The 57671-nt window shown below is 52.2% G+C and carries 53 protein-coding genes, 3 pseudogenes and 1 other annotated feature (1 of these 57 running past the window's edge); of the genes and pseudogenes, 35 read left to right on the forward strand and 21 right to left on the reverse strand.

Features of this window, described 5'->3' with window-relative positions; all coding sequences use genetic code 11:
* The 5 genes from dnaA (at position 1) to yidA (ending at position 6968) form a co-directional block, all read left to right on the forward strand.
* Complete coding sequence (gene dnaA, locus HV311_RS00005) at positions 1-1404, forward strand: chromosomal replication initiator protein DnaA (protein ID WP_016155069.1); 1404 nt, start codon at positions 1-3, stop codon at positions 1402-1404.
* A gap of 4 nt (positions 1405-1408) precedes the next feature.
* The gene (dnaN, locus tag HV311_RS00010) at positions 1409-2509 is read left to right on the forward strand and encodes a DNA polymerase III subunit beta (RefSeq protein WP_016155068.1); all 1101 of its coding nucleotides are present in this window, start codon (positions 1409-1411) and stop codon (positions 2507-2509) included.
* Positions 2509-3582 carry a DNA replication/repair protein RecF gene (gene recF, locus HV311_RS00015; protein ID WP_016155067.1) on the forward strand — a complete coding sequence of 358 codons (1074 nt, stop codon included), beginning with the start codon at positions 2509-2511 and terminating at the stop codon, positions 3580-3582. Before dnaN ends, recF begins: the two co-directional genes overlap by 1 nt.
* 28 nt (positions 3583-3610) lie before the next feature.
* Entirely contained in the window at positions 3611-6025 is a 2415-nt protein-coding gene (gyrB, locus tag HV311_RS00020; protein ID WP_016157816.1) for a DNA topoisomerase (ATP-hydrolyzing) subunit B, read from the forward strand.
* 130 nt (positions 6026-6155) lie between these two features.
* On the forward strand, positions 6156-6968 hold the full coding sequence (gene yidA / locus HV311_RS00025) for a sugar-phosphatase (protein WP_016155065.1): 813 nt from the start codon (positions 6156-6158) through the stop codon (positions 6966-6968).
* Positions 6969-6972: 4 nt separating this feature from the next.
* On the opposite strand, the gene cbrA is transcribed toward yidA, so the two are convergent.
* Complete coding sequence (gene cbrA / locus HV311_RS00030; protein WP_191220581.1) at positions 6973-8091, reverse strand: colicin M resistance lipid reductase CbrA; 1119 nt, start codon at positions 8089-8091, stop codon at positions 6973-6975.
* 99 nt (positions 8092-8190) lie between these two features.
* Here cbrA and HV311_RS00035 point away from each other — a divergent pair, with 99 nt between their 5' ends.
* Complete coding sequence (locus HV311_RS00035; RefSeq protein ID WP_191220582.1) at positions 8191-9417, forward strand: DUF3748 domain-containing protein; 1227 nt, start codon at positions 8191-8193, stop codon at positions 9415-9417.
* Position 9418: 1 nt separating this feature from the next.
* On the opposite strand, the gene HV311_RS00040 is transcribed toward HV311_RS00035, so the two are convergent.
* On the reverse strand, positions 9419-9754 hold the full coding sequence (locus HV311_RS00040) for a YceK/YidQ family lipoprotein (RefSeq protein WP_016155062.1): 336 nt from the start codon (positions 9752-9754) through the stop codon (positions 9419-9421).
* 236 nt (positions 9755-9990) lie between these two features.
* Positions 9991-10063: a sequence feature (ROSE (Repression Of Heat Shock gene Expression) occurs in the 5'-region of heat shock genes and acts as an RNA thermometer to modulate expression.), on the forward strand.
* Here HV311_RS00040 and ibpA point away from each other — a divergent pair.
* From ibpA to HV311_RS00055, 4 genes and pseudogenes are all read left to right on the forward strand, one after another.
* The gene (gene ibpA, locus HV311_RS00045; protein WP_003023882.1) at positions 10057-10470 is read left to right on the forward strand and encodes a small heat shock chaperone IbpA; all 414 of its coding nucleotides are present in this window, start codon (positions 10057-10059) and stop codon (positions 10468-10470) included. (Overlaps the previous feature by 7 nt.)
* A 92-nt stretch (positions 10471-10562) precedes the next feature.
* On the forward strand, positions 10563-10991 hold the full coding sequence (ibpB, locus tag HV311_RS00050; protein WP_003827096.1) for a small heat shock chaperone IbpB: 429 nt from the start codon (positions 10563-10565) through the stop codon (positions 10989-10991).
* Between the two features lie 68 nt (positions 10992-11059).
* Positions 11060-11161, forward strand: a pseudogene (locus tag HV311_RS28195) (DNA damage-inducible protein D); the annotation flags it as partial.
* A gap of 110 nt (positions 11162-11271) precedes the next feature.
* Positions 11272-12933, forward strand: a complete 1662-nt coding sequence (locus tag HV311_RS00055) for a putative transporter (protein WP_016155061.1) — start codon at positions 11272-11274, stop codon at positions 12931-12933.
* A 67-nt stretch (positions 12934-13000) separates the two neighbouring features.
* Here HV311_RS00055 and HV311_RS00060 read toward each other — a convergent pair whose 3' ends face one another.
* The gene (locus HV311_RS00060) at positions 13001-13450 is read right to left on the reverse strand and encodes a hypothetical protein (protein WP_191220583.1); all 450 of its coding nucleotides are present in this window, start codon (positions 13448-13450) and stop codon (positions 13001-13003) included.
* 107 nt (positions 13451-13557) lie between these two features.
* On the opposite strand from HV311_RS00060, the gene HV311_RS00065 reads away from it, so the two are divergent.
* Genes HV311_RS00065 through HV311_RS00075 form a run of 3 tightly spaced genes read left to right on the forward strand, consistent with a single transcriptional unit; the run spans position 13558 to position 15366 of the window.
* Positions 13558-13905, forward strand: coding sequence for a YidH family protein (locus HV311_RS00065; RefSeq protein ID WP_016157812.1), 348 nt, complete (start codon positions 13558-13560; stop codon positions 13903-13905).
* On the forward strand, positions 13895-14257 hold the full coding sequence (locus HV311_RS00070) for a DUF202 domain-containing protein (protein ID WP_019078012.1): 363 nt from the start codon (positions 13895-13897) through the stop codon (positions 14255-14257). The genes HV311_RS00065 and HV311_RS00070 overlap by 11 nt, the downstream gene beginning before the upstream one ends.
* Positions 14254-15366 (forward strand): anaerobic sulfatase maturase, encoded by a 1113-nt coding sequence (locus HV311_RS00075; protein WP_191220584.1) that lies wholly within the window; start codon positions 14254-14256, stop codon positions 15364-15366. Before HV311_RS00070 ends, HV311_RS00075 begins: the two co-directional genes overlap by 4 nt.
* A 12-nt stretch (positions 15367-15378) precedes the next feature.
* On the opposite strand, the gene dsdA is transcribed toward HV311_RS00075, so the two are convergent.
* Complete coding sequence (gene dsdA / locus HV311_RS00080) at positions 15379-16701, reverse strand: D-serine ammonia-lyase (RefSeq protein WP_103928770.1); 1323 nt, start codon at positions 16699-16701, stop codon at positions 15379-15381.
* Between the two features lie 17 nt (positions 16702-16718).
* Positions 16719-18056 (reverse strand): D-serine transporter DsdX, encoded by a 1338-nt coding sequence (dsdX, locus tag HV311_RS00085; protein WP_016157809.1) that lies wholly within the window; start codon positions 18054-18056, stop codon positions 16719-16721.
* A gap of 229 nt (positions 18057-18285) precedes the next feature.
* On the opposite strand from dsdX, the gene dsdC reads away from it, so the two are divergent.
* Entirely contained in the window at positions 18286-19212 is a 927-nt protein-coding gene (gene dsdC, locus HV311_RS00090) for a DNA-binding transcriptional regulator DsdC (protein ID WP_016155054.1), read from the forward strand.
* A gap of 78 nt (positions 19213-19290) precedes the next feature.
* Positions 19291-20373, forward strand: a complete 1083-nt coding sequence (locus HV311_RS00095; protein ID WP_085055756.1) for a cellulase family glycosylhydrolase — start codon at positions 19291-19293, stop codon at positions 20371-20373.
* Here HV311_RS00095 and emrD read toward each other — a convergent pair.
* The 3 genes from emrD to tisB form a co-directional block, all read right to left on the reverse strand.
* Positions 20300-21484, reverse strand: a complete 1185-nt coding sequence (gene emrD / locus HV311_RS00100) for a multidrug efflux MFS transporter EmrD (RefSeq protein WP_016157807.1) — start codon at positions 21482-21484, stop codon at positions 20300-20302. The two genes, HV311_RS00095 and emrD, sit on opposite strands and share 74 nt — an antisense overlap.
* Before the next feature lie 193 nt (positions 21485-21677).
* Positions 21678-22511, reverse strand: a complete 834-nt coding sequence (locus HV311_RS00105) for a DMT family transporter (protein WP_016155051.1) — start codon at positions 22509-22511, stop codon at positions 21678-21680.
* A 123-nt stretch (positions 22512-22634) separates the two neighbouring features.
* Positions 22635-22724: a type I toxin-antitoxin system toxin TisB gene (tisB, locus tag HV311_RS00110; protein ID WP_003023909.1), complete on the reverse strand. Its 90-nt coding sequence runs from the start codon at positions 22722-22724 to the stop codon at positions 22635-22637.
* Positions 22725-23246: 522 nt separating this feature from the next.
* Between tisB and ivbL the strand changes: the two genes are divergently transcribed.
* The 3 genes from ivbL to ilvN all read left to right on the forward strand — a co-directional run bounded on the left by ivbL (position 23247) and on the right by ilvN (position 25435).
* Positions 23247-23345: an ilvB operon leader peptide IvbL gene (gene ivbL, locus HV311_RS00115; protein WP_003827118.1), complete on the forward strand. Its 99-nt coding sequence runs from the start codon at positions 23247-23249 to the stop codon at positions 23343-23345.
* Positions 23346-23452: 107 nt separating this feature from the next.
* Positions 23453-25141: an acetolactate synthase large subunit gene (gene ilvB, locus HV311_RS00120; RefSeq protein WP_151222203.1), complete on the forward strand. Its 1689-nt coding sequence runs from the start codon at positions 23453-23455 to the stop codon at positions 25139-25141.
* A 3-nt stretch (positions 25142-25144) separates the two neighbouring features.
* A complete protein-coding gene (gene ilvN, locus HV311_RS00125; protein WP_003023914.1) occupies positions 25145-25435 on the forward strand; it encodes an acetolactate synthase small subunit in 291 nt (96 codons plus the stop codon).
* A 1-nt stretch (position 25436) separates the two neighbouring features.
* Here ilvN and HV311_RS00130 read toward each other — a convergent pair whose 3' ends face one another.
* On the reverse strand, positions 25437-26222 hold the full coding sequence (locus HV311_RS00130) for a DeoR family transcriptional regulator (RefSeq protein ID WP_191220585.1): 786 nt from the start codon (positions 26220-26222) through the stop codon (positions 25437-25439).
* A 325-nt stretch (positions 26223-26547) separates the two neighbouring features.
* On the opposite strand from HV311_RS00130, the pseudogene HV311_RS00135 reads away from it, so the two are divergent.
* Positions 26548-26856, forward strand: a pseudogene (locus HV311_RS00135) (PfkB family carbohydrate kinase); the annotation flags it as partial.
* Between the two features lie 133 nt (positions 26857-26989).
* Here the strand turns inward: HV311_RS00135 and HV311_RS00140 are convergent.
* Positions 26990-27970: an IS5-like element IS5 family transposase gene (locus HV311_RS00140; RefSeq protein WP_064349473.1), complete on the reverse strand. Its 981-nt coding sequence runs from the start codon at positions 27968-27970 to the stop codon at positions 26990-26992.
* A 44-nt stretch (positions 27971-28014) separates the two neighbouring features.
* Here HV311_RS00140 and fucP point away from each other — a divergent pair, with 44 nt between their 5' ends.
* From fucP to nepI, 10 genes are all read left to right on the forward strand, one after another.
* The gene (fucP, locus tag HV311_RS00145) at positions 28015-29181 is read left to right on the forward strand and encodes an L-fucose:H+ symporter permease (RefSeq protein WP_191221172.1); all 1167 of its coding nucleotides are present in this window, start codon (positions 28015-28017) and stop codon (positions 29179-29181) included.
* Positions 29182-29192: 11 nt separating this feature from the next.
* Positions 29193-30206 carry an aldose 1-epimerase family protein gene (locus tag HV311_RS00150; protein WP_191220586.1) on the forward strand — a complete coding sequence of 338 codons (1014 nt, stop codon included), beginning with the start codon at positions 29193-29195 and terminating at the stop codon, positions 30204-30206.
* Between the two features lie 195 nt (positions 30207-30401).
* Entirely contained in the window at positions 30402-30995 is a 594-nt protein-coding gene (uhpA, locus tag HV311_RS00155; protein ID WP_016155044.1) for a transcriptional regulator UhpA, read from the forward strand.
* Positions 30992-32494 carry a signal transduction histidine-protein kinase/phosphatase UhpB gene (gene uhpB / locus HV311_RS00160; RefSeq protein WP_047415715.1) on the forward strand — a complete coding sequence of 501 codons (1503 nt, stop codon included), beginning with the start codon at positions 30992-30994 and terminating at the stop codon, positions 32492-32494. Before uhpA ends, uhpB begins: the two co-directional genes overlap by 4 nt.
* Before the next feature lie 9 nt (positions 32495-32503).
* Positions 32504-33832 carry an MFS transporter gene (locus HV311_RS00165; protein WP_016155042.1) on the forward strand — a complete coding sequence of 443 codons (1329 nt, stop codon included), beginning with the start codon at positions 32504-32506 and terminating at the stop codon, positions 33830-33832.
* 142 nt (positions 33833-33974) lie between these two features.
* A complete protein-coding gene (uhpT, locus tag HV311_RS00170; protein ID WP_003023929.1) occupies positions 33975-35366 on the forward strand; it encodes a hexose-6-phosphate:phosphate antiporter in 1392 nt (463 codons plus the stop codon).
* 148 nt (positions 35367-35514) lie between these two features.
* The gene (locus HV311_RS00175) at positions 35515-35967 is read left to right on the forward strand and encodes a DUF1198 family protein (RefSeq protein WP_016157801.1); all 453 of its coding nucleotides are present in this window, start codon (positions 35515-35517) and stop codon (positions 35965-35967) included.
* A 100-nt stretch (positions 35968-36067) separates the two neighbouring features.
* Positions 36068-36409 (forward strand): type II toxin-antitoxin system RelE/ParE family toxin, encoded by a 342-nt coding sequence (locus tag HV311_RS00180; protein ID WP_016157800.1) that lies wholly within the window; start codon positions 36068-36070, stop codon positions 36407-36409.
* A gap of 8 nt (positions 36410-36417) precedes the next feature.
* On the forward strand, positions 36418-36717 hold the full coding sequence (locus HV311_RS00185; RefSeq protein WP_016157799.1) for a helix-turn-helix domain-containing protein: 300 nt from the start codon (positions 36418-36420) through the stop codon (positions 36715-36717).
* A gap of 118 nt (positions 36718-36835) precedes the next feature.
* Positions 36836-38020 (forward strand): purine ribonucleoside efflux pump NepI, encoded by a 1185-nt coding sequence (gene nepI / locus HV311_RS00190; protein WP_016155040.1) that lies wholly within the window; start codon positions 36836-36838, stop codon positions 38018-38020.
* Between the two features lie 55 nt (positions 38021-38075).
* Here the strand turns inward: nepI and HV311_RS00195 are convergent, their stop codons facing one another.
* Positions 38076-39458: a glycoside hydrolase family 1 protein gene (locus HV311_RS00195; protein WP_151222205.1), complete on the reverse strand. Its 1383-nt coding sequence runs from the start codon at positions 39456-39458 to the stop codon at positions 38076-38078.
* Between the two features lie 92 nt (positions 39459-39550).
* A complete protein-coding gene (locus HV311_RS00200) occupies positions 39551-39844 on the reverse strand; it encodes a YicS family protein (protein ID WP_019078023.1) in 294 nt (97 codons plus the stop codon).
* 130 nt (positions 39845-39974) lie between these two features.
* Here HV311_RS00200 and HV311_RS00205 point away from each other — a divergent pair, with 130 nt between their 5' ends.
* From HV311_RS00205 to nlpA, 3 genes and pseudogenes are all read left to right on the forward strand, one after another.
* Positions 39975-40391 carry a GNAT family N-acetyltransferase gene (locus tag HV311_RS00205; RefSeq protein ID WP_016155037.1) on the forward strand — a complete coding sequence of 139 codons (417 nt, stop codon included), beginning with the start codon at positions 39975-39977 and terminating at the stop codon, positions 40389-40391.
* A 30-nt stretch (positions 40392-40421) separates the two neighbouring features.
* A pseudogene (locus tag HV311_RS27910) lies at positions 40422-40538 on the forward strand (ISNCY family transposase); the annotation flags it as partial.
* A gap of 128 nt (positions 40539-40666) precedes the next feature.
* Complete coding sequence (gene nlpA / locus HV311_RS00210; protein ID WP_016157795.1) at positions 40667-41485, forward strand: lipoprotein NlpA; 819 nt, start codon at positions 40667-40669, stop codon at positions 41483-41485.
* Between the two features lie 28 nt (positions 41486-41513).
* Here nlpA and HV311_RS00215 read toward each other — a convergent pair whose 3' ends face one another.
* The 3 genes from HV311_RS00215 to HV311_RS00225 form a co-directional block, all read right to left on the reverse strand.
* Entirely contained in the window at positions 41514-42416 is a 903-nt protein-coding gene (locus HV311_RS00215) for a carboxylate/amino acid/amine transporter (RefSeq protein ID WP_016157794.1), read from the reverse strand.
* Between the two features lie 118 nt (positions 42417-42534).
* On the reverse strand, positions 42535-42840 hold the full coding sequence (locus HV311_RS00220; RefSeq protein ID WP_016155034.1) for a putative quinol monooxygenase: 306 nt from the start codon (positions 42838-42840) through the stop codon (positions 42535-42537).
* A gap of 1 nt (position 42841) precedes the next feature.
* Positions 42842-43849, reverse strand: coding sequence for a zinc-binding alcohol dehydrogenase family protein (locus HV311_RS00225; protein ID WP_016155033.1), 1008 nt, complete (start codon positions 43847-43849; stop codon positions 42842-42844).
* 110 nt (positions 43850-43959) lie between these two features.
* Here HV311_RS00225 and HV311_RS00230 point away from each other — a divergent pair, with 110 nt between their 5' ends.
* The gene (locus HV311_RS00230; protein ID WP_191220587.1) at positions 43960-44862 is read left to right on the forward strand and encodes a LysR family transcriptional regulator; all 903 of its coding nucleotides are present in this window, start codon (positions 43960-43962) and stop codon (positions 44860-44862) included.
* Positions 44863-44898: 36 nt separating this feature from the next.
* On the opposite strand, the gene HV311_RS00235 is transcribed toward HV311_RS00230, so the two are convergent.
* From HV311_RS00235 to HV311_RS00245, 3 genes are all read right to left on the reverse strand, one after another.
* The gene (locus tag HV311_RS00235) at positions 44899-46395 is read right to left on the reverse strand and encodes a C69 family dipeptidase (RefSeq protein ID WP_094168810.1); all 1497 of its coding nucleotides are present in this window, start codon (positions 46393-46395) and stop codon (positions 44899-44901) included.
* Between the two features lie 343 nt (positions 46396-46738).
* Positions 46739-47203: a hypothetical protein gene (locus tag HV311_RS00240; RefSeq protein WP_016155024.1), complete on the reverse strand. Its 465-nt coding sequence runs from the start codon at positions 47201-47203 to the stop codon at positions 46739-46741.
* Positions 47200-47973 (reverse strand): winged helix-turn-helix domain-containing protein, encoded by a 774-nt coding sequence (locus tag HV311_RS00245; RefSeq protein ID WP_047358481.1) that lies wholly within the window; start codon positions 47971-47973, stop codon positions 47200-47202. The genes HV311_RS00240 and HV311_RS00245 overlap by 4 nt, the downstream gene beginning before the upstream one ends.
* Positions 47974-48550: 577 nt before the next feature.
* On the opposite strand from HV311_RS00245, the gene HV311_RS00250 reads away from it, so the two are divergent.
* Positions 48551-49168: a helix-turn-helix transcriptional regulator gene (locus tag HV311_RS00250; RefSeq protein WP_046276006.1), complete on the forward strand. Its 618-nt coding sequence runs from the start codon at positions 48551-48553 to the stop codon at positions 49166-49168.
* 75 nt (positions 49169-49243) lie between these two features.
* Positions 49244-52078, forward strand: a complete 2835-nt coding sequence (gene misL, locus HV311_RS00255; protein ID WP_191220588.1) for an intestinal colonization autotransporter adhesin MisL — start codon at positions 49244-49246, stop codon at positions 52076-52078.
* A 185-nt stretch (positions 52079-52263) separates the two neighbouring features.
* Here misL and HV311_RS00260 read toward each other — a convergent pair whose 3' ends face one another.
* The 3 genes from HV311_RS00260 to HV311_RS00270 all read right to left on the reverse strand — a co-directional run.
* A complete protein-coding gene (locus HV311_RS00260) occupies positions 52264-53088 on the reverse strand; it encodes an AraC family transcriptional regulator (protein WP_049282827.1) in 825 nt (274 codons plus the stop codon).
* Between the two features lie 211 nt (positions 53089-53299).
* A complete protein-coding gene (locus tag HV311_RS00265; protein ID WP_191220589.1) occupies positions 53300-53800 on the reverse strand; it encodes a helix-turn-helix transcriptional regulator in 501 nt (166 codons plus the stop codon).
* Between the two features lie 210 nt (positions 53801-54010).
* Positions 54011-57671, reverse strand: the 3' portion of a protein-coding gene (locus HV311_RS00270) for a S6 family peptidase (RefSeq protein WP_191220590.1). The gene runs 176 nt beyond the window's last position; 3661 of the gene's 3837 nt are visible here — the last part of the coding sequence; its start codon lies beyond the right edge, outside the window; its stop codon occupies positions 54011-54013.

Genomic DNA, 57671 nt, shown 5'->3' on the forward strand with positions numbered 1-57671 from the left:
GTGTCACTTTCGCTTTGGCAGCAGTGTCTTGCCCGATTGCAGGATGAGTTACCAGCCACAGAGTTCAGTATGTGGATACGCCCGTTGCAGGCGGAACTGAGCGATAACACGCTGGCTTTGTATGCGCCAAACCGTTTCGTGCTTGATTGGGTAAGGGATAAATACCTTAATAATATTAATGGATTACTCAATAACTTCTGTGGAGCGGATGCCCCGCAGCTGCGCTTTGAAGTCGGTACTAAACCCGTCACGCAAACGCTGAAAACGCCGGTGAACAACGTTGTTGCGCCCGCTTACGTGGCTCAGCAAGTGCAACCGCAACGTGCCGCTCCGGCGGCGCGCTCAGGCTGGGATAACGTCCCGGCACCGGCAGAACCTACCTATCGTTCTAACGTCAACGTCAAACACACGTTTGATAACTTCGTTGAAGGTAAATCTAACCAACTGGCGCGCGCGGCGGCACGTCAGGTGGCGGACAATCCTGGTGGCGCCTACAATCCGTTATTTCTTTATGGCGGTACGGGTCTGGGTAAAACCCACCTGCTGCACGCTGTCGGTAACGGTATTATGGCGCGTAAGCCAAACGCGAAAGTGGTGTATATGCACTCCGAACGTTTTGTGCAGGACATGGTTAAGGCCCTGCAAAACAACGCGATCGAAGAGTTTAAACGCTACTACCGTTCCGTGGATGCGCTGCTGATTGACGATATCCAATTCTTCGCGAATAAAGAACGATCGCAGGAAGAGTTTTTCCACACCTTTAACGCCCTGCTGGAAGGCAATCAGCAGATCATCCTAACTTCGGATCGCTATCCGAAAGAGATCAACGGCGTTGAAGATCGTCTGAAATCCCGCTTCGGCTGGGGACTGACTGTTGCGATCGAGCCGCCTGAGCTGGAAACGCGCGTCGCGATCCTGATGAAAAAAGCCGACGAAAACGACATTCGTCTGCCGGGTGAAGTGGCGTTCTTTATTGCCAAGCGTCTACGCTCTAACGTACGTGAGCTGGAAGGCGCACTGAACCGCGTGATCGCCAACGCTAATTTTACCGGCCGGGCGATTACCATCGATTTCGTGCGCGAAGCGTTGCGCGATCTGCTGGCTTTGCAGGAAAAGCTGGTCACCATCGACAATATTCAGAAGACGGTGGCGGAGTATTACAAAATCAAAATTGCGGATCTGCTTTCTAAGCGTCGATCTCGCTCGGTAGCTCGTCCGCGCCAGATGGCGATGGCGCTGGCAAAAGAGCTCACTAACCACAGTCTGCCGGAAATTGGCGACGCGTTTGGTGGGCGTGACCATACTACCGTGCTTCATGCCTGTCGCAAGATTGAGCAGTTGCGTGAAGAAAGCCATGATATTAAAGAAGATTTCTCCAATTTAATCAGAACATTATCTTCGTGACGCTATGAAATTTACCGTTGAACGTGAACATTTATTAAAACCGCTTCAGCAGGTCAGCGGCCCGCTGGGTGGACGTCCTACACTGCCTATTCTCGGAAATCTGCTGCTGCAGGTTGCTGACGGTGCGCTTTCTCTGACCGGTACCGATCTCGAAATGGAGATGGTGGCGCGCGTGGCGCTGATCCAGCCTCATGAACCTGGTGCGACCACCGTTCCGGCGCGTAAATTCTTCGATATTTGCCGTGGGTTGCCGGAAGGCGCGGAAATTGCCGTTCAACTGGAAGGCGATCGCATGCTGGTGCGGTCTGGCCGTAGCCGTTTCTCGCTGTCTACGCTGCCTGCCGCCGACTTCCCGAATCTGGACGACTGGCAGAGCGAAGTCGAATTCACTCTGCCGCAGGCCACGATGAAGCGCCTGATTGAAGCCACGCAGTTTTCGATGGCGCATCAGGACGTGCGTTACTACTTAAACGGCATGCTGTTTGAAACCGAAGGGGAAGAGCTGCGTACCGTGGCGACCGACGGTCACCGCCTGGCGGTCTGTTCAATGCCTGTCGGTCAGCAGTTACCCAGCCATTCGGTGATCGTTCCGCGTAAAGGCGTGATTGAACTGATGCGTATGCTCGACGGCGGCGACAACCCGCTGCGCGTGCAGATTGGCAGCAACAACATTCGTGCGCACGTGGGTGACTTCATCTTTACCTCCAAGCTGGTTGATGGCCGTTTCCCGGATTATCGCCGCGTATTGCCGAAGAATCCGGACAAACATCTGGAAGCCGGTTGCGATATCCTCAAACAGGCATTTGCTCGTGCGGCGATCCTCTCTAACGAGAAATTCCGCGGCGTGCGTCTGTATGTCAGTGAAAACCAGCTGAAAATCACCGCCAACAACCCGGAGCAGGAAGAAGCGGAAGAAATTCTGGATGTCTCCTATCCTGGCACTGAACTGGAAATCGGTTTTAACGTTAGCTACGTACTGGACGTACTAAACGCGCTGAAGTGCGAGAACGTTCGTATTCTGCTGACCGATTCCGTATCGAGCGTACAGATTGAAGATGCTGCCAGCCAGAGCGCGGCTTATGTTGTTATGCCAATGAGACTGTAATGTCGCTCACCCGTCTGTTGATCCGCGACTTTCGCAATATCGAAAGCGCGGATCTCGCTTTATCCCCTGGCTTTAACTTCCTGGTTGGCGCGAACGGCAGCGGCAAAACCAGCGTGCTGGAAGCCATCTATACGCTCGGCCACGGCCGGGCGTTTCGCAGTTTGCAGATTGGCCGCGTAATTCGCCACGAGCAGGAGTCGTTTGTTTTACACGGGCGTTTGCAGGGGGAAGAGCGTGAGACATCGATTGGCCTGACGAAAGACAAACTGGGCGACAGCAAAGTGCGCATTGACGGCACTGACGGGCACAAGGTCGCGGAACTGGCGCACCTGATGCCGATGCAGCTGATCACGCCAGAGGGGTTTACTTTACTCAATGGCGGCCCCAAATACAGAAGAGCATTCCTTGACTGGGGATGCTTTCACAATGAAGCCGGATTTTTCACCGCCTGGAGCAATCTGAAGCGACTGCTAAAGCAGCGCAACGCAGCCCTGCGCCAGGTGAGTCGTTATGAACAACTGCGTCCGTGGGATAAAGAACTGATCCCGCTGGCGGAACAAATCAGCACCTGGCGCGCGGAGTACAGCGCCGGTATCGCGCAGGATATGGCGGATACCTGTCAGCAGTTTCTACCCGAATTTTCTCTCTCCTTCTCATTCCAGCGCGGCTGGGAGAAAGAGACCGATTATGCCGAAGTGCTGGAACGCAGTTTTGAACGCGATCGCATGTTGACCTACACCGCGCACGGTCCGCACAAAGCGGATTTTCGCATTCGCGCTGACGGTGCGCCGGTGGAAGACACGTTGTCGCGTGGGCAGCTAAAGCTGCTGATGTGCGCCTTACGTCTGGCGCAAGGGGAGTTCCTCACCCGCGAAAGTGGGCGGCGGTGTCTCTACCTGATAGATGATTTTGCCTCTGAACTTGATGATGCCCGTCGTGGGCTGTTAGCCAGCCGCTTAAAAGCGACGCAATCTCAGGTCTTTGTCAGCGCAATCAGCGCTGAACACGTTCTGGACATGTCGGACAAAAATTCGAAGATGTTCACCGTGGAAAAGGGTAAAATAACGGATTAACCCAAGTTTAAATGAGCGAGAAACGTTGATGTCGAATTCTTATGACTCCTCCAGTATCAAAGTCCTGAAAGGACTGGATGCGGTGCGTAAGCGCCCGGGTATGTATATCGGCGACACGGATGACGGTACCGGTCTGCACCACATGGTATTCGAGGTGGTAGATAACGCTATCGACGAAGCGCTCGCGGGTCACTGTAAAGATATCGTTGTAACGATTCACGCTGACAACTCCGTGTCCGTTACCGATGATGGCCGTGGTATCCCAACCGGTATTCACCCGGAAGAGGGCGTTTCGGCGGCGGAAGTTATCATGACCGTTCTGCACGCAGGCGGTAAATTCGATGATAACTCCTATAAAGTTTCCGGTGGTCTGCACGGCGTAGGTGTGTCCGTAGTAAACGCCCTGTCACAGAAACTGGAGCTGGTGATTCGTCGTGAAGGCAAAGTGCATCAGCAAACTTACGTGCACGGTGTGCCGCAGGCGCCGCTGGCGGTAACCGGCGAAACAGAAGCGACGGGTACTCAGGTACGTTTCTGGCCAAGCCACGAAACCTTTACCAACGTCGTTGAGTTTGAATACGAGATTCTGGCTAAGCGTCTGCGCGAGCTGTCGTTCCTGAACTCCGGCGTCTCTATTCGTCTGCGCGACAAGCGCGATGGTAAAGAAGACCATTTCCACTACGAAGGCGGCATCAAGGCGTTTGTTGAATACCTCAACAAAAACAAAACGCCGATCCACCCAAATATCTTCTACTTCTCCACCGAAAAAGACGGTATCGGCGTTGAAGTTGCGCTGCAGTGGAACGATGGTTTCCAGGAAAACATTTACTGCTTCACCAACAACATTCCGCAGCGTGACGGTGGTACTCACCTTGCAGGCTTCCGTGCGGCGATGACCCGTACCCTGAACGCCTACATGGACAAAGAAGGCTACAGCAAAAAAGCCAAAGTCAGCGCCACCGGTGATGATGCCCGTGAAGGCTTGATTGCCGTTGTTTCCGTGAAAGTACCGGATCCGAAGTTCTCCTCACAGACCAAAGACAAGCTGGTCTCCTCTGAGGTGAAATCGGCGGTAGAACAGCAGATGAACGAACTGCTGAGCGAATACCTGCTGGAAAACCCGTCTGACGCGAAAATCGTCGTTGGCAAAATTATTGATGCTGCACGTGCCCGTGAAGCGGCACGTCGCGCGCGTGAAATGACCCGTCGTAAAGGCGCGCTGGACTTAGCGGGCCTGCCGGGCAAGCTGGCGGACTGTCAGGAACGCGACCCGGCGCTGTCCGAACTGTACCTTGTGGAAGGGGACTCCGCGGGCGGTTCTGCGAAGCAGGGCCGTAACCGTAAAAACCAGGCGATTCTGCCGCTGAAGGGTAAAATCCTCAACGTCGAGAAAGCGCGCTTTGATAAAATGCTCTCTTCTCAGGAAGTGGCAACGCTGATCACCGCGCTCGGCTGTGGCATCGGTCGTGACGAGTACAACCCGGACAAACTGCGTTATCACAGCATCATCATCATGACCGATGCGGACGTCGACGGCTCGCATATTCGTACGCTGCTGTTGACCTTCTTCTATCGTCAGATGCCGGAAATCGTGGAACGCGGCCACGTTTACATTGCACAGCCACCGCTGTACAAAGTGAAAAAAGGTAAGCAGGAACAGTACATTAAAGATGACGAAGCGATGGATCAGTACCAAATTTCTATCGCTCTGGATGGCGCAACGCTACACACTAATGCCAGCGCACCTGCTCTTTCAGGTGAGTCGTTAGAAAAACTGGTTTCTGAATACAACGCGACGCAGAAAATGATTGGCCGTATGGAACGTCGTTTCCCGAAAGCGCTTCTGAAAGAACTGGTTTATCAACCGACGCTGCCGGAAGCTGATTTGGCGAACGAGCAGACCGTTACCCGCTGGGTTAATTCGTTGATTACCGAGCTGAACGAAAAAGAACAGCACGGCAGCCTGTGGAAGTTTGATATCCACCACAACGCAGAGCAGAACCTGTTTGAGCCGATTGTGCGCGTCCGTACTCACGGTGTGGATACCGACTATATTCTGGATCACGAGTTTGTGACTGGTGGCGAATACCGTCGTATTTGTACGCTCGGTGAGAAGCTGCGCGGGCTGATCGAAGACGATGCGTTTATCGAACGTGGCGAGCGCCGCCAGCCGGTTGCCAGCTTTGAGCAGGCGCTGGAATGGCTGCAGAAAGAGTCACGTCGCGGCCTCGCTATCCAGCGTTATAAAGGTCTGGGCGAGATGAACCCGGATCAGCTGTGGGAAACCACCATGGATCCGGAAAGCCGTCGTATGCTGCGCGTTACCGTGAAGGATGCGATTGCCGCCGACCAGCTGTTCACTACGCTGATGGGCGATGCCGTTGAACCGCGTCGCGCGTTTATCGAAGAAAACGCCCTGAAAGCGGCGAACATCGATATCTAACTTGCACCCAGGTCTACAACCGTCCGGCAAAAGGGGAATCTCGATTCCCCTTTCTATCCCCCTTTTCGTAGCTGTTTTTTGAGCGGAATCGCGTTAGCATGAGGACGGACTCATTTAATCCGGGGAACTCATGGCTATCAAACTTATTGCTATCGACATGGATGGCACACTTCTGCTGCCCGATCACACCATTTCACCCGCGGTCAAAACGGCGATTGCCGCAGCGCGCGCGCGTGGCGTAAATGTGGTGCTGACCACGGGGCGCCCGTATGCCGGCGTCCACAGCTATCTGAAAGAATTGCATATGGAAGAACCCGGTGACTACTGCATTACCTACAATGGCGCGCTAGTGCAGAAAGCAGGGGATGGCAGTACTGTCGCGCAAACCGCGTTGAGCTATGATGATTATCGTTATCTGGAGCAGCTCTCCCGGGACGTTGGCTCGCATTTCCACGCTCTCGATCGCAACACCCTGTATACCGCGAACCGTGATATCAGCTACTACACGGTGCATGAATCGTTTGTTGCGACGATTCCGCTGGTGTTCTGTGAAGCCGAGAAAATGGATCCCGCAACCCAGTTCCTGAAAGTGATGATGATTGACGAGCCGGAGATCCTCGATAAAGCTATCTCGCGCATACCTGCGGAAGTAAAAGAGAAGTACACCGTGCTGAAAAGTGCACCGTATTTCCTCGAAATCCTCGATAAACGCGTCAATAAAGGGACTGGCGTGAAATCGCTGGCCGATGCGTTGGGTATAAAAGCCGAAGAGGTGATGGCGATTGGCGATCAGGAAAACGACATCGCGATGATTGAATACGCAGGCGTGGGCGTTGCCATGGACAACGCTATTGGGTCAGTCAAAGAAATCGCCAACTTTGTGACGAAATCTAACCTTGAAGATGGCGTCGCGTATGCCATTGAGAAGTTTGCGCTGAAATAAGATGTTATGGGCAAATGCCTTGGCGCATTTGCCCTGTTTCAGCAATTATTTGTGATACTGAGTGTTCACCTTGAGGAATATGCGCCACGCCGCTGCGCATTATCCATTTGCGGGAAAACGCCGACGTCAGGGCCCGACTTTTCAGGATTTTGCCAAACAGTTTGAGACGTAACTTGCGGGTGGCTTTGCGGTAAGCGTGATTCATATCTGGTGCATCCCGCAACAATACAGATTTGAGTGCCTCCGCGCTGTCCAGCGCATAGCTAATCCCCTCCAGTGAGCTGGCGCTGATAAAACCGGCCGCTTCGCCAATCAAAAATGCGTTGTCCTTGCCACAGACGAAGTCTTTCCAGCGTGAAGGAAACAGCACCGTACATTTTTCACTTTTCACCGGTTTGCCGAACTGAAATTGGAACGCTTCCATCTTCGCTTTCAGCGCGTCAAAGCGCGCCTGGCCGTCCTTCATCGGGTAGGCACCGCCAAAGATAAAATAGCCATCTTTGCTGATACTCCAGGAATAACAGTCGGTTGCGTCGTTATCAAAAATGCAGGAATAGAACGGGACGGGATGCTTTTCCGCAAACCATTGTTGAATAGCAACATATTTACGGATCTGGTGCCGGGGATAGAGATGACGGCGTACCAGTGAGTTCGCGCCGTCGGCTCCCACCAGATAACGCGCGGTGATCTGCTGCTCCCAACCGTCGGCGCGGAAGATGACATGCCATTTATCGCCCTCGCGCCAGATTTTCCGACACAGGCTATCGTGGTACACCTGTACATCATCAGGAATGAGAGATTTAAGCCATAAATCAAAAGCATGGCGGTTGATATTAATGTAGCTGCGCTGGTAGTTACGCGTCAAAGAGGCTGCAACATCAACCGTTTTAACGCTAAATATTTGTGGGTTAGCGATGACATCAACGGGTAAGGTTATCCCGTCGCGGATAAACGAACGCTGGGCATCCGGGGCCAACAGACCGCCGCAGGGTTTGGTGAAACCTTCGTTGCCGCACTGGTGTTTTTTATCCAACGCGATCACGCGCATTTTTCCATTCAACTGCCGCGCCAGCGCTGCGCCTGCCGGGCCTAACCCGATAATGGCTACGTCAAAATGTTCCATCTTTCTGTCCGCAAAAATGAAGATGGCGATACGCTAAAGCCTGAAAGTGAAGTGCTTGTGAAGTATGATTGCTGAAATCGTCTTGTATCAGGGCATTCCATGAAGCAAATCACCTTTACGCCGCGTAATCATCAGCTTACCAATATCAATACCTGGACACCGGACAGCCAGTGGCTGGTCTTTGATGTGCGTCCTTCCGGTGCCTCTTTTACCGGCGACACAATTGAGCGCGTCAATATTCATACTGGCGAGCTGGAGGTGATTTATCGGGCCATGCAGGGATCGCACGTTGGCGTGGTGACCGTTCATCCAAAGTCGGAAAAATATGTGTTTATTCATGGGCCTGAAAATCCTGATGAAACATGGTATTACGACTTCCATCATCGGCGTGGGGTGATAGCTACGCAGGCAAAAGTGGAGAATCTGGATGCAATGGATATTACCGCCCCATATACGCCGGGCGCGCTGCGTGGCGGTAGTCATGTGCATGTATTCAGCCCGAGCGGCGAGTTTGTCAGTTTCACCTATAACGACCATGTGCTGCATGAGCGCTCACCGGCGCTGGATCTACGCAATGTCGGTGTGGCTGCGCCCTATGGTCCGGTGACGGTCTCCGCGCAGCATCCCCGTGAGTACAGCGGGAGCCATTGGTGCGTGCTGGTAACCCAGACGACACCCACGCCTAAACCGGGTAGCGATGAGATTAACCGCGCCTATGAAGAGGGCTGGGTAGGGGAAAACAAACTGGCGTTTATCGGTGATACGTTATCAGTCACGGGCGAGAAAGTGCCGGAGTTATTTATTGTTGATTTACCACAGGATGAAAGCGGCTGGAAACAGCCGGGCGACGCTCCGCTGGAGGGCACTGAGGCGACAATGCCTGCGCCGCCATTTGGTATTTATCAACGCCGTCTGACGTTTACTCATGCGCGCGCCTTTCCCGGTCTGGTAAATCAGCCGCGCCATTGGGTGCGCAGTAATCCAAAGGCATCTGAGATTGCGTTTTTAATGCGTGATGACGTCGGCATTGTGCAACTGTGGCTGATTTCCCCACAAGGAGGAGAACCGCGTCAGCTTACCCGCTGCGCCACGGATATTCAGTCAGCATTCAACTGGCATCCGTCAGGGAAATGGCTGGGGTTTGTACTGGATAACAAAATTGCTCGTTGTGATGCTCAGACGGGAGAGGTTGATTTTCTAACGGACCGTCACGGCAACCCACCATCGGGCGATGCGATCATCTTCTCTCCTGATGGTCGACAGGTTGCGTGGATGGAAGACGTCGAGGGTTTCCGCCAGCTGTGGGTAACAGAGACTGGGCGTTAACTTAAGGAGCAGGCATTTCAGCCGGAGGGATAACAGCGTTCGCGGCCTGCGTTCTCTCCTCGCTTTTTTCTACACGGGATCTCACCGAGTTATCTTTGCGAAAGAGATCCCACGGAAGTAATACTGTATCCAGTACTGCGGTAAACGGCATATCCAGAATCGCCAGTGACTTGGTTCCCCAGTTTGTATCACTTTCGCTAATCATTGTGGCGCTGGCGCGCGTGCCAGGATACGTCCCTTCTTTGCCTCCGGTATGCGACATAATGCTGGAACAGCCGCTCACAAACGCCATCCCGCTGCACATTGTCAGTGTTACCAACATTTTTTTTATCATCATTTTTTTCATCTGTATTTATTGTGTTTGCATGGTGAGTTAAAGCGATCCGTTGCGAAAATAACATCACCATTTCGTCACACTGTGGCGGCTATCGCGATTTAACGATAACAACTGCTCCCACCAGTGTATGCAATAGACAACAAACTGCAAAAAAAGTCAGATGAATACGCTTGAAAAGTTTGTATTAAGACCCATTTTTAGAGTGTAGACAAATGAAGGGCATGCCTGATGGGTGTCCTGGCTACCTGACCTGTCCATGATGGAAGGTCTATTATTCTCGCTGATTTCAGGAGCTATTGATTATGCGTAACTTTGATTTATCCCCGCTGTACCGTTCTGCTATTGGTTTTGATCGCCTGTTTAACCTGCTGGAAAACAATCAGGGCCAGAGCAATGGCGGCTACCCTCCGTATAACGTTGAGCTGGTAGACGAAAACCATTACCGAATTGCGATTGCCGTTGCTGGTTTTGCTGAAAGCGAACTGGAAATTACTGCCCAGGACAATCTGCTGGTGGTGAAAGGCGCCCATGCGGACGATCAAAAAGAACGTACTTACCTGTATCAGGGGATTGCCGAGCGCAACTTCGAACGTAAGTTCCAGTTAGCCGAGAACATTCATGTTCGCGGCGCGAACCTGGTGAATGGTCTGCTGTATATCGATCTCGAACGCGTGATTCCCGAGGCGAATAAGCCGCGCCGCATCGAAATCAACTAATTCTGTGGGCCGCTTCAGGCGGCCCTGCTAAGCAATCGGCTTGCCGTCAGGGAGCCAAAAGGTACTTACTCGCTTCTTAGAAGGAGATTATTATGCGTAACTACGATTTATCCCCACTGCTGCGTCAATGGATCGGTTTTGACAAACTGGCCAATGCCTTGCAAAACACGGGCGAAAGCCAGAGCTTCCCGCCTTATAACATCGAAAAGAGCGATGATAACCACTACCGCATTACCCTTGCGTTAGCCGGTTTCCGCCAGGAAGATCTGGATATTCAACTGGAAGGCACGCGCCTGACCGTGAAAGGTACGCCGCAGCAGCCGGAAAAAGAGACCAAATGGTTGCATCAGGGGCTGGTCACTCAGCCGTTCAGCCTGAGCTTTACGCTGGCTGAAAATATGGAAGTCTCCGGCGCAAGCTTCACTAACGGCTTGCTGCATATCGATTTGACCCGGAATGAACCTGAAACCATCGCTCCACAACGTATCGCCATCAGCGAACGTCCCGCATTAGACAGTTAAATAGCTCCATGCCTTTGCCCCGCCAGAAATGACGGGGCTTTTTTGTGCATCAGCCCACATGAAACTATGATCTGGAGGGCAGGATGCCGGAAGCGCTGCCATTGCCAGAAAAAAGCATTCAGCAATTTCAAATCGACGTGAAGAAAAACAGTAAAGAACGCCCTTCTTAAGCGCTCCTGGGCGCTCTGTAGCATGATAATGTGCGCCACTCTGCATTCATGCCTGAACGGTTCAGTCATAATCTTCGTTAAATAAAATGTTATTCACAGGGAACAGGAAAATGAGTGATATAGCATTGACGGTCAGCGTTCTGGCAATGGTGGCAGTTGTCGGATTATGGATCGGCAACATAAAAATACGTGGTGTTGGTTTTGGCATCGGAGGCGTGCTGTTCGGCGGTATTATTGTCGGGCATTTTGTCGATCAGGCAGGGATGACCCTGAGCGGCGACATGCTGCATTTTATTCAGGAATTTGGCCTGATTCTTTTCGTCTACACCATCGGTATTCAGGTGGGGCCGGGCTTTTTTGCGTCACTGCGCGTTTCGGGCCTGCGGCTGAATCTGTTTGCCGTGCTGATTGTTATCATGGGTGGCCTGGTCACCGCGATCCTGCATAAGATTTTTGCCATTCCCCTTCCCGTGGTGCTGGGCATTTTTTCCGGTGCGGTCACTAATACTCCGGCGTTAGGCGCGGGGCAGCAGATTCTGCGCGATCTGGGTACTCCTGTTGATGTGGTGGATCAGATGGGGATGAGCTATGCCATGGCTTATCCTTTTGGTATCTGCGGTATTTTGCTCACTATGTGGCTGATGCGCCTAATTTTTCGCGTTAACGTCGATGCCGAAGCCCATCAGCATGAATCCACGCTGACCAACGGACACGCGCTGATTCAGACGATGAATATCCGTGTGGAAAACCCGAACCTCAACAACATGGCGATTCAGGATGTCCCAATCCTGAACAGCGACAAAATTATCTGCTCACGTTTAAAACGTGAAGAAACATTGATGGTGCCGTCGCCGGGGACGATTATCCAGATGGGCGACCTGCTACACCTGGTTGGTCAGCCTGCTGATCTGCACAACGCGCAGGTGGTGATTGGGCAGGAGGTGGACACATCGCTGTCGACGCGAGGCACCGATTTACGCGTTGAGCGCGTGGTGGTGACCAACGAACAGGTGCTGGGGAAACGAATCCGCGACCTGCATTTCAAAGAACGTTACGACGTGGTTATCTCCCGTCTGAACCGTGCGGGGGTTGAGCTGGTAGCCAGCAGCGACGCCAGCCTGCAGTTTGGCGACATCCTCAATCTGGTCGGTCGACCTTCCTCGATTGATGCTGTTGCTAATGTGGTGGGTAACGCCCAGCAAAAACTGCAGCAGGTGCAGATGCTGCCGGTATTTATCGGGATCGGGCTGGGTGTTCTGCTGGGTTCAATCCCGCTGTTCATTCCTGGGTTCCCGGTGGCGCTTAAACTGGGGTTGGCCGGTGGGCCGCTGATTATGGCGTTGATCCTGGGGCGTATTGGCAGCATCGGTAAGTTGTATTGGTTTATGCCCCCCAGCGCTAACCTGGCGCTGCGAGAGTTGGGTATCGTGCTGTTTCTCGCAGTGGTTGGTCTGAAGTCAGGCGGTGATTTTGTTCATACCCTGACGCAGGGGGATGGCCTGAGCTGGGTGGGCTACGGTATTTTCATCACCGCGATTCCGCTGATTACCGTGGGGCTGCTGGCGAGGATTTTCGTCAAAATGAACTACCTGACGCTGTGCGGCATGCTGGCTGGCTCAATGACCGATCCGCCTGCACTGGCATTTGCTAACAACCTGCATGCCACCAGCGGGGCAGCGGCGCTTTCGTATGCGACCGTTTATCCGCTAGTGATGTTCCTGCGAATTATCACGCCGCAACTGCTGGCGGTGATTTTTTGGGGGATGGGTTAAAGAGCGAGTATCCGGCCTGCATCACCTGTAGGCCGGGTAAGATGAACGTCGCCATCTGGCATGCAAACTAAACCGGTGAAACGTTGCCGAGAAAGGAGAAGATCAGAATAAGCAGGATGATGGCGCAGATAATTCCAATACCAAAAAGCAGGGCGTGAAAGGCGAGCGTTCCGCCACCAAAGCACATCGCACCACAAATACCCCAACGATTTTCTTTGCGCATGCCGCCAATAAATGCACATACCAGCGCGATGACGGCAAGAGCAATGCCGCTGTTATCCAGTATCTTATCGATATCTGTTGCTGGTTTTTCCACTGTGGTAGACGCTTGTTCGCCTTTCAGTCCAGCAAGAATACCTTTTTTAATGGCTGATACCTTCTCTGATACCACGCTTTCAAGCGTAGGAGGCGGGGCGGAAAAAGGGCCGAAAGAAAAATGAAAAATGCCAAGGAACAATGCAATGGCGCCAAAAAGCATTCCCAATGAGCTACATTTGTTTTGCGATAATATGTCCATCAGACCTCCTTGTGCTGGATGGCATAAAGAGTATCAGCAATACCATGTTCGCAATTCTGAAAGTGAGCAGCGTTGCAGCTGAACTGTGAAAGTAAAAAGGAGTCCTGATGAAAATTTCCCGCCTTGGAGAAGCCCCGGATTACCGCTTCTCACTGGCAAATGAGCGTACCTTTCTGGCGTGGATCCGTACCGCGCTGGGGTTTCTGGCGGCGGGGGTTGGTCTCGACCAACTGGCTCCGGATTTTGCCACGCCGGTAATTCGTGAGCTTTTGGCGCTGTTGCTGTGCCTGTTTGCCGGTGGTCTGGCGATTTATGGCTACCTGCGCTGGCTGCGTAATGAGAGGGCGATGCGCCTGAAAGAGGATTTGCCCTATACCCATAGCCTGTTAATCATCAGTCTGATTTTGTTTATTGTCGCGGTGATTGTCATGGGACTGGTACTGTATGCCGGATAGCCGTAAGTCGCGACGTATCGCCGATCCGGGGTTACAACCGGAGCGAACATCGCTGGCCTGGTTTCGTACGCTTCTGGGTTATGGCGCGCTAATGGCGTTGGCGCTGAAGCACAACTGGCATCAGGCGGGTTTCCTGTTTTGGGTTTCAATTGTGGTGCTGGCGATGGTGGCGATCGTTCTGTGGCGCTATACCCGCAGCCGTAATCTGATGGATGTTACGCATAGCGATTTTTCTGAATCTCGCGCGGTGCGTGACAAATTTATGATCTCCCTCGCGGTGTTATCCCTCGCAATACTGTTTGCTGTAACGCATGTCCGCCAACTTATTGCGTTTATCGGGAATTTAGCATGACAGGATGTCAGGTCATGGCCAAACCAGCCAGCTCTCGTTGTAACCTGGATTGTCGTTACTGTTTTTACATCGATAAACCCACTCAACCCGAAATGGATGACGCCACCTTAGAGACGTTTATTCGTCAGCATATCACCGCACAGCCGGGGGCTGACGTGATGTTCGCCTGGCAGGGCGGAGAGCCAACCCTCTGTGGCATCGACTTTTTCCGCCGCGTAGTGACGTTGCAAAAACAGTACGGGGAAGGGAAGAAAATCCATAACGCGTTCCAGACCAACGGGATTTTGCTCAACGACGAATGGTGTCAGTTTTTGCACGATAACGGCTGGCTGGTGGGGATTTCGTTGGATGGCCCCGCCGAGTTGCACGATGCTTATCGTGTTAACCGCAGCGGAAAACCGACTCACCATAAGGTGGTGGACGCCATTGCCAGGCTCCGTAAGCATCAGGTGGAGTTCAATCTGCTGGTAGTGGTTAATTCTCTGAACAGCCAGCGACCAGGACAGATGTATCGCTACCTTCGCCAGCTTGGCACGCCTTTTTTGCAGTTCATTCCGCTGGTTGAATATGATGAAGACGGCGAGCTTACCGCCGAATCCGTCCCGCCTCAGGCGTGGGGAACCTTCCTGAATACCGTCTTTGATATCTGGGTCAGAGAGGATATTGGCCGCGTATTCGTCCAGCTATTTGATTCAACTCTGGGCGTATGGTGCGGACACCCGGCGCAGATGTGTTCGCTAAGCTCCACTTGCGGACATGCTTTTGCTCTGGAAGCGAATGGCGATTTGTATCAATGCGATCACTATGTTCACCCTGATTTTCGCCTGGGTAATATTCATCGCACGTCGTTGAGTGAGCTCAACGCCAGCCCGTGGGCAGTGGCGTTTGGTCAGTCCAAGAGAACCACGCTGAGCGCGGAATGCCAGGCGTGTTCGCTATTACGCTTTTGCCATGGCGATTGTCCAAAGCATCGCGACAGCAGTGGAAAGAGTGCGATTTGCGGCGGATACAGCGCTTTCTTCAATCATACCGCGCCGCATATGCGCGTGATGCGTGACCTTCTGAAGCAACATCGCTCACCGATGGAACTGATGGCGATGCTGCGTTAAGTTCAGCGGCGTTTAACGTCCTTTGGCCAGATACTGCGCCATTTCGGCTTCCGGCACCATGCCGCCGCCGGTCGCCCACACCAGGTGGGTGGCGTTATTGAGCTGCTCCGCGCTGAAGCCGTGCATTTGCTGATAGTCAGCAGAAGCGCAAACGTGCTGCGGACCGGCCATCCCGGCCAGCGCCGACGGCTCAAGGCGAATGCCTTCTTCCTGCGCCAGCCAGCCCAGCATGTCGTACATAGTCTGATCGTCCAGGGTGTACAGACCGTCGAGCAGACGTTCCATTGCCCGGCCAACAAAGCCGGACGCGCGGCCCACCGCCAGCCCATCTGCCGCTGTCAGGTTATCGATGCCAATGTCCTGCACAGAAATCGTATCGTGCAGCCCGGTATAAATCCCCAGCAGCATGCACGGTGAATGGGTCGGTTCTGCGAAGAAACAGTGCACGTTATCGCCGAATGCCAGCTTCAGGCCAAAAGCCACCCCGCCAGGCCCACCGCCGACGCCGCACGGCAGGTAAACAAACAGCGGATGGTCGGCATCCACCACGCGCCCCTGCTGCGCGAACTGCGCCTTCAGACGCTCGCCGGCGACCGCATAACCTAAAAACAACGTGCGGGAATTTTCATCATCGATAAAGAAACAGTTCGGATCGGATTGTGCCGCCTTACGGCCCTGCTCAACCGCCACGCCATAATCTTCTTCATACTCCACGACCGTCACGCCGTGGCTGCGCAGTTTGGCTTTTTTCCATGCGCGAGCGTCGGCAGACATATGAACAGTTACCTTAAAGCCGATACGGGCGCTCATAATGCCGATCGACATCCCAAGGTTGCCGGTGGAGCCTACGGCGATGCTGTACTGACTGAAGAACTGTTTAAACTCAGGCGAAAGCAGAATGCTGTAATCGTCTTGTGTGGTCAGCAGACCGGCTTCCAGCGCCAGTTTTTCCGCGTGGGTTAGCACTTCATAAATACCGCCACGCGCTTTAATTGAGCCGGAAATCGGTAGATGGCTGTCTTTCTTCAGCAGAATTTCGCCGTTGATGCGCTGCCCATACTCTTTTTCCAGCCGCTTTTGCATCGTTGGGATCGCGGCCAGTTCAGATTCGATAATGCCGCCGGTGGCTGCGGTTTCCGGGAATGCCTGCGCCAGATACGGCGCGAAGCGCGTCAGACGAGCGTGGGCATCCTGAACATCGTGCTCTGTCAGGCCAACATACGGTAAACCTTCCGCAAGAGAGGTAGTGCCAGGGTTAAACCAGGTCGTCTCCTTGAGAGCGACCAGATCTTCCACTAAAGGATGCTGGGCGATAAGTGTTTGAATGTTTTCCATAGTCAGTCTCTTTGCGCTTAGATAATAAAGGAAAGCAGGAATGTGCAAACCAGTGCAATAACGGACGCGATAAATGTCGCGGTCGTATAATATTTGAACGTCTCATTTAGGGTGGCGCCGCAGTACTGCTTCACCAGCCAGAAGAGGGAATCGGTGACGATCGTGCAGCCAATCGCGCCGGAACCGATGGCAATGGCGATGATCTCCGGGCTAACGTTGGGGTAGAGCGGCAGCATCGGGGCCACGATTGCCGTCGCACCCATCATCGCCACCGTGGCAGAGCCCACCGCAGCATGCAGGATTAACGCCACCAGCCAAGCCAGCAGAATCGGGTGCATATGCATGTTCGAGAGGATCAGCGCGAGGGTATCCGCCAGTCCGCTGCTCTTGAGGATAGCGTTGAATGCGCCGCCTGCGCCGATAATCAGCAAAATGTTAGCAATGGAGCCAAAACCGTTTTCGGTGTGGGTCAGCAGCGCACCCATGCCAATGTGCTGACGCAGGCCGAGAATGTAATAGGCCACGAAAACGGCAATAAACATCGCGGTGATCGGGTTACCAATAAACTCCAACAGCGTATAAACCGTGCTGCCTTTCGCCATGTTCAGCTCAGCGACGGTTTTTACCAGCATCAGGCCAATCGGCAGCAGTACGGTAAACAGCGTAGCGCCCAGCGATGGCAGCGTACTTTCGTCGCGCACCTTGAGGTCGGAAAACTCAGCCGGAACCGGTTTAAACGGCAGACGGTTACCGAGGAATTTCAGATACAGCGGACCGCCGATCAGCGAGGCCATTAAGCCCACCAGTAAGCCGTAGACAATCACGGTGCCAATGTCCGCGCCCAGCTTGTTCGCCACGAACAGGGCGGCTGGATGCGGCGGCACGACGCAGTGTACCGCCATCAGCGCTGTACATAACGGAATCGCCAGCTTCAGTAGCGAGGTATTGGTTTTTTTGGCAATTGAAAAGGCCAGAGGAATCAACAGCACTACGCCGACTTCAACAAACAGCGTGATCCCGCAAATCAGCCCGACCAGTACCATAATGACGTCAGCGGAAAGCCAGCGACAGCGCTGTAGCGTCAGGCCGATACGTTCGGCCGCGCCGGACACTTCCATCATTTTGCCAAGAATGGTCCCAAGGCCGATAACCGCGGCGAGGAAGCCCAACGTACCGCCGATGCCACTCTCAATGGCATTGACCATATCCAGCGGCCCCATACCCATCATCGTACCCACGAAGAAGCTGGCTAACAGCAGCGCCAGAAACGGGTGGAATTTGAACTTCACGATGGTCAAAACGATTAACACGATGCTTATCAGCAGCGTGCTCACAACCCAGATTTGAGAGTGCATAACTCACCTTGCCCTGTGATTAATATAGGGTTATTGGACAAAAATAAGGCATGGTCTGACAAACGATATAAACCCCCTTTCACATGAGCCAGATTGCATCAAGTAGGTGATTTACGTCTAATTACGCTTTGTTTATACGATATGGTTCACCTTGATTCATCTTTGTGCTGATTTTTGCAGCGAACTTTTTTACACTCCGGCGAATGAATCAGGAGGACAGGAGGTGAACATGGATCCCTTACGCGAGGTCAGAAATCGGCTGCTCAACGGCTGGCAGTTGTCAAAGCTGTATACCTTTGAAGTGGCGGCCCGACATCAGTCGTTTGCGCTGGCGGCAGATGAGCTGTCATTAAGCCCCAGCGCTGTCAGCCATCGCATTAATCAGCTGGAAGATGAGCTGGGTATTCAGCTGTTTGTTCGTTCGCATCGTAAAGTGGAACTCACCCACGAGGGCAAGCGGGTGTTCTGGGCGCTGAAATCATCGCTGGATACGCTGAATCAGGAAATCCTTGATATTAAAAATCAGGAGTTGTCCGGGACGCTCACCGTCTACTCACGGCCTTCTATCGCTCAGTGCTGGCTGGTTCCGGCGCTCGGCGACTTTACCCGTCGCTATCCGTCGATTTCGCTGACCATGCTGACCGGGAACGACAACGTCAATCTGCAGCGTGCCGGGGTCGATCTGGCCATCTATTTTGACGACGCGCCCTCCGCGCAGCTCACGCACCACTTCCTGATGGATGAAGAGATCCTGCCGGTATGCAGCCCGGACTACGCTCGCCGCCATGACCTTACCGGTTCGCTGGTGAATTTACCGCACTGTACGTTGCTGCATGACAGACAGGCGTGGAGTAACGACTCCGGGACCGATGAATGGCACAGTTGGGCGCAGCATTTTTCGGTGAATCTGCCGACATCATCGGGAATCGGTTTCGATCGTTCTGATTTGGCGGTGATTGCGGCGATGAATCATATCGGCGTGGCGATGGGCCGAAAGCGGCTGGTGCAAAAACGCCTCGACAGTGGAGAGCTGGTTGCGCCTTTTGGCGATATGGCGCTGAAATGCCATCAGCACTACTACATCACCACCCTGCCTGGCAGACAATGGCCGAAAATCGAGGCGTTTATTCGCTGGCTTCAGGAACAGGTTAAATAAGCGGGCCGCGAATATTTTTTACGCTTTCTCGCTACACGCAAAGTGAAAAAGCATGCTAAATACGTGATATCACTCCTGATGATTTGCGTAAGGACGACCGTGTTAAAGCCGATAGTTTCCCTTTTACTGTTAGCCAGCGCCACTGTGTGTGCCGCGCAACCTGTGCTGACCGCGGCGCAGTATGCGCAGCAGCTTGGCGTTGGGATGGACGTAGACTGGGCGCGCACCGATCGGGGTATTCGTGAATTCGATCCGCTGGTGGTGCGGGATTACAAGGCGAAAGGGTTAACCCACGTGCGCATTCGCGTGGCGGGAGAGCCTACGGAGGCGCGGCTTATACATCTGCGCAAGCTGGTGGAAGCCTGCGAGCAGTATGGCGTGATCCCGATAATTGCCTATCAGGCTGACGAATATAAAAAAGATCCCAGTACCGGTAACGAAAAAGAGGTGGTTAACTGGTGGGTGGCGGTGGCGCATTACTTTGGTCAAAGCTCGCCGTTGCTGGGTTTCGACCTGATATACGAACCCTCTGATAAGCTCAACCATAATCAGGTATCGCTCAATCGGGTGTATGACAAAACCATTCGTACTGTCCATGCCATCGACCCGCAGCGGATGATTTTTATCGCGCCGCGACTACGCGCCGCGCCGGAAGATTTGCCTGACCTGAAACTGCCGCCGCAAAGTCAGAATACCGTGCTGGCTCAATGGCATATTTTTCCGTGGGGGCCGCTGAAAAATAACGGTAAATATCCGTGGACCTCAGGCACAGCGGCAGAAAAGGCCGCTATTCGCGCTCGTATCAATACCGCCATTCATTGGCAGCAGAAAACGGGTCATGTCAGTTGGGTGGGAGGCTGGTCGCCAGGAGAAACCATCAGGAACGCGCCTTCTGCCTCGCAAATGGCGTTTGCCCGCTTTATGGCGTGCGAACTGAAAAAAGCGAAAATTCCCTATGCTATCAATGCGGATACGCAGTTTTATGATGGCGAGGAAGGCGCCTGGCGTCCGGCGCTGGAGCCGTTACTGACGACGATGATCGCGCCTGAATGCGAAAAGCCCGGCGATAAGCCGGGCCATCATACGCTTAAACCGCCTGCCCCTGATGCGACACGCGTGACGCCAGCGGAAGCCAGCAAACAAAAATCAACAGTCCCATAAGGGTCATCAGCAGGCCCAGACTGGCTTGCCCGGTCTGCGGCAGCATTGCAGAGAACCACGCCAGCACGCCGGAACCAATATTCTGTAATCCCCCAACCAGCGCACCGGCAGTGCCTGCCAGGAATGGGAAAGGCTCCATTGCGCCACTGGTTGCCAGCGGAAACAGCATCCCGGCACCGAAGAAAAATAGTGCGGCGGGAATCAGCAGCGTCCAGACGTTCATCACGTCAAACAGGCCCGGGATCCACATCATTAAACCGGCTACCAGACAGCAGATAACCGACTGCCACATCAGCGTCGAGAAACGCTTATTCGGGCGACCGGCGAACCAGGCGCCGAAAAATGCCGCCGGGATGGGCAGAATAAACAGGATACTGACCACCATGCTGCTTAAACCGAGCCTTGCGCCCAACAATACCCCGGAGCAGGCCTCGAAGACTGCAACGCCCGCCAGGCCGCCGATCAGCATCAGCACGTAACAGGTGAAAGAACTGTTACCAAACAGCGTTTTATAGCTGGCGATAAGGCGTGGACGCGGTGCGCCCGCAGGACGCGTTTCCGGCATCCAGCGCGCCATGCTAAACGTGACGCCCGCGCACAGAACCAGCAGGAAAATGTAACAGGCGCGCCAGTTCCACAAGGTATCCAGCATGCCGCCAATCAGCGGGGCCAGCAGCGGACTCACCAGAATCCCCATGTTTAACAAACTATTCGCGTGGCGCAGCTGCGTGCCTTCGTACAGATCGCGCGGTAAGGTTCGCGCCATTACACCGCCGACGCCTGTGCCCATGCCCTGGATTGCACTGGCGATAATCAGTACCGTCAGGCTGTGGGTGGTAATCGCGACCAGCGTGGCCAGCATAAAAATAGACATTCCGGTGAGGATCACCGGACGGCGGCCAACGCGATCGGAAAGTGGGCCGTAAAACAGTTGTGACAGGCCGTAGGTCAGCAGGTAGGCGGCCATTACGCTTTGCACCGCTCCTTCGCGAACGTTCAGTTCACGCGCCATATCAGCAATCGCGGGGATATAAATGGTTTGCGCCATCTGACCTACCGCCACCAGTAATACCAACATCAACAACAAATTGACGCTTCTATGCCTTTTCATTTCGCTGATTACTTTTAAAAAAGAGAAAAAAGAAGAATAAGGTGCTGTACTTTCCCGTAAATGCGCGTGGAATCTACCACAACAGAAAAAGAAGGCCAGATAGTGGGCTGGAATGTTTACGCGATGAACGGCAGGAAATGTAAACAAAAAACGGCAACAAATGTTGCCGGATTGCATCGGGTTTACGGCGCGATCATGACAAGCGGAGTAAGACAGCGCCTACGGCAATTCCGGCTGCCGCGACAAGGCGTATTCCGGCAACCTTTTCTTTCAGCAGTAGCCAGGCGAGCAGAGCGCCAAACAGAATGGAGGTTTCACGCAGCGCTGCGACCACCGCCAACGGAGCCTGGGTCATGGCCCACAGCGCCAGACCGTAAGAACCCATCGTGCCAATCCCGCCCAGAATACCTTTCTTCCACTGCTGTACCAGATAGCGTGACGCTTCCCGGCGCCGGGCGATCATCGCCCAGCCCAGCAGACAGGAACCGTTCAGAAAGAAGGTCCACAGCGTATAACCGAGCGCGGTTTCTGATAAGCGTACGCCGGTGCCATCAACCAGCGTGTAACCAGCGATAAAGCAGGCGTTAATGAGCGCCAGTACGATCCCGCGTTGTGAGCTGCTGCGTCCGTTAAATGCCATGCCGAGAATGGCCAGACAGATCGTAGCAATCCCCACCCAGGCAAACACAGACAGGCTATCGCCAAGGAACAAGACGCTGATAATCGCAACCAGCAGCGGTGCTGTCCCACGCATCAGAGGATAGGTCTGGCTCATATCCGAAACCTGATAGGTTTTGGCGACCAGGACCGTATACACCACTTGCAACGCGGTTGAGACGGCCAAAAACGGCAGGCTGGCGGTGGAAGGCTGAGGCGCGAAGGGTAAGCAGATCAATGCCATAATCGCCGCGGAGCCGCTGACGCCAATCGCCGAGTACAGTTTATCGTTTCCAGCTTTAACAATGGCATTCCAACTGGCATGCAGCAGCGCGGCAAACAGCAAAATGCAGAAAACAGAAAGCGTCATGGTGGCGTTCTTCCCTGAGAATGTCATAAAAACGTAACATATTGGCGCGAGACAAGCACCAGGGAGAAGGTGAAAGGGGAGCGGAGTGTTACCCGCTCCCCTTAGGTGCGACTTGAATCCGAATTACTTAACGTATTTCAGAACAGCATCAAGTAGTTGCAGTGCTGCAACAATGAGTTTGAGGATAAGAATAGCGATATCCACGAGGCTCATACGCTCTCCTTTTGGTACAAGGAGCACGGTGCTGACGTACCTCGCCGCTGCCTGTTGCCAGCACCTTTGTTGACATAACACAGTGTGCTCACACGGGGGTTAAGGCGCTGACGGCACCACCCGTTTCAGCCAGGACTTTGATGCGCCGGTTTACGATGCGGCCCCCGCATAACACATTGCGTACCGAGACATTATAGATAAATACTGTATAAATTAACAGTATTTTATGGACATTGTGCCATTCATGTTCCATACTCAAAACCATCAAAATTCGTGCCGAAATTGCGTGTTCTTCGCAGAACGCGTATACTTTTTCCGTTGACATAACACAGTGTGTTCGGCGGCTACCAACCGCACAGCGCTGAAAAAAACCTCGCTCCGGCGGGGTTTTTTGTTTTCCGACTCTGCACAGCGAAATGTGATCGTTGACGCATTTTTATGCAGATGAAAAATTTTCCATTGTCACGCTGAAAAACCTGTGTTTGTATAAATCCAGTTAATCAACAAACAGACAGGTCCCTAATGAACCCTTCCATGCTGACTGCGACCCTACTAAAAACTGCGCCATCTCGCGCAGCGGTCGTCGTGCGTGTGGTGGTGGTCGTCGGCAATGCGCCGTAGGGTCCGGATCAACACACGATTCCAAAACCCCGCCGGCGCAAACCGGGCGGGGTTTTTCGTTTAAGAGACCTGCCCGAAGCAAAGGCCCAGAATAAAAGGACTGGAGCATGGCAAGTTCGGGCATAACATCCAAGCGTACGCGTTTTACGGGCGCAGAATTCATCGTTCATTTCATGGAACGCCAGGGGATTCAGGTGGTCACCGGTATTCCTGGCGGATCGATTCTTCCCGTCTATGACGCTTTAAGCCAAAGCACGCAAATCCGTCATATCCTGGCGCGCCACGAGCAGGGCGCGGGGTTTATCGCGCAGGGGATGGCGAGAACCGATGGTAAACCCGCCGTCTGTATGGCCTGTAGCGGACCGGGCGCGACCAACCTGGTGACCGCCATTGCCGACGCGCGGCTGGATTCCATCCCGCTGGTGTGTATCACCGGGCAGGTTCCGGCCTCAATGATCGGGACCGACGCCTTCCAGGAAGTCGACACCTACGGCATCTCTATCCCCATCACCAAGCACAACTATCTGGTCCGCCATATCAGTGAATTACCGCAGGTCATGAGCGATGCGTTCCGCATTGCGCAGTCCGGCCGTCCGGGCCCGGTGTGGATAGACATTCCTAAGGATATTCAAACCGCCGTTTTTGAAATTGAAGAGATGCCGGAGCCCGCGCAGAAAATGGCGGCACCGGCGTTCAGCCAGGACAGCATTCGCGATGCCGCAGCCATGATTAACGCCTCACAGCGTCCGGTGCTGTATCTCGGCGGCGGCGTGATTAACGCGCCTGAGCGGGTTCGTGAACTGGCAGAAAAAGCCATGCTGCCCACCACCATGACCTTAATGGCGCTCGGTATGTTGCCGAAAGCGCATCCACTGTCGTTAGGCATGTTAGGTATGCACGGCGCGCGAAGCACTAACTTTATTCTGCAAGAAGCGGACTTATTGATTGTTCTGGGCGCGCGTTTTGATGACCGGGCGATTGGTAAAACCGAGCAGTTCTGTCCGAACGCCAAAATCATCCATGTGGATATCGACCGCGCGGAGCTGGGTAAAATCAAACAGCCGCACGTGGCGATTCAGGCGGATGTCGATGAGGTTCTGGCGCAACTGATCCCATTAATTGACGCGCAGCCGCGAGAGTCGTGGCATCAAATGGTGGCCGATTTACAACGCGAATTCCCCTGCAGCATTCCGCAGGAAAGCGACCCGCTCAGCCACTATGGGCTGATCAACGCCGTAGCGGCCTGCGTGGATGACAACGCCATTATCACCACCGACGTAGGCCAGCATCAGATGTGGGCCGCACAGGCTTACCCGCTGAACCGTCCGCGTCAGTGGCTGACCTCCGGCGGTCTTGGAACCATGGGCTTTGGCCTGCCGGCGGCAATTGGCGCAGCGCTGGTCAACCCGGACAAAAAGGTGCTGTGCTTCTCCGGCGACGGTAGTCTGATGATGAATATTCAGGAAATGGCGACGGCCAGTGAAAATCAGCTGGATATTAAAATCATCCTGATGAATAACGAAGCGTTGGGTCTGGTGTATCAGCAGCAGAGTTTGTTCTATAAGCAGGGCGTTTTTGCGGCGACATATCCGGGGATGATTAACTTTATGCAGATAGCCGCCGGGTTTGGCCTCGAAACCTGCGATTTGAATAACGAAGCGGATCCACAGGCAGCGTTGCAGGAGATTATTAATCGCCCTGGACCTGCGCTGATCCACGTGCGCATCGATGCCGAAGAAAAAGTGTACCCGATGGTGCCGCCGGGTGCGGCAAACACAGAAATGGTGGGGGAATAAGCCATGCAACAGCAGACTCATGACAACGTAATCCTGGAACTCACCGTACGCAACCATCCGGGCGTAATGACCCACGTCTGCGGGCTGTTTGCCCGCCGCGCATTCAACGTGGAAGGCATTCTCTGTCTACCGATTCAGGACAGCGACAAGAGCCGCATCTGGCTACTGGTCAACGACGATCAGCGTCTTGAGCAGATGATAAGCCAGATCGACAAGCTGGAAGATGTGGTGAAAGTGGCCCGCAACCAGTCCGACCCGTCGATGTTTAACAAAATCACGGTTTTCTTTGAGTGAGTTAGTCGCCGTCTGAATCCGGGGTGATGACTTTGACAGAACCGTTCCGGCAGTGGGTTGCGTAATCTGCCGGCAACGGGCGATCGCTTATCAGTACGTCAAAAGTGGAAAGCGGACCAATGCTGGCGGGAGCAACCTCATCAAACAGGGCGTGGCGGGTCAGCAGAATTTTGCGCAATCCGCGTTCCATCGCTTTGCGTTTGGTGGCCAGATCGTCCGGATTGAACCAACTAACGCCGAAATGCTCATGGACTCCGCTGGCAGAGATAAACACTTTTCGTGGGTTGAGCGCATCCAGCGGAGAGGGGTTGCTGCTGTCGTAAAAGGCATCACTTTTCGCCCGATAGGTGCCCCCGCAAAGAATCGCCGTGGCGTTGGGTTTTTCATTTAGCGCCACGAATACCCGGTGTGAGTAGCAAATTCCGGTAAAGGTAATATCGTCCGGGATCATGCTGACGACTAATGGCATTTCCGCACCATTATCAAAAAAGACCAGATCGTTTTCACTGACCAGTCCCGCGGCCAGAATGGCAACCGGTAAATCGTCGCGATGATACTGCTTTTGCACGGGGAGCGGAGCGTTAACGAGAGTGGCGGGCTTGTTCACCATCACGATGTAACCACCGAGTAGCGTAAGCGGCAATGGTTCGTCATCCTGGCTGAGATCCCGACGGATGGTCATCACGGAAACCTCCAGCATGCGCGCCGCCTCTTTCAGATGGATTCTGTCGGTCTTCTTCAACAATTCCATCAGACGTCGAATACGTTCTTTTTGCTTGGTTTCCATGCACACTCTCCACGAATCATGTTTTCATGTTCCTTCAGTAACATTTATGTGTTTCTGAGAACATGACATTGCTGCATTACTATACGTCTGACCATTGGGAAATAAAAGCGTGTTTTTACACGTTTTATTGATTATAAGCAGCGAGTTTTCAGTCAATTGTAAGCAAGTTAATCATTTTGAGTGTGATAGAGACGCAACATTTAGCATAATAAATAAACAATAAAATGATCCTCCAATCGCGATCCTAGTCACAAATGATACGGAAGTAACATGATAATGTTATTTTAATATCATTGTTGTGTGATTGTTTCTGAGAGGTAGTAAAATGGATATCGCGGTTATTGGCTCCAACATGGTGGATCTCATCACCTACATCAACCAGATGCCCAAAGAAGGGGAAACGCTGGAAGCACCCGCCTTTAAAATTGGTTGTGGCGGTAAAGGAGCAAATCAGGCCGTTGCGGCTGCTAAGCTCAATTCCAAAGTGCTGATGCTGACGAAAGTCGGTGATGATATTTTTGCGGATAACACCATTCGTAATCTCGAATCCTGGGGGATTAATACGACCTATGTCGAAAAGGTACCCTGCACCAGCAGCGGCGTTGCACCGATCTTTGTTAAGGAAGGTGCGAATAAGCGGGGAAATTCTTCTCGGCTGACTCAGTCATTTCATTTCTTCATGTTTGAGCCGATTTTTTCTCCCGTAAATGCCTTGAATCAGCCTATTTAGACCGTTTCTTCGCCATTTAAGGCGTTATCCCCAGTTTTTAGTGAGATCTCTCCCACTGACGTATCATTTGGTCCGCCCGAAACAGGTTGGCCAGCGTGAATAACATCGCCAGTTGGTTATCGTTTTTCAGCAACCCCTTGTATCTGGCTTTCACGAAGCCGAACTGTCGCTTGATGATGCGAAATGGGTGCTCCACCCTGGCACGGATGCTGGCTTTCATGTATTCGATGTTGATGGCCGTTTTGTTCTTGCGTGGATGCTGTTTCAAGGTTCTTACCTTGCCGGGGCGCTCGGCGATCAGCCAGTCCACATCCACCTCGGCCAGCTCCTCGCGCTGTGGCGCCCCTTGGTAGCCGGCATCGGCTGAGACAAATTGCTCCTCTCCATGCAGCAGATTACCCAGCTGATTGAGGTCATGCTCGTTGGCCGCGGTGGTGACTAGGCTGTGGGTCAGGCCACTCTTGGCATCGACACCAATGTGGGCCTTCATGCCAAAGTGCCACTGATTGCCTTTCTTGGTCTGATGCATCTCCGGATCGCGTTGCTGCTCTTTGTTCTTGGTCGAGCTGGGTGCCTCAATGATGGTGGCATCGACCAAGGTGCCTTGAGTCATCATGACGCCTGCTTCGGCCAGCCAGCGATTGATGGTCTTGAACAATTGGCGGGCCAGTTGATGCTGCTCCAGCAGGTGGCGGAAATTCATGATGGTGGTGCGGTCAGGCAAGGCGCTATCCAGGGATAACCGGGCAAACCGACGCATGGAGGCGATTTCGTACAGAGCATCTTCCATCGCGCCATCGCTCAGGTTGTACCAATGCTGCATGCAGTGAATGCGTAGCATGGTTTCCAGCGGATAAGGTCGCCGGCCATTACCAGCCTTGGGGTAAAACGGCTCGATGACTTCCACCATGTTTTGCCATGGCAGAATCTGCTCCATACGGGACAAGAAAATCTCTTTTCTGGTCTGACGGCGCTTACTGCTGAATTCACTGTCGGCGAAGGTAAGTTGATGACTCATGATGAACCCTGTTCCATGGCTCCAGATGACAAACATGATCTCATATCAGGGACTTGTTCGCACCTTCCTTAGTTCAGAGTGCCTTTTATGGCGGTTATTTTTTAATTGCGATTCCGGCATCTTTGGTGATTAAAAAGACCAGTTATAAAATCGCCATCTTAATGGGACTGACCCTTTATATTGTTGGCTGTACGCTCTTTTTCCCAGCATCGCACATGGCCACCTACACCATGTTCCTCGCGGCAATTTTTGCGATTGCGATTGGCCTGAGCTTCCTGGAAACTGCAGCCAACACCTACAGCTCCATGATTGGCCCAAAAGCGTATGCCACCCTGCGCCTGAACATCAGCCAGACCTTTTACCCCATTGGTGCAGCCGCTGGTATTCTGCTGGGTAAATATCTGGTCTTCTCTGAAGGCGAGAGTCTGGAAAAACAGATGGCTGGGATGAACGCGGAGCAGATCCACAACTTTAAAGTGTTGATGCTGGAAAATACCCTTGAGCCTTACAAGTACATGATTATGGTGCTGGTTGTGGTGATGGTGTTGTTCCTGCTGACCCGCTTCCCGACCTGTAAAGTCGCGCAAACGGCGAGTCATAAACGTCCGTCAGCGATGGATACGCTGCGTTATCTGGCCAGCAATGCCCGTTTCCGCCGTGGGATTGTGGCGCAGTTCCTGTACGTGGGGATGCAGGTCGCGGTGTGGTCATTTACCATCCGTCTGGCGCTGGAATTGGGTGATATCAACGAGCGCGACGCCTCAACCTTCATGGTCTATAGCTTTGCCTGCTTCTTTATCGGCAAGTTTATCGCCAACATCTTGATGACACGCTTCAATCCGGAAAAAGTGCTGATCCTCTACTCCATCATTGGCGCACTGTTTCTGGTCTATGTTGCGCTGGCGCCAAGCTTCAGCGCCGTGTACGTTGCCGTACTGGTGAGCGTCCTGTTTGGACCCTGCTGGGCGACAATCTATGCCGGTACGCTAGATACCGTGGATAACGAACATACTGAAATGGCGGGAGCAGTCATTGTCATGGCGATTGTTGGTGCAGCGGTGGTTCCGGCAATTCAGGGCTATGTGGCCGATATGTTCCACTCGCTACAACTCTCGTTCCTGGTCTCCATGTTGTGCTTCGTGTACGTCGGTATCTACTTCTGGCGTGAAAGCAAAGTGCGCAATAACCTGGCTGAAGCGACTGTTTCCTGAGGAGAGCGATCATGACAACACGTATCACGCTGTGGCGGGAACTCTTTGCAGAGCATCCGCGAATCTTACTGAAGAATAGCGACTTCACGGTTACCGCATTTCGTTACGCCAGCGGTGTGGAAGGGCTGAAGGTAGAAAACAGTCGTGGACATCTGGTTATTCTGCCCTGGATGGGGCTGATGATCTGGGATGCTCAGTTTGACGGGCATGAACTGACCATGCGCAACATGTTCAGTCAGCCGAAACCGGCTGCGGAAGTGGTAGCGACTTACGGCTGCTTTGCTTTCCACTCGGGTATATTGGCTAATGGCTGCCCTTCGCCGGAAGATTCTCACCCGTTGCATGGCGAAATGGCCTGTGCCGCGATGGATGAGGCCTGGCTGGAGCTGGAGGGAGAGAATTTGCGCGTGAGCGGACGCTACGAGTATGTGATGGGGTTCGGTCATCATTATCAGGCGCATCCTGCGGTGGTTATGCGCAAAGCGAGTGCGCTGTTTGATATTCAGATGGCGGTCACCAACCTCGCCTCAGTGGCAATGCCTTTACAGTATATGTGCCATATGAACTATGCCTACGTACCGGAAGCGACCTTCAGCCAGAATATCCCGGATGAAGCCATGAAGCTGCGTGAGTCGGTACCCGCGCATGTTAAGCCTACCGAGCAGTGGCTGGCGTTTAATCAGCGGATCATTCAGGGCGAGACCTCGCTGGGGCGCCTCAACGAGCCCGATTTTTACGATCCGGAAATCGTTTTCTTCGCTGACCAACTGGACCGATACACGGATAAGCCTGAATTTCGCATGATCGCACCTGATGGCACCACGTTCGTGACGCGTTTCTCCAGCGCGGAGCTGAATTATGTCACCCGTTGGATCCTCTATAACGGCGATCAGCAGGTGGCAGCCTTCGCCCTACCTGCGACCTGTCGCCCAGAAGGCTTCCTGGCGGCACAGCGAAAAGGCACGTTGATTCAGCTAGAACCGCAGCACACCCGCACATTTACCGTCACAACTGGCATCGCCTGATCGCTCAAGGCTTAAACAGCAGCGCGTCGGAACACAAAATCCTTCAAGCTGCATAAGGCGGCAAGTCTGCTCACCTCAGAAGCTTACTCAAGTCAGTGACTGGGGTGAGCAGACCAAGCCAACGCAGAGGCTGCTTGAAGGATAAAGTGTATATCGTTAAGGTAAGCACGTTTTTTATCCCCCAGGACAGAACCCATGATCACCGTTGCCCTTATCGACGACCACACTATCGTCCGCTCCGGCTTTGCCCAGTTGCTGGGGCTGGAACCTGATTTGCAGGTTGTGGCTGAGTTCGGCTCAGGCAGCGAGGCGCTGGCGGGATTACCGGGACGTGGCGTGCAGGTATGTATCTGTGATATCTCGATGCCTGATATCTCCGGTCTTGAACTGTTAAGCCAGTTGCCAAAAGGGATGGCGATTATCATGCTCTCCGTCCACGACAGCCCGGCGCTGGTGGAGCAGGCGCTCAACGCGGGCGCGCGTGGTTTCCTTTCTAAACGCTGTAGCCCTGATGAGCTGATTGCGGCGGTGCATACTGTGGCGACCGGCGGCTGCTATTTGACGCCGGATATCGCCGTCAAACTGGCGGCTGGTCGTCAGGATCCGCTGACCAAACGCGAACGTCAGGTGGCGGAGAAACTGGCGCAAGGCATGGCGGTCAAAGAGATTGCCGCCGAACTGGGCCTGTCGCCGAAAACGGTGCACGTGCATCGCGCTAACCTGATGGAAAAACTGGGCGTTAGCAACGATGTCGAACTGGCCCGCCGGATGTTTGACGGCTGGCAATGAACACGCTCTGTTCCCGGTTAATCACCGTTGTTGCCTGCTTCTTTATCTTCTCTGCCGCGTGGTTCTGCTTGTGGAGTATCAGCCTGCACCTGGTTGAGCGCCCGGAGCTGGCGGTACTGCTGTTTCCGTTTGGCCTGCGTCTGGGGCTGATGCTGCAATGTCCACGCGGCTACTGGCCGGTGCTGCTGGGTGCGGAATGGCTGCTTCTTTTCTGGCTGGCGCAGGAAGTGGCGCTGGCTCACTTGCCACTTTTGATGATCGGGAGCTTCCTCACGTTACTCCCGGTGATGCTGATTTCGCGCTATCGCCATCAGCGCGACTGGCGCACGCTGCTGTTACAGGGCGCGGCGCTGACGGCAGCGGCGTTGCTGCAATCGCTGCCCTGGCTTGGGCAAGGCGAAGAGGCGTGGAATGCCCTGCTGCTGACGCTCACCGGTGGATTAACGCTGGCCCCGATCTGTCTGGTTTTCTGGCACTATCTTACCAGCACCACCTGGTTGCCGCTGGGTCCGGCGGTGGTGTCTCAGCCAGTGAACTGGCGCGGGCGGCATCTGGTCTGGTATCTGCTGCTGTTTAGCGTCAGCCTGTGGTTGCAGCTTGGCCTGCCCGATGAACTGTCACGTTTCACGCCGTTTTGCCTCGCACTGCCGATCATTGCGCTCGCCTGGCACTACGGCTGGCAGGGGGCGCTGATTGCCACGTTAATGAACGCCATTGCGCTGATTGCCAGCCAGACCTGGCACGATCATCCCGTTGACCTGTTGCTCTCCCTGCTGGTGCAAAGCCTGACCGGGCTGCTGCTCGGCGCGGGGATCCAGCGTCTGCGCGAGCTTAACCAGTCGCTGCAAAACGAATTAGCGCGCAACCACCGTCTGGCTGAACGCCTGCTGGAGACCGAAGAGAGCGTGCGCCGGGATGTGGCGCGCGAACTGCACGATGATATAGGTCAGACCATCACCGCCATTCGCACCCAGGCGGGCATTGTCCAGCGGCTGGCGCCGGAAAACGCAGGGGTGAAGCGCAGCGGGGCGCATATCGAACAACTTTCTCTTGGCGTATACGATTCTGTGCGTCGTCTGTTGGGTCGTCTGCGTCCGCGCCAGTTGGATGATCTCACGCTGGAACAAGCGATCCGCTCATTGATGCGTGAAATGGAGCTGGAAAGCCGTGGCATCGTCAGCCACCTTGACTGGCGAATTGACGAATCTGTACTCAGCGAAAGTCAGCGGGTGACGCTGTTTCGCGTCTGTCAGGAAGGGCTGAACAACATCGTTAAGCACGCCAACGCCAGCGCGGTGACGCTTCAGGGCTGGCAGCAGGATGAACGGCTGATGCTGGTGATTGAGGACGACGGCAGCGGCCTGCCGCCGGGGTCGAATCAGCAGGGATTTGGCCTCACCGGGATGCGTGAACGTATTACCGCCCTCGGGGGATCGCTCTCGATTTCCTGTACGCACGGCACGCGGGTCAGCGTGTCGTTACCCCAGCGTTATGTGTAAGGAGCGGTCATGTTTTCGTTTTTAAAAGCCCCAGTCAGCGCGCCGCTCATCACCGATAAGCGTGAAGTGGATGCCCTCTACCGCTACTGGCGGCGGCATATTCTGACCACTATCTGGCTCGGCTACGCGCTGTTCTATTTCACACGCAAGAGCTTCAACGCCGCCGTACCGGATATCCTCACCAGCGGCGTGCTGACCCGCAGCGACATTGGTCTGCTGGCGACGCTGTTTTACATCACCTACGGCCTGTCGAAGTTTGTTTCCGGTATCGTCAGTGACCGTTCCAACGCCCGTTATTTTATGGGGTTTGGGCTTATCGCCACCGGCGTGGTGAACATTCTGTTTGGTTTTTCCACCTCGCTCTGGGCTTTTGCGGTGCTCTGGGCGCTGAACGCCTTTTTCCAGGGCTGGGGGTCGCCGGTCTGCGCGCGTTTATTGACTGCGTGGTATTCGCGTACCGAACGCGGCGGCTGGTGGGCGCTGTGGAATACTGCGCACAATGTTGGCGGGGCGCTGATCCCTATCGTGATGGCGGCGACGGCGCTGCACTACGGCTGGCGTGCCGGGATGATGATCGCCGGGCTGCTGGCGATTGTAGTGGGGATTTTTCTCTGCTGGCGGCTGCGCGACAGGCCGCAGGCGATTGGTCTGCCGCCGATTGGCGACTGGCGCCATGATGAGCTGGAAATCGCCCAGCAGCAGGAAGGCGCAGGGCTGAGCCGTAAAGAGATCCTCACCCGCTATGTATTGCTGAATCCCTATATCTGGCTGCTGTCGCTGTGTTACGTGCTGGTGTACGTCGTCCGCGCCGCCATCAACGACTGGGGCAATCTGTATATGTCGGAGACGCTCGGCGTGGATCTGGTGACCGCCAATACCGCCGTGACCATGTTCGAATTGGGCGGATTTATCGGCGCGCTGGTCGCAGGCTGGGGCTCGGACAAACTGTTTAACGGCAACCGCGGTCCAATGAACCTGATTTTCGCTGCCGGAATTTTGCTCTCCGTGGGCTCGTTGTGGCTGATGCCGTTCGCCAGTTACGTGATGCAGGCGGCGTGCTTCTTCACCACCGGATTCTTCGTCTTCGGCCCGCAAATGCTGATCGGCATGGCGGCGGCGGAGTGCTCGCACAAAGAGGCAGCGGGCGCGGCAACCGGATTTGTCGGGCTGTTTGCCTATCTGGGGGCATCGCTTTCCGGCTGGCCGCTGGCGAAGGTGATGGAGGTCTGGCACTGGACCGGATTCTTTGTGGTGATCGCCATTGCGGCGGGGATTTCCGCGCTGCTGCTGCTGCCGTTTTTGAACGCCCAGGCTCCACGCGAACTTAACGAAGCGTGATGCACCTCACCTTTTTGCCCCGAGTAGGGCAAAACTAAGAAATTTTCCCGGTTTCACCTGGACGCTGTCTCAGGCGCGTCCCCCGGCTGATTTTTACAATGCCTGCCATTCGCAGGTATAAAAATTAGCTCGGGAGTGTCAAATGCTGGCCTTTCTAAACCAGGTACGCAAGCCGACCCTGGATCTGCCGCTCGATGTGCGGCGCAAAATGTGGTTCAAACCGTTCATGCAGTCCTATCTGGTAGTCTTTATTGGCTACCTGACCATGTATCTGATCCGCAAAAACTTCAATATCGCGCAGAACGACATGATCTCCACCTACGGGCTGAGCATGACGCAGCTGGGGATGATTGGCCTGGGCTTCTCCATCACCTACGGCGTGGGTAAAACGCTGGTTTCCTACTACGCCGACGGCAAAAATACCAAGCAGTTCCTGCCGTTTATGCTGATCCTCTCCGCCATCTGTATGCTCGGCTTCAGCGCCAGCATGGGGGCGGGTTCAACCAGCCTGTTCCTGATGATCGCCTTCTACGCGCTGAGCGGTTTTTTCCAGAGTACCGGTGGCTCGTGTAGCTATTCCACCATCACCAAATGGACGCCGCGTCGCAAGCGGGGTTCTTACCTCGGTATGTGGAATATCTCCCATAACCTCGGTGGTGCGGGTGCGGCTGGCGTGGCGCTGTTTGGCGCCAACTATCTGTTCGACGGTCACGTCATTGGTATGTTTATCTTCCCGTCGATTATCGCCCTGATTGTCGGCTTTATCGGCCTGCGCTACGGCAGCGACTCCCCGGAGTCTTATGGCCTCGGTAAAGCTGAAGAGCTGTTCGGCGAGGAGATAAGCGAAGAGGACAAAGAGACTGAAGAAAATGAGATGACCAAATGGCAGATCTTTGTTGAGTACGTGCTGAAAAACAAAGTGATCTGGCTGCTGTGCTTCTCCAACATTTTCCTGTACGTGGTGCGCATCGGTATCGACCAGTGGTCCACTGTCTACGCTTTCCAGGAGCTGAAGCTCTCCAAAGAGGTGGCGATTCAGGGTTTTACCCTGTTTGAAGTGGGCGCGTTGGTCGGCACGTTACTGTGGGGTTGGCTTTCTGACCTGGCTAACGGTCGTCGTGCGCTGGTAGCCTGCGTGGCGCTGGCGTTGATTATCGCGACCCTGGGCGTTTATCAGCACGCCAGCAACCAGTATGTCTATCTGGCTTCGCTGTTTGCGCTGGGCTTCCTGGTGTTCGGTCCTCAGCTGTTAATCGGCGTTGCAGCCGTCGGATTCGTACCGAAAAAAGCGATCGGCGCAGCCGATGGGATTAAAGGCACCTTCGCATATCTGATTGGTGACAGCTTCGCCAAGCTGGGTCTGGGGATGATTGCCGACGGCACGCCGATTTTCGGTCTGACCGGCTGGGCGGGAACGTTCGCCGCGCTGGATACCGCCGCCATCGGTTGTATCTGCCTGATGGCCATCGTGGCCGTGTTTGAAGAACGTAAAATTCGCCGCGAGAAAAAAATTCAACAATTGAAAGTCGCTTAAGTTAAGTGTGCATTGGTAACTTTTGCCCGCCTGAATGGCGGGCTTTTTTATGCCGCGGATCCATCCTGAATCGCGTTGATACGTTCAGTCGTCGACAGAGAGGAATTTGCCGTTATGATGGGCATCCTGTCTGGTAATGGATGTGCGCATGATTTGGATAATGCTGGCCACATTGGTCGTTGTTTTTGTAGTGGGTTTTCGGGTGTTGACGTCCGGATCTCGACGGGCAATTCGCCGTCTGAGCGAGCGACTGAATATTGATGTTGTGCCGGTAGAGTCGATGATCGATCAGATGGGAAAAGTACAGGGTGAGGCTTTTTTACAGTACCTCCACCGCCCAGATGAATCGCATCTGCAAAATGCTGCCCAGGTGTTGTTGATCTGGCAAATCGTTATTGTCGACGGCAGTGAGTCGAATCTGCTGCAATGGCACCGTTGGCTGCAAAAAGCCCGATTGGCCACACCGATTACTGACGCACAGGTGCGTCTGGCGCTCGGTTTTCTGCGCGAGATAGAGCCGGATATGCAGGAGTTTAATGCGTTTCAGATGCGCTATAACGCCTTTTTCCAGCCCGAAGATGGCGTGCACTGGCTGCACTGACAGTCATGCCTGTTGGCGAATTAATTGTGCAAATATAAATTGATTTAATAGCTAATGGGCTATAATTTACCTATAGCTTATTAGCTATGAGGGATCGTTGATGTGGGAAGTGGAAACAACGGATGTTTTCGATAAATGGTTTGACGTACAGACCGAGGCGCTCAAGGAAGATATGCTCGCAGCGATGATGATTTTATCCGAGTATGGTCCTCAGTTAGGCAGGCCGTTTGCTGATACGGTAAATGCTTCTGCTTTTTCAAATATGAAAGAGTTGCGAGTGCAGCATCAGGGCAACCCGATTCGGGCGTTCTTCGTGTTTGATCCTTCTCGCCATGGCATCGTGTTATGCGCAGGCGATAAAACAGGGTTAAACGAGAAGAAATTCTATAAAGAGATGATCAGGCTTGCTGACGCTGAGTACCGAAATCACCTTAATAAGTAAGGAAAATTATGGCGACGCTTAAAGAATTGATGGCGAAACAAAGCCCGGAAAGCCAGGAGCGCATTGCTGAAAAAGTAGAAGTGCTACGTCAGGTGATTGCGTTAAATATGTTACGGGAAGAACTGAATCTCTCTCAGGCGGAACTTGCCTCGGCAATGGGCGTTAAGCAGCCAACAATCGCAAAAATGGAACAGGCGGATAACGATCCTCGTCTGTCGACGCTTAAGCGTTATGTCACAGCGTTAGGTGGCGAACTGAGCATTGATGTTAAGTTACCGACAGGTAAAAGAGTCGCGTTTCATCTTTAAAAATCCGTGTGGCCTGGATTTTGTGTAAGATGAAAGTAGTTGCCAAAACGTTAAATGCGTCACAAATTTAGTGTTACACTGCGTAACTTTTCTGCAATAACCCCACGCAGGTAACAAAATGAGTGAAGCTGTTGAACAAAAATCCCGCGCTGAGGCAAATGCCCGACCGAACTGGTCGGCGGTATTCGCCGTGGCGTTCTGCGTTGCCTGCCTGATAACCGTTGAGTTTCTGCCCGTTAGCCTGTTAACGCCTATGGCGCAGGATCTGGGGATTTCTGAAGGTGTTGCCGGACAATCGGTGACTGTGACGGCATTTGTTGCCATGTTCGCCAGCCTGTTTGTGACGCAAATTATCCAGGCGACCGATCGTCGCTACGTGGTGATCGTGTTTTCGGTGCTGCTGACGCTCTCCTGCCTGTTGGTTTCCTTTGCCAACTCTTTTTCACTGCTGCTCATTGGCCGCGCCTGTCTCGGTCTGGCGCTTGGCGGATTCTGGGCGATGTCGGCGTCGCTGACCATGCGTCTGGTTCCCGCCCGTACGGTACCGAAAGCGCTGTCGGTGATTTTTGGCGCGGTCTCTGTCGCGCTGGTGATTGCCGCGCCGCTGGGGAGTTTTTTGGGCGGCATTATCGGCTGGCGCAACGTGTTTAATGCGGCGGCGGTAATGGGCGTGCTGTGCACGATTTGGGTGGTGAGAGCGCTGCCGTCGTTGCCAGGTGAACCTTCGCATCAGAAACAAAATATGTTCAGCCTGCTGCAGCGCCCGGGGGTGATGGCCGGGATGATTGCCATCTTTATGTCCTTTGCCGGACAGTTCGCCTTCTTTACCTATATTCGCCCGATCTATATGAATCTGGCAGGCTTTGAAGTTGATGGCCTGACGTTGGTGCTGCTGAGTTTTGGTATCGCCAGCTTTGTCGGGACGTCGCTCTCCTCGGTGGTTCTGAAGCGCTCGGTCAAACTGGCCTTAGCCGGTGCGCCGCTGGTGCTGGCGCTTAGCGCGCTGGTCCTGATCCTGTGGGGTAGCGACAAAGTTGTGGCGGCAGGTATTGCGATTATCTGGGGCCTGGCGTTTGCGTTGGTTCCGGTCGGCTGGTCGACGTGGATCACCCGATCGCTTGCCGATCAGGCAGAAAAAGCCGGATCCGTCCAGGTCGCCGTGATCCAACTTGCCAATACCTGCGGGGCAGCGGTGGGAGGCTATGCGCTCGATAACCTCGGACTGCTTTCACCCCTGATGCTTTCCGGCAGCCTGATGCTGCTGACGGCGCTTCTGGTCACGATGAAGGTCAGAATACAGTGAGATTGTTGCCTGATGGCGCGCAGCTTTCAGGCAACACCGTTATCTGACGACTGAATCAATCAAAACCATTGTTTTCGGCGGTATGGGCAAACCATTCGCCGCTTTTCTTCACCGTACGTTTTTGCGTATCTAAATCTAACTGGACAAAACCGTAGCGGTTTTTATATCCGTTGAGCCAGGACCAGTTATCAATAAAGGTCCACATATGGTAGCCAAGACAATTACACCCTTCGCTAATGCCTTTATGTAGCCATTTAAGATGCGCAGAAACAAATTCAATACGGTAGCTGTCGTTGATTTGGTCCTGCTGAATAAAACGTTGCTCATTTTCGACTCCCATGCCGTTTTCAGAAATAAAACAGCGCGGGTTGCCGTAGTTATCACGCAGATTAGCAATAATATCGTAAATACCTGGCTCGTAAATTTCCCAGCCACGGTAAGGGTTCATTTTACGCCCCGGCATTTCGTAATAATCAAACAGCCACTCCGGCATAAACGGCGCGTCAGGATTGACGGCAGTATCACGACATTTCACGCGGCGCGGCTGATAATAATTAATACCGAGCAGGTCGATTTTGCCATCGGCGATGAGCTGACGGTCACCTGGCTGACATGCTGGGAGTTGATCGTACTCTTTTAGCAGCTCTATCAGATCCGCCGGATATTCACCTTTTAGCACCGGGTCAAGGAAGCTGCGGTTAAACAGCAGATCCGCATGGTGCGCAGCTTTTACATCCGCTGGGTGTTGTGAGCGCGGATAAGAGGGCGTTAAATTCAGGATCACACCGATTTCACCGTCATAACTTCCGGCGTGGTACGCGCGCACCGCCGTGGAATGCGCCAGTACGGTGTGATACGCCACGGTGGCCGCGCGTTTGAAATCCACCACATTAGGGTAATGGAAGTCATACAGATAGCCGCCTTCTACCGGGACAATCGGTTCGTTAAAGGTGAACCAGTGCTTCACCCGATTGCCGAACAAGGTAAAACAGGTTTGTGCGTAGCGACCAAACGCCTCAACCACATCACGGTTTTCCCAGCCACCTTTCTCCTGCATCACCATCGGCATATCGAAGTGAAACAGGGTGATAAATGGCGTAATGCCTTGCGCCAGCAGCTCATCGATGACGTTGTTATAGAAATCAACCGCCTGCGGATTGACGTCGCCAGTACCGTCCGGGATCAGTCGTGACCAACTGATTGAAGTGCGGAAGCTGTTGTGCTTCAGCTGTTTGAGCAGTGCGATGTCCTGTTTCCAGTGCTGATAAAAGGTCGAGGTGTTCGCCGGGCCAACCCCCTGATGGAAACGCCCTGGCTGGCGGTCGAACCACACGTCCCATGTTGTCTGGCTTTTGCCGCCGTTCAGACTATCCCCTTCGGTTTGCAGCGCCGAGCAGGCACTGCCCCACCAAAAGTTTTCGGGAAAACGGTATCGCATTATCTTGCTCCTTGATGTGTTTCATTTCCCTACACAATAGGCGATTTTGCAAAACAGAAACCGGTTACAGCACTCGTTTTTCAATGCGATAGTTACAAATCCGGGCATTCAACTTTGCCCAGCGCTTCCCAGTAGTTGTTCTGATTGTTTCTTTGTATTGCCAGAATGGCTTCGCGGATGTGTTGCTGATTACGGGTATCAGCCATAATCGTTTTTTCCCACACCTCATCCGATGGCGACCCCTGCGGGGTACAAATCTTGCGTAAATCCTTCAATACGGTGTTTTTTTCATGAACGGACTGTAGAGAGCCATAAGCCGAATCGGCCTGCGCCAAACCCGGCAGCATGAAAAGAATGGCAATAAGCGGTAAAACGGCTTGTTTCATGATAATAATCCTTGTTGTCGATGCGCATCATCTCAAGAGTAAGTGTAGACGGCATGCGCCTCACTCATCAGCCTGTGTTAATTTCTAAAAAGAAAATCAGCCAGAAGTTTTAGTTTTTCAGGAGGATAGGATGCAAATACAGATTACAGATACCATTACTGAAGACGATCAAAATGCTCTGCTTGTTGGATTGCGCGCCTACAATCGCCAGTTCCTGAGGACCACCAATTTTGGCGACCTGGCGGTGTACTGGCGCGATGAGCACAATGAAATACTGGGCGGGCTGATCGGTAAAATCAAAGGCGAATGGCTGTGCATTGATTTCCTGTGGATGCATGACTCGCTGCGTAAAGGCGGTTACGGCACAAAGTTGATGCAGGCCGCTGAACAGACGGCGCGTGAGAGAGGATGCCTGCATGCGCTGGTGGACACGATGAGTTTCCAGGCGCTGCCGTTTTATCAGAAAAACGGCTATCAGTTGCAAATGACCCTCGATAACTTTCCAGAAACCGGTTCCGCGCGCCATTATTTGTCGAAAACGTTTTGATGACCGGAAGGACAGCAAAAGGGATGACTTGAAGGCAAACAGGAAGAAGCGTTGCGGATAGCCCAAGCCATGCTTGAAAAGGGGATTGATCGTGAACTGGTGCTAATTATTACTGGGCTTTCCTTTGATGACCTAACGGCACATTCCGACTCATTTTCCTTTTCGCATTATGCTTTTTTCTTCTTGCTGATGCTTTTTCGTTTTTTAAACCGCAGCGGCCTTCCCGCTATAGTCATTTCATTACTCATCAGGCGGTTATTGCAAAAGGATAAAACGTGAAACTGAAGATACCTTATTTCGGGGCTGGGGCGGCGTTATTACTGGCGGGATTATTGCTGGCAGGATGCGATCAGCAGAACAATGATGCAAAGCATATTAAAGTGGGCGTGATTAACGGTGCAGAGCAGGATGTGGCGGAAGTCGCGAAGAAAGTCGCTAAAGAAAAATATGGCCTGGAGGTGGAGTTGGTGGGATTTAGCGGTTCTCTGCTGCCCAACGATGCCACTAATCATGGTGAGCTGGATGCCAACGTCTTCCAGCATCGTCCGTTCCTTGAACAAGATAATAAAGCGCACGGCTATAAGCTGGTAGCGGTGGGCAATACCTTTGTGTTCCCGATGGCGGGTTATTCGAAGAAAATCAAAACTGTTGCTGAACTAAAAGACGGTGCGACGATTGCGATACCTAACGATCCGACCAACCTTGGGCGGGCGCTGTTGCTGCTACAAAAAGAGAAGTTAATCACTCTGAAAGCGGATACCGGCCTGCTGCCAACGGCGCTGGATATTACGGATAATCCGCGACATCTGAAAATTATGGAACTGGAAGGGGCGCAGCTACCGCGCGTGCTGGACGATCAAAAAGTGGATGTGGCGATTATCAGTACCACCTACATCCAGCAAACCGGGCTTTCTCCGGTACATGACAGCGTATTTATCGAAGACAAAAATTCACCGTACGTGAACATTCTCGTGGCGCGAGAAGACAATAAAGATGCCGAGAATGTGAAAGAATTCCTGCAATCTTATCAGTCACCGGAAGTGGCGAAGGCGGCAGAAACTATCTTTAACGGCGGCGCAGTTCCGGGCTGGTAATCGTCACCCGTTGCCGCGCCGGTTGGGGTTAAACCGCTCTGGCGCGGCGACGTGAGTCCATTGAGATCAGCACGACCGATGAGAGGATCAAAAGCGTACCCAGCCAGTCTGGCAGGGTAAAGGTGATGCCTAACAGCAGCAGGGACAGCAACGCACTGCTCAACGGTTCCGCGCAGCTTAAAATGCTCGCTTTCGGTCCGCCAATCATCTGCGCGCCTTTCAGGTACAGGCTAAACGTGAGTGACGTGCCGATGACCACCAGATAGAAAAACGCCAGAATTAAACTGCCATTCACCACGAAATGAGTTCCCTGCCCGGCATAGAACGGCAGTAGGATCATTCCACCGATTAACATACTCCAGCCGACGACCGGTAATGTGCCGTAGCGCGCGATGAGCGTTGAGGGGTAGGTGGTATAGAACGCGGCGGCAAACGCCGAGGCTATTCCCCAAAACAGCGCGGCAGCTGAGATAGATAACGACGTCGGATTACCGTGGGTGACCAGTAAGAAGGTACCGATGAGTGAGGTGAAGATCGCCGTCAGCACTAAAATCCCCGGCCGCGCTTTGCGCACCACGGAGAACCACGCCACGATAATGGTCGGTGACAAAAATTGCAGCACCGTCGCGGTGGCGGCGTTGGATTTTTCGATGGTCAGCAGGAAGGTTAGCTGTACGGTGAGTGCCCCGACCACGGAAAAAATCAGCAGGCTGATGGCGTCCTTGCGGTTTTTGATAATGGAGAACACGTTGTCGCCGTGAACGAAAGAGAGCATCAGCAGAATGAGCCCCGCGAAAATCAGGCGCGTCATGGTCAGAAACTGCGACGACATCTGGCTTTGTTCCATGATGTACTGCGCGCAAACGCCTGAACTTCCCCATAATACGGCGGCAATCAGGACGTTCATCATCCCTCTTCTGGTGGAACTCATCTTTCCCTCTGCATGTTGTTTTGTTTTATTTGTGTGCAGGCATCATAGCAGAGATAGCGAAGCGAGTGAGACATGACGGGCACAGCCCCCCACACCGCAGGGGGCTTCGGCAGTCATCTTACGGCGCAATCGGCGTCAGATAATCCAGTCGTAGCGGTTCGGCCAGCAGCTCGTTCATTTGTAGAATAAACGTCTGGAAATGGGGCAGGGCGATATGCTCGTCCAGACCGGCCTGACCGCGCCAGGATTCACGAACGTAGAAGACATCCGGTGTGTCGCGCAACTGGAACAGGGCATACTCAATATTGCCCGGCTCCTGGTGCGTGGGCAGCAGCAGAGCCTGCAGCGCCTGTTTTAGTGCGTCGATTTTCCCCGGTCTGGCTTTCAGTACCGCAATAATTGAAATCACCTCTGAATCAGACATGTTAAAACCCCTCCAGCACAATCTTGCCGACTGAACGACCGGTTTCAATTTGCGCGTGCGCTTTTTGCAGATTCGCCGCGTTGATTGCGCCAAAATGCTCGCCCAGCGTGGTGCGAATGGTGTTGTCATCGATCAACTGTGCCACGCGGGTTAATAGCTGATGCTGCGCAATGATGTCGTGGGTGGTAAACATCGAACGGGTAAACATAAATTCCCAGTGCAGCGAAATGCTTTTGGCCTTCAGTGGACGTGCATCGAGGGTTTGCGGATCGTCAATCAGCGCCAGTTTGCCCTGCGGCGCCAGGGCGGCAATAATTTGCGGGTAGTGCTGCTCGGTATTGTTCAGGCTGGCAACGTGCGTCACCTCTTTAATGCCTATCCGAGCCAGCTCTTCCATCAGCGGCTTGCTGTGGTCAATCACATGATGAGCGCCTGCTTCACGTACCCATTTCTGGCTCTGTGGACGTGAAGCGGTACCGATGACAGTCATTTTGGTCAGCTTACTGGCCAGTTGCGTCAGGATAGAACCGACGCCGCCAGCAGCGCCAACAATCAATAACACATCATTTTCATTGCCATTTTCCTCAACGCCCAGGCGGTCGAACAGCATTTCCCAGGCGGTGATGGCGGTCAGCGGCAGTGCCGCAGCAGAAGCGTTGTCCAGAGATTGCGGCTTCAGCGCGGTAATACGTTCATCAACCAGCTGAAATTCACTGTTACTGCCAGCGCGACCCAGCGCACCGGCGTACCAGACTTCATCGCCAGGAGCGAACAGAGTGACTGCTTCACCCACGGACTTCACTACGCCAACGGCGTCCCAACCCAGCACGCGGGGCACATCAGCGTTAAAACCTTCGCGGACCTTGGTGTCAACGGGATTGACGGAAATGGCCTTCACTTCAACCAGCAGATCGTGCCCGGAGGCGACGGGCATGGGCAGGTCAATCTCTTGTAAAAATTCAATGTTACTGCCGTCGGTTGCGGCGCGGGTAATAGCGATGGCTTTCATAATCTCTCCGGTTAATAAACCTTCTATCTGTTGAATAATTCGATGGTAAACCGGTAGCAGAACGGGAAAAATAGCCCTTCGGCGACAGGACTTATACTCGGGGAGTGAAAATGTTCCGGCTTGAAGATCTCACGTTGTTTGTCCGCGCCGCGGCGCTGAATAGTTTTAGCGATGCCGCACGCGAAGTCGGCGTTCAGCCAGCTCAGGTCAGTTCTGCTATTAAGCGCCTGGAATCTACGCTGGCTATCCGCTTGTTCGCCCGCTCCACGCGCAGTCTGCGCCTGACGCCGGAAGGTGAGGTCTGGCTACCCTATGCCCGCCAGATGCTGGACGTGATGCATGCCGGACTGCAAAAAATTCAGACCCCGGAAGATGAAGTTTCAGGCACGCTGCAAATCGCTGTACCTTCCGATCTCGGTCGGAACCTACTGCTGCCGGTCTTTCAGTCGTTTCGACGCCGCTATCCCGCGCTGCGCCTGCGGATTTTTTTCTCCGACCAGGTGACGGATGTCTTTAAAGACCCCGTCGATGTAGCGTTTCGCTATGGCAACACCGAAGACGCATCTTACATTGCGCTGCCTGTCGCACCGGGTAACCGACGCGTGCTGGTGGCATCACCGGAATGGGTTGTGCAAAACGGCGCGCCGCAAACTCCGGATGATTTAACACAGCTCAACGCCATGACCTTCGTCTTACGCGGACGCCTGCACGATCGCTGGACGTTTACGCATAACGGCGAGGTTAGCAGTGTGCAGGTTAACGGCACCATTATGAGCGACGATGCTGAAGTAATCCGACGGCTGGCGATTGCCGGAGAAGGCATCGCGTACAAGTCGTGGCTGGATGTCAGCGAGGATGTGCGTGATGGACGATTGCAGCTACTGATGCCAGATTACCTGGGCGAGAAAACCCCGCTAAATATGATTTGCCCACATCGTAAGCAGCTTTCAACGGCGGTCCGTCTGCTGCATGACGCCGTGAAGGCGCGGTGTGACACATTGACGCAAAGCTAATAAGTACTTTGCGCCAGCATGTCATCGTGCCGTTACTCAGTCTTTTTTCGCAGCGTTTGCAAAGAAGATATCAGACTGAATGTCTTTAGTGCGGATGGTAAAGAGCTGATTAGTCAGATCTTCCGTCAGCTTCTCGGCATCGGCCATGATGCGCAAGTTGAAGTCATTCAGCATCTTATCTGCGGCAGGTTTATCGGTTTTCGCCATCTTCAGATATTTTGCTTCGACCTCTTTTTGCTCCTTCGCCACTTTATCTTCCCATGCTTTGTAGGCTTTTTTGACGATTGGCGCGAGCTTCGGATAATCGGTCATCGTCAGCGTCTGTAACTTACGGTATTTCCAGTAAATGGACTGATCGTCCGCTTTATCGGTACCCATCGTATAGTTTGCCGGATACGCTTTCAGGCCGCTGTAGTACGGAACAAACGCGGTGAGGTCGGCCATACCCAGACCAATGTAGGTCGTTTCACCAATCTCTTTTGGCAACCACGGACGGACCTGCATCACGTGTGCTTCATAGGTGCGGAAGACGCTAACCGGACGCCATGGCTCTTTGCCGTTCAGACCGTTGGTGTACGGGTCATGGCTGGTGCCTTCGTAATGGTTACGCAGCACGGCCTTCACATCATCCAGCGTCATCTTCTTCTCTGGCGTCATGAACACCGGGAATTCGCGCCCTTTGGCCATATCCTGATTTACGGAAGGATTGAACTCTTTCTGGATGGTCCATACGCGAGGATCGTTATACGTGCGGTCACGCTCATCATCACGGGTATAGGCTTTGGAGAAGTTGAATTTGCCATCTTTTGCCGGTTCATACAGACCTTTATCGGTCGCAAATTGAATCAGGTTTTTTGACGCCATCATGTCCGGGTTTTTAGGGTCGTAATCCTGTAAGCGGCCCTGATTACCGGTGGCAAAATACTGGTTACTCGGCAGGCGTTGCGCCATCCACTGGTGACCGCTGCCGGTTTCCAGGTACCAGATTTCGTTATCGTCGACGACGGCCACGCCAAAACCTTCCCCAGCGCCGACGGTCTCAACGATATGACCCAGTAACGCCACGGCTTCACGCGCGGTTTTGCTCTGGGACAACAGAATATCCGGGATATCATCTTCGGTGATCCCTTTATCTTCAACGTAGGGGTCGGCAGCCAGCGCTTTTGCTGAGGCAAAAATAGATTCTGTACCGCTCACGCCAACGCCCAATTCGTTAAATCCGGTCGCGCCGTGCAGTTGGGTTTTCCAGTTTGGAACGGTGGTATAACGCAGAGAGTTTTTGGGTAGCGGCCAGGTAAAGTCATTCGCGCCATTATGTGCTTTGGTGCTGTATATCCCGGTCTGATTCTGCTTGGCCGGATGAATGACAAAATGCTGCGCTTTCAGGGCATCGCTGTCAGCGCTACGGGCTACCAGCATGGAGCCGTCCGCTGATGCTTCATTACCGACCAATAGGGTCGTACAAGCAAAACCTGATGAAACAACGGCCAAATTTATAGAAAGTGCAATCAGGCACTTTTTAAAAGTAAACATTACGTATCCCTCATATGTACGCCAAAAATACACCGGAAACACACCGTTTCCTGAAATGCGATAACGCCTGAACGCTCAGACATTGCTCGCGAGAGAGATAAACGCCCCTGTCCACGTCTTCTCCAAATATCCATCCGTAGGTTGAAGTCTTCTGGGCAAAATAAAACGCCCATTTCGCTTAATTATTGCGCAATGGATATCGTGGTATTCAGGATGTTTCCTGATTCGGGATGAAGAATAGCAATGGGATATGAGTGGATTCAGTGACCCATGTCGCGTAAGTCGATGATGGCAAATATGAATTCTATTGAAGGGGGCGTGCTTTTTGTATCCGGATATGACGTTACCTTTTGCGGCAATACAGCGAGGGGACATTTGAGCTGGCAAAAATCCATGCGCCCTTATACTCCTCCATAACCAGGCTCAGGTTTCGCCCGCTTTGACGGTAAAATCCGGGTAATGTGTTGTTAATATCAGCTTCATCGGCGCTATCAGCGAAGGTTTTGACCACCTGCATTGCCTGTAGCACTCGGGCTTCGTGCTGCCGGGTATAACTGAAATAGATGTTCCTGCTAATGTCTGAGGTATTACGTCCGTACAGTTTTCCGGTAATGGTCGCTAGCCCTGCATCTTTGTACATCCGAAATGAAACCGTACCTGCAAAGCGGTTGCTGCCAATATTCCATTCGACATTTCCAACGCAATTTAGCTGCTTTTCGGCATAGCGTGAATGCCATAGCCATCCGCCTGAGCCGAGCAATGTCGCCACGCCGATTACGATTAAAATAAGGTGGTGTATTTTTTTCATTGCCCGCGCATCCAGTAATAATGGGTAGTACAAAACGCGTACGCATCTACCCGTGCATCTTTATCACAAACAAATGCCACGATCCTCTCCGCTTTACGGTAGCCAGAAAGGAAAACATGCTTGTTGTTTTCACAGAGAGAAGGGTGCAGTTGCATCAGATTGAAATAATTTTCCTGATCGTGATCATTCAGTGAGTAATAAATTTTACAGTTTTGCCGAGATGGGACCTGCATAGAAACAGAAATGAATTTACTAAACGGCATAACAGGACGTGTCTGATACCACACCAGCCAGATAATCAAAGTGGCAATAACGATGCCAGCGCTAAATATAATATTCCACCAGGGGACCCGCGTCGTTTGTTGTGCCGCGGGAGGAATTATCTTTGGGGGCGCGTATTCCTCTATTAGCGGTGACTGGAAAACTTCACTCTGAAGATGCGTTATCGCCTCTACCTGCGTATTTCCATTTAATCTGAGTCCGCGTCGTGAAATAGTTTTCACCGTATCACGTGGCAGACCCACATCCGCCAGCGCGTTACGTAGCGTCAGAATAGCCTGGTAAAATGTGTTGGTTGTGGTCACATTATTTCTCTCACCCCAACCCACTTTTATCAATGTGTTCTGCGAAACAATGTCACTTGCGTGAGTAATTAAATAGAGAAAGCAAAGCGAAGCTGGGAGCTGAAGTTGTATTGCGCGCCCGGTCTGACGATTGACCAGACTTTTGCTGTCAGGATTAAATTCGACCAACTGATTGATAAGGTACAATTGCCCAGCCCTCAGTAACTATAACGTATCACCGCGTGTGCCTACACATACCTTAAATTTTACATCCAAATCGTGAATATGCCTCACTCTTTGTACGTGATCGAAGATAAGAATTTCACTTAAGGATTAAAAATACTTTAAATACAACGTGTTACGTGTGTAAATTCTTAGGTGAGTATTAACTAATGTTAAATAATGAGAATTCATTACAGTTTTATCTGAATTCTCATTATATTTATCAACAGCACTTCAAGGGGGATTGAGTTATCAGGATTGTGTAATTAATAAGAGCCCCTTTCATTGGTTAATTTTTAGCAAATAGTGCTTTTTTAATTTTTATTCTGGGATTTGGATTTATGCATAAAATTCCTAATACCCAGACTGTTATTCTGAGATAAAGCAGAAAAAAGCTTAGCGCAATCGCATTACTTATAGCCTATACATAATAACATATCAGGAGTTTATTACATTTTTTAGGTGTCACTGTTATTAACTGACAAGGAATGTCACACGTGTCGGATTGACACATTTATTTACCAATGAAATATTTATGGAAAAATAACAGGAGTCATTTTTGATGAAGAGATCACCATCACAGAGTGTTCGTTGCATAAGCTGTGAATTATCCTGTCAATTATTTCCGGATACTGTGGTACGCGCCAGCTACTGTCACCGAGCCACTTTTGCGATCTGGCCAGAGGGAAATAGTTTTCTGCAAAAAGGAATTATTGAAAAACTTCTCCTTAATAATCAAAATCATTTGTCGCGTGGGTTTATTTTTGTGGACTTTTCCTTCCCAAACCTGCGCCTGTTCGCCGATCCGCAATGGGTTGACCGGCTGGCCTACAGCGGTATGTATATTGTGTTGATAGCGGACAGGAATCTCGCGCCGTTAGCCAACTACTGGCTGTCGAAAAGCAATAAAATACAAGGGATTATATATTCCGATGATGATGATGAAGTTCAGCATCAGAAAATTCGCCGATTATTTACCGGCCACCTTGCGAACAGTAAACGCGGACGCTCACTCAACTATACAGAAATGATATTACTGAAGCGGTTTGTGTCAGGGAAAAGTATTCAGCAAATTACCAAAATAGATAATATAGATATTAAGAAAATATATGTCTACAAGCTCAGGCTTGAAGATAAATTAGGCCATAGCATTCATCAAATACTGTCGAATATTTTATAACGCATTTTTGATTTTTACTATTTTCACATCTTTGCGATGTGGTGGACGCCCTACGCCCGAAAGCAGGAGGCTATTATGAAAAAACCTAAGCATTACTCACGCATTGCGATAGCGGTATCAACCGCGTTAACGTCAATGGTATTTTCAACCCACGCGGCCTGGATTGATATTGATAGTCTTCCTGCCAGTGGATTGGTGAGCAGTCTTTCGCCGGAGTTGCAGGCTTTATTTCCTGCACAGACGAATGACAGTTTCAAAAAAAACAGCGAAACGCCGAATTATGTTTATCAGTGGAGTGCCGGTACCATTCCCGTTTATGGTCATGGATTAACGCTGAATGGGCCAGGAGGAGAAGCCTTCGAACACACCATTACCGTTATTCAGAACAGCGCGACGGGTAGCCCGGGCGTTATTTTCGGTGACGACCTTACGATTCGCACACAGTCAAAGAATGCCGCTAATAATGGTAAAGATGTTGACGGTATCCGCACGCACGGGGCTAATACGCCGGATAATCCAGTCTTTATTATCACCGGGGATCGCACCAGTATTTATGTGGACGGCCAGGATGGTGATGGTATTAACGCCGGATACAACGCCATCGGTCAGGGTGGGATAGGCTCAGCAAACATCTACGTCGGCGACGATCTGTATATTCAAACCACCGGTAACCAGGGACGTGGCATCACCGCCAACGCGTTTAGAGACGCAACGCTTGCCAAAAATACGATTATTGTCGGCGATCGTGCCCACATTGTGACTACCGGTAACAGCTCAGAGGGAATCCGCTCCGGACAGAGCGGGTCCTCAATCCGCCTTGGCAATGACGCCACCATCGAGACATCGGGCACTTCCTCAATAGGGGTCTACGCCGCCTCATCTTCCAAAACGGAACTGGGCAATAACGCCACTATTTCGGTGAGCGGAGCCAGCGCCCATGCGGTCTATTCCTATAATGCGACGGTGAATCTGGGTGATAATGCGACGATTCGTGTTAACAGCATCGATAAAGTTTACTCATTCAGCAAGGCCCCACGCGGCCTGTATGCGATTTCACGCGGCACGGTAAATCTCGGTGGCGGCGCTACTATTGCTATGGCGGGCAATCACAGCAATGAAAGCTATGCCATCAGTACAGAAACGGGAGGCATCGTCGACGGTTCTACTGGCGGGCGTTTCCTCATCGATGGCGATCTTCACGCAGCCGGTGCTATTGCCGCAAACAACACCCAGCCGCAGCAAAACAGTACCATCAAACTCAATATGACCGACAACTCGTTGTGGAGTGGGGCGTCATACGTCACCAGCGCCACTGCCGGGACGGGGGTTATCTCGCTGCAAATGAGCGATGCGACCTGGAACATGACCAACAGCTCAACGCTCACCGACCTGACGCTGAACGGCGGGTCAGTGGTGAACTTTGGGCATGCTGACGGCGAACCGTGGCAGACGCTTACTATCAATGAAGATTTTACCGGCAACGGCGGAAAACTCGTTTTCAATACCGTCCTGAATGACGATGCCTCTGAAACCGACAAGCTGAAAGTGCTCGGCAACACCGCGGGTAACGCATTTGTGGCAGTGAACAATATTGGCGGAACCGGGGCGCAAACCATTGAAGGTATTGAGATCATCGAAGTGGCCGGTAATTCTGACGGTACTTTTGAGAAAGCGGGCCGTATTGTTGCCGGTGCGTACGACTATAACGTGGTGCAAAAGGGCAGCAACTGGTATCTGACCAGCTTTATTCCTGCTCCGCCGGATCCGGAAGAGCCGGACCCCGTCGATCCGGACCCGGTTGACCCTATTGACCCAGATCCCGTTGACCCGGACCCGGTTGACCCTATTGACCCAGGTCCTGTTGACCCGGACCCGGTCGATCCTGTCGACCCGATTATCCCTGAGCCGGAAGAACCTGTTGCGCCCCCTGTCACTGAGCAGCAGTACCGCCCGGAAGCAGGCAGTTATCTGGCGAACAACTACGCTGCTAACACGCTGTTCATGACCCGACTCCACGATCGTCTGGGCGAAACGCAGTACGTCGATATGCTGACGGGCGAGAAAAAAGTCACCAGTCTGTGGATGCGTAACGTCGGGGCACATACCCGCTTCAAAGACGGTAGCGGGCAGTTGAAAACCCAAAGCAACAGCTATGTCTTGCAGTTAGGCGGTGACCTGGCGCAGTGGAGCAGCGACGGTCTCGACCGCTGGCACCTCGGCGCGATGGCTGGTTATGCCAACAGCCAGAACCGCACGCAGTCCAGTCTGACCGGCTACCATTCACGTGGTCAGGTCACTGGTTACAGCGTGGGACTGTACGGCACCTGGTATGCTAATGACGCTGACAAGACCGGCACTTATGTAGACACCTGGATGCTGTACAACTGGTTTGATAACAAGGTGATGGGCCAGGAGCAGGCGACGGAGAAATATAAATCCAGCGGGATCACCGCTTCTGTTGAAGCCGGTTACAGCTTCAAACTGGGTGAAAACGAGCGCAACAGCTATTGGCTGCAACCGAAAGCTCAGGTGGTGTGGATGGACGTGCAGGCCGACAGCCACCGGGAAGCGAACGGTACCCGCGTGAAGGACAACACCGATGGCAACCTGATGACCCGTCTGGGGGTAAAAGCCTTTATCAACGGTCACAACGCCATCGACGACAATAAATCTCGTGAGTTCCAGCCGTTTGTTGAAGCCAACTGGATCCACAACACGCAGACGACTCGCGTGAAGATGGATGATGTGAGCAACGACATGCGTGGCACCAAGAACATTGGCGAGCTGAAAGTCGGCGTTGAAGGTCAAATCACTCCGCGCCTCAACGTGTGGAGCAACGTGGCCCAACAGGTTGGTGACAAAGGCTACAGCGATACTCGGGGTATGCTGGGTGTGAAATATAACTTCTGACGTAACTGCAGGTGACAGAAAGCCGCTGATTAACCGATCGGCGGCTTTATTTTTTGTGGGGGGGAGGCCGGATAAAGATTTCAGCAATCCCCCCACCTGTTGCGCCAAAGCCGTTTTTTTCTGTGGAGTTCCTTAAAGATATAGAAGAATAATTTAAGGAAAATGGTATGTATAAATCATCAGGACTATTTTTTTACTTTCAAAGCAAACTGCTTCGGTGTAATGCCAAAGAACTCTTTAAAGTTACGAATAAAATAAGATGTACTGGTGTAGCCCACTTCATTGGCGATTCTATTAATATGCTTCTCGGTAGTGGTGATGAGTTTTGCCGCCTGATGCATGCGAATATCCAGCACTAGCGTATTAAAATTATTACTCTCTTTCTCCAGCTTTTTACGAATCGACACCTCCGACATATGTAAAATGCTCGCCAGATCTGCCAGCTTCCAAGATTTAGAGAGATCAGCTTCAATGATTGACTTCAGCCGCTCAGTAAAGGTGGTATCCGTTGATACTGATAAGGAATAAACTAACGATTCTATATCCCTCATTTTAGAAAGAAGATAAGTTATTTTATAAACTTGTCGGTGTTGTGGGACATCGCTTCCAGTTAATCGTTTGAAAATTTTTGTATCTGTTTCATCAACAGGACAAGTAAATATTTTACGCCGCATCTGGTTAACGCTTTGCGGATCCAACAGAAGCGGTTCCATCACTTTACAGATACAACTCAATACATCACTGTCAACTTGATAGAGCTCATAGGGAACACCTTTGCCTAACACTTTTAATGTAATATCAATCACGGTGTTTTTTTCGACGTAACAAAGTGATTCAGGGGGAACATTAAAGGACTGCCCATCTTTTGTTTTTATAAGCAGTTGCGCATCCCGCAGATAGATAATCGCACAGTTATAAAAACGGATTTTTTTCAGCACCAACAGATTGTTGTGTGCAAAATTTTCCTTAGCCGGAAAAATAAGGTTACTTAAAGCACTTTGGCTATTCATACAGTCACCCCCATGCTTTGCATGCATATAATTTCATGGGTTATCAGCCATGTAAACTCGGAATTTTTTAATAATAGAAAAAGTGTATAATTCTAATTATTTGTTTTTTAACTATGTATTTCTTTGAAATACAAAGAGTTACCCAGTGGCTTTGGTGAGATAATTAACAATTTTAATATTTTCAATGAGAAATAGTGCGGAAATATGGTAATCACACATTCGGTGCAAGAAAAAAATTCTTAAGCAATATTGGAAGTTTTCGGCTGGATTCTGCCCCCAGTTTGCGTTTAATCGATTGTATTTTATAATAAATACTGCTCTCTTTTAGCTGCGTTAGCGTCGCGATTTCTCCGATTCTCTTCCTCTTAAAAAAATACAGATAGACTATTTTTCGTTCATCATCCGTCAAGCCATTGAACACTGAAGCAGGCGAAGGTGTTCGGCTTGAGAATACACGCAGCTGCTCATTCTGGTATGATACCTGCTTAAAGCAGAGGCAGGTTACCGGGAATTTTTCCATCAAAAAGCAGTAAGATAAGTAATCATCCCTGTCACAAACCAAATAGACTTTTTTATATTTATTCAGTATTTCATGAGCAGAATAAAAATTCCTGTACTCGTAACATTTAATATCTGAATTGTCATTGGCGAGCAATGATAATCCGTAATTGAAAAAAGCATTTTTACTTGCCAATAAAAAAGCAATGGACATAAGAACTCTTCGCTATCAAATGTATTAGACACCTTAACTAAAAGTGACTATAAGGTATGAAAAGTACAAAAACCACCCTAAAAAATAGTCTATTGCGATAAAATTATGTACCACAGCTTATAGTGTAAATGGATTTAATTATCACTTGCAATTAATCCATAAAAAAACCTGAACTATCGATTCAGGCTTTTACTTGCTCAAAATTTAAAATCAAAATGAATAACGAATATTGGCGTTAATTGCCTTATCAATATCGTAATGACCAAACGCCGAACGCTCAAAATTAAGACTAATCCTGGTGTTTTCTTTTATTTCAGCATTGACACCGAAATTAAAGTTTACCCGGCTATCTTTACCATTTCTGATGGACGTTTTCCCGGCAAAATCACGAATGACCGTCTTCGCAGGATTAAACAGGTCATACTGATAATGAACGCCCGTCAGCGCGGTCAACTTCCAGTCTTTACCTGTGAAGGTTTTACCGATATCAACGCCGGTACGACCTATCAATGGATTATCCTGCTTACGCTGCATACGGATGTCTGAGCCTGCAGACTGCCAGTCAAACCGGTTTCCTGACACCGAGCCATAAACCAATTCCGTCTGCGGCTGAATAAAGGTTTCGTCAGGTAACGAGAAGCGCCAGCCGGTTTCTGTGCCCAGATACCAGGAATGTGAGCGGTAATCCTGCTCCGGCATTTCGATTTCGCTTGCCGAATAGTGGTTATCGTGGCGGACATATTTACCGATTGCATCCACATACAGCCCGGAGTCAAACATCGCGGAAGCATAGAAACCGATACCGGTTGATTTTGTCTGACCGGACCAGCCATCACCATGGCTGCTATTGTGAGTGAACGTTGCCGTCACACCGGTAAACAGATCACCGCCGTCAAACGCGTGCTTTCTGTCGGCTCCAATCTGCAGATGTGTCCAGCTGTTGGAATTGCCCGCCTCAGCGGAACCCGTACCGCTGAAGATTCGCGCCCACGCCCCGGTTTCACCGTGGGTGTTGCGCAGATCGCCCATGCGGTAGTTCAGGTTGTTCATCTCTGTCAGGAAGTTTTTATATCCCGCATTCATAACTGATTTGCTGGCCTGCAGCGCCGCGTTGTCCTGCTGCACGTCAAATCCTTCCAGCCGCCATTGTTTACTGTTTTCGCTCTCCACGATGCCCAATTGCGGCGTGAAGGTATGAATACCCGCGCGCTGTGTCACTGGTTTGAGCGTGAACACATCGGCAGCCGTCGTTTTCGGTGCTGTGACTAACGCTACGGATGACATTCCCTGGCTCACTGAAGCCACAGACGGGACAACAACCAGCGCATTGTTTTTACCGGACAGCGACTGCTTAACCGTTACCGTATCTGCCGTTTTACCGTCAGTGTTCAAGATGAACTGGCTGTTGCTGGCCGTCAGAGTGTCCACCGTCAGAGAACCCGCTGCGCCGGTATTGCCAAAGCGCACCTGTGAACCTTTCAGGTCGAGAGATTTCACCACGGACTGCCCGTTCGCCTGCCAGAGGGTATTCGTCATCACCGCGCCTGCCAGTGGCGCACTCAGGTTGCCACCATAAGCCGTGAACAGATTCTCACTGGCTTCCTCTGCTGTACCAAAATTCAGGCTGGCAGTATCATTCGCCTGAATATTTCCCGTTATTACGCTACCCGTGCCGACATTCAGCGTGGTGCCTTGGCCGTTAAAGCGCCAGCGCTCAGCCGAGTACTGTCCGGACAACAGCGAAAGTGTCGATCCCGCACCGGCAGCCACTTCACTGTCAGAAATCAGACCCAAGGTTGCCGTCAGCTTCGCGCCATCCGCCAGCGACAGCGATGAGTGGCTGAAGCTGCTTTTCTGGTTGAGAACGGCATCGGTGGACGCCACCGTCACCGAGCTGTCTGCGCTGTCAATCCCGCCGGTAAAATGCTCATTAATCTTAAGAGTAGAACCGTTATTCAGCTGTACGCGGCCGATGAAACGGCTCCGATCGGCGTCGTTTGTCGCTTTTGACTGCCCGAATGACGGCGTGGTTTTCACACCGTTACCGTCATTGAGATCGATATAGAGATCTTCACTACCCAGCGTCACGGCGGAATGGTCTGCAAAAAGCGTTGTATTGAGGCTGGCATTCCTCGCCAGACTGAAATCAGTATTGTAAAGATTAAGCTGTTTCAGGCTGAACTGGCGGGTCTCCCAGTCACTTTGGGTAAAGGAAACCGGCTGAGTGAGGACAGAATTGTCGCCAAGCGCCTTCAGCTTATCCGCGACAGCCTGAGTACTGACGGCATGTACAACCGGATGCCCCTGAATAAACAGGCGGCCATTATGTTGGGTGAAGTTTCCCTCCGTGTTCATCCCTCCATCCATGACAAAGTCGTTCTGCGTTCCGGGCGTCACGGTATTTTTAACATCAACATTACCGGTAAAATGGCCGTGCCAGATGTTGGCAACCGCCGTCGTGGCATCTGGCTTGTTGAAATCCAGGTTGACGGAGGCCTGACTCCCGCTGTTGGTCAGAATCGCCCCATCGTCGGCGCCGTTCAGCTGATGGAAGGTGAGGCTGTTACCGTTGATATCGAGCTTACCGCCGCGATAGCCCCATTTGATATTGTCGGGATTGACCTGTTTGTCATCGCTTAAAACAACGGTTGGGCGACCGCTTACAATACTGACATTATTAAAGGCCTGAACATTACCATCGCTATCCGGCCGTTGTGCCAGGACGACAGTTCCTTCGCCAACATTCAGCCCTCCGGGGTTGATTCCCGTGCCGTTAACTTTTAATGTCCCGACACCAAGTTTGTGCAGGTTATCGCCCTGAACACCATTAACTTGCCAGTCAACGCTATGATCGCCGTTGATAATGATCCCACCACCTTCCCAGGTCTGAGAGTCGAGCGGTTTGACCGTATAATCGTCATCAAAAGTCAGCGTTCCTGCACCTTGGTTAACGGCATGTTCTAATACAACGGTGCCACCGCCCTGGAAGGTGAGATCTTTACCGCTGTTTAATGAGGTTGGCGCAGTAGGGCCGAAATTGCCATGCATTGACCATGAGGCTGCACCCTGGGTTAATGTGCCAACGCCTGTGTTATCATCATATGACCAGCGAATATCTCCCTCATTTTGTTGTGATTTAATAGGAGCATCAGCGTCCTGTTTCATGGTATCAGCCACATCTCCGACAGGGATGATCGTATACCAGTTAGTTTTTCCATTCACACCTGCGTAAGAATTGAGCACGGCAGTGACAACCCATTTATTTTGCTTAGCATCCCAGGCAAAAAGTGGGGAACCACTGTCGCCAGGTGTGCCATAGGTGGAAAGTGGCGTATTTGTTGTATTAGTGACAAAACTCCAGTCAGAAATAAACGGATGATTTACGATCCCCCCGGTTTTATACGAGTATGCCCCTGACAGCTTAGTCAGTTTACCACTCTCATCTTTTACATATTGCGTTCCCGTACCGACCCGATAGAAAACGGGGAACCGCTCCTGATTCTGATATGTGCCTTTGGCCGTTCCCGCGTCAGTCATATCCAGAGCGCTAACCTCTGTCACAATTTTGTTTAGTCGGGGGGTATGGAAGTCTCGCTTGTGGTTATTTCTGTCAACCAGGGTGTAGGTAGTGTCGTCGTTGTAACCAAACTTCACCTTTTTATAGCCCACATTGTGCTTAACGCTGACGATATATTGTGGCGCAACTAATGTAGCAACCCCAGTCCTGTCATTAGAACTGAAATCTATCATGGGTGCTTTATTTAACGTGGTGAAGACATTTCCATTTTTATCATATAGCGGGATGTTTTCTGCATCTGGTTTAAACGAGCCTTTATTTTCAGCGAAATCGCGATATGTTTGATAATTAACC

Origin of the sequence: Citrobacter sp. RHBSTW-00881 (assembly GCF_013728515.1) — a bacterium.
Lineage (GTDB): Bacteria > Pseudomonadota > Gammaproteobacteria > Enterobacterales > Enterobacteriaceae > Citrobacter > Citrobacter braakii.

Coding starts and splice junctions, on each gene's coding strand:
- HV311_RS00055 (WP_016155061.1), top strand. CDS start 11,272: ATGAGTGATATAGCATTGACGGTCAGCGTTCTGGCAATGGTGGCAGTT.
- HV311_RS00065 (WP_016157812.1), top strand. CDS start 13,558: ATGAAAATTTCCCGCCTTGGAGAAGCCCCGGATTACCGCTTCTCACTG.
- HV311_RS00040 (WP_016155062.1), bottom strand. CDS start 9,754: ATGATGATAAAAAAAATGTTGGTAACACTGACAATGTGCAGCGGGATG.
- HV311_RS00195 (WP_151222205.1), bottom strand. CDS start 39,458: ATGCGATACCGTTTTCCCGAAAACTTTTGGTGGGGCAGTGCCTGCTCG.
- HV311_RS00215 (WP_016157794.1), bottom strand. CDS start 42,416: ATGAGTTCCACCAGAAGAGGGATGATGAACGTCCTGATTGCCGCCGTA.
- ilvN (WP_003023914.1), top strand. CDS start 25,145: ATGCAACAGCAGACTCATGACAACGTAATCCTGGAACTCACCGTACGC.
- dsdA (WP_103928770.1), bottom strand. CDS start 16,701: ATGGAAAACATTCAAACACTTATCGCCCAGCATCCTTTAGTGGAAGAT.
- HV311_RS00265 (WP_191220589.1), bottom strand. CDS start 53,800: ATGTCCATTGCTTTTTTATTGGCAAGTAAAAATGCTTTTTTCAATTAC.
- nepI (WP_016155040.1), top strand. CDS start 36,836: ATGAGTGAAGCTGTTGAACAAAAATCCCGCGCTGAGGCAAATGCCCGA.
- recF (WP_016155067.1), top strand. CDS start 2,509: ATGTCGCTCACCCGTCTGTTGATCCGCGACTTTCGCAATATCGAAAGC.
- HV311_RS00225 (WP_016155033.1), bottom strand. CDS start 43,849: ATGAAAGCCATCGCTATTACCCGCGCCGCAACCGACGGCAGTAACATT.
- ibpB (WP_003827096.1), top strand. CDS start 10,563: ATGCGTAACTACGATTTATCCCCACTGCTGCGTCAATGGATCGGTTTT.
- HV311_RS00150 (WP_191220586.1), top strand. CDS start 29,193: ATGACAACACGTATCACGCTGTGGCGGGAACTCTTTGCAGAGCATCCG.
- cbrA (WP_191220581.1), bottom strand. CDS start 8,091: ATGGAACATTTTGACGTAGCCATTATCGGGTTAGGCCCGGCAGGCGCA.
- HV311_RS00175 (WP_016157801.1), top strand. CDS start 35,515: ATGATTTGGATAATGCTGGCCACATTGGTCGTTGTTTTTGTAGTGGGT.
- misL (WP_191220588.1), top strand. CDS start 49,244: ATGAAAAAACCTAAGCATTACTCACGCATTGCGATAGCGGTATCAACC.
- gyrB (WP_016157816.1), top strand. CDS start 3,611: ATGTCGAATTCTTATGACTCCTCCAGTATCAAAGTCCTGAAAGGACTG.
- HV311_RS00180 (WP_016157800.1), top strand. CDS start 36,068: ATGTGGGAAGTGGAAACAACGGATGTTTTCGATAAATGGTTTGACGTA.
- HV311_RS00200 (WP_019078023.1), bottom strand. CDS start 39,844: ATGAAACAAGCCGTTTTACCGCTTATTGCCATTCTTTTCATGCTGCCG.
- uhpA (WP_016155044.1), top strand. CDS start 30,402: ATGATCACCGTTGCCCTTATCGACGACCACACTATCGTCCGCTCCGGC.
- HV311_RS00220 (WP_016155034.1), bottom strand. CDS start 42,840: ATGTCTGATTCAGAGGTGATTTCAATTATTGCGGTACTGAAAGCCAGA.
- HV311_RS00260 (WP_049282827.1), bottom strand. CDS start 53,088: ATGAATAGCCAAAGTGCTTTAAGTAACCTTATTTTTCCGGCTAAGGAA.
- HV311_RS00060 (WP_191220583.1), bottom strand. CDS start 13,450: ATGGACATATTATCGCAAAACAAATGTAGCTCATTGGGAATGCTTTTT.
- HV311_RS00235 (WP_094168810.1), bottom strand. CDS start 46,395: ATGTTTACTTTTAAAAAGTGCCTGATTGCACTTTCTATAAATTTGGCC.
- HV311_RS00105 (WP_016155051.1), bottom strand. CDS start 22,511: ATGACGCTTTCTGTTTTCTGCATTTTGCTGTTTGCCGCGCTGCTGCAT.
- HV311_RS00075 (WP_191220584.1), top strand. CDS start 14,254: ATGACAGGATGTCAGGTCATGGCCAAACCAGCCAGCTCTCGTTGTAAC.
- dsdC (WP_016155054.1), top strand. CDS start 18,286: ATGGATCCCTTACGCGAGGTCAGAAATCGGCTGCTCAACGGCTGGCAG.
- HV311_RS00165 (WP_016155042.1), top strand. CDS start 32,504: ATGTTTTCGTTTTTAAAAGCCCCAGTCAGCGCGCCGCTCATCACCGAT.
- emrD (WP_016157807.1), bottom strand. CDS start 21,484: ATGAAAAGGCATAGAAGCGTCAATTTGTTGTTGATGTTGGTATTACTG.
- HV311_RS00130 (WP_191220585.1), bottom strand. CDS start 26,222: ATGGAAACCAAGCAAAAAGAACGTATTCGACGTCTGATGGAATTGTTG.
- HV311_RS00205 (WP_016155037.1), top strand. CDS start 39,975: ATGCAAATACAGATTACAGATACCATTACTGAAGACGATCAAAATGCT.
- ivbL (WP_003827118.1), top strand. CDS start 23,247: ATGAACCCTTCCATGCTGACTGCGACCCTACTAAAAACTGCGCCATCT.
- HV311_RS00230 (WP_191220587.1), top strand. CDS start 43,960: ATGTTCCGGCTTGAAGATCTCACGTTGTTTGTCCGCGCCGCGGCGCTG.
- yidA (WP_016155065.1), top strand. CDS start 6,156: ATGGCTATCAAACTTATTGCTATCGACATGGATGGCACACTTCTGCTG.
- tisB (WP_003023909.1), bottom strand. CDS start 22,724: ATGAGCCTCGTGGATATCGCTATTCTTATCCTCAAACTCATTGTTGCA.
- HV311_RS00035 (WP_191220582.1), top strand. CDS start 8,191: ATGAAGCAAATCACCTTTACGCCGCGTAATCATCAGCTTACCAATATC.
- HV311_RS00240 (WP_016155024.1), bottom strand. CDS start 47,203: ATGAAAAAAATACACCACCTTATTTTAATCGTAATCGGCGTGGCGACA.
- uhpB (WP_047415715.1), top strand. CDS start 30,992: ATGAACACGCTCTGTTCCCGGTTAATCACCGTTGTTGCCTGCTTCTTT.
- dsdX (WP_016157809.1), bottom strand. CDS start 18,056: ATGCACTCTCAAATCTGGGTTGTGAGCACGCTGCTGATAAGCATCGTG.
- uhpT (WP_003023929.1), top strand. CDS start 33,975: ATGCTGGCCTTTCTAAACCAGGTACGCAAGCCGACCCTGGATCTGCCG.
- dnaN (WP_016155068.1), top strand. CDS start 1,409: ATGAAATTTACCGTTGAACGTGAACATTTATTAAAACCGCTTCAGCAG.
- HV311_RS00185 (WP_016157799.1), top strand. CDS start 36,418: ATGGCGACGCTTAAAGAATTGATGGCGAAACAAAGCCCGGAAAGCCAG.
- ilvB (WP_151222203.1), top strand. CDS start 23,453: ATGGCAAGTTCGGGCATAACATCCAAGCGTACGCGTTTTACGGGCGCA.
- HV311_RS00140 (WP_064349473.1), bottom strand. CDS start 27,970: ATGAGTCATCAACTTACCTTCGCCGACAGTGAATTCAGCAGTAAGCGC.
- HV311_RS00095 (WP_085055756.1), top strand. CDS start 19,291: ATGATTTGCGTAAGGACGACCGTGTTAAAGCCGATAGTTTCCCTTTTA.
- ibpA (WP_003023882.1), top strand. CDS start 10,057: ATGCGTAACTTTGATTTATCCCCGCTGTACCGTTCTGCTATTGGTTTT.
- HV311_RS00070 (WP_019078012.1), top strand. CDS start 13,895: ATGCCGGATAGCCGTAAGTCGCGACGTATCGCCGATCCGGGGTTACAA.
- HV311_RS00250 (WP_046276006.1), top strand. CDS start 48,551: ATGAAGAGATCACCATCACAGAGTGTTCGTTGCATAAGCTGTGAATTA.